Here is a 56,470-nt window from a genome sequence, read left to right on the forward strand (position 1 = left end):
GTCCATCGGTCGTACCGGTCGGGCGTTTTGGCATGAAAAGCATCGTCGCTCCCGTGTTTGTCGATGAGAAGGCGGAATATTGGATTTGGGCGGGCGTGTTTATTGGACGAGCAGGTGCTTTTGGACCATCTGCGCCGCCATTTTGCGCAAAAAGGGCCGCTTCTGGACGATTTTTCGGCGGTGGTGGCCAAGCTTGGCTAAACGAGGGGAAAAGCCGCCTATATCGGATGATCGATCCGCTTCACAAGCCGCTTTTTCTTTATGTATGAAACGGCACAGCAGCCAACTGTGTCTCGGTTGCAAAAATGGCCTTTTGGGCTATCTTTTTTACGGATCGTGAAAAGACGCATTCACTCCTGCCGCCCAATAATGGCGGCAAACACCAAACTATAGTATAGATTCCTTTCCACAATTCAGGTTAAAATAAAGACAATTACGCTGTTGATTGCGAATACAATATAGAAAAGGCAACAGGAGGGAAGACATATGGCGGTGACGAATCCGGCTGGATTTTGGAAGCGGCTGTTGGCTAACTTGTTGGATGCGATTGTCGTTGGCATTCCGATTTCGATCATCGGCTATTTCATCACTGGCAGTTGGGAAACGAACTGGTTTACGTCATTAGCGAACATCCTTTACGCGTTAATCGTTCCTGCTGTTTGGTACGGATATACGGTCGGCAAGCGGATGCTTGGCATCCGGATTGCGAAAGTCAACGGCGGAAAAGTTGGGGTCGGCACGATGTTTTTGCGCTCGTTCGTTGGCGGACTCGTATACTTTATCACGTTTGGCATTGGTCTCATTATTAGTGCGATTATGGTAGCTGCAAGAGAAGACAAACGGTCGATTCACGATTTTATTGCCGGGACGTATGTGACAACGGAAAAACCGGCGGTGTAAAGCGGAAAACAACAGGTGGTGCCCCAATCGAACGGGGCGCCTTTTCTTATTTTCGTCACCGATTATAGGCGATCAAAAGCATGATGTTTTTGAGCGGGTCCTTGTTAGATCAGAAAACTTTGCAACCACCCCTATTCATGATTAGGACTAGGAAGGAAAATGAACGTTCATTCACGAATCTATTTATGTGGTAAAGAAATAAGAAAGGTGTTTGCATCATGGCAAAAGGAGGAGAGCGTTTTGTCATTAGCAAGTTATATCATCCGCACCATGTTCATCGTCATCCCTGGCACAGCGGCGATCGGCATGGCCACATGCCTGGTCAACGGCATTCGCGGGGCGGCATTTTGGTGGACGCTTGTTGCTGTGGTGCTGTTTGGCGCGATGCTCGGCTTCGTTTCGGCAACGCTCAACTATCGACGGTTTGTTGCCCCGATTGCCGTTATTAACGAACATTTAGGCAAGATGACAGGCGGAGATTTGACGGTGCGCATACCGCTTGATCGCGTGCAGCAACTGCGGCCAATTGCGGCGTCGTTAAACGATATGGCAGACGCTTGGCAAAGTGTGATGGGGCAAATCCAACATCATGCCGAAGAAGTAGCGCAATATTCTCAGCAGCTTGCCGCTGTCGCCGAACAGACGACGAAAGCGACAGAGCAAATTGCGACAACGATGGAAACGCTTGCGGCAAGTGCGGAGGAGCAGGCTGATGCTGTCCGCACCACCGCCGCGTCCGTGCATGATATTTCCCAAACATTGAGCGACGTCGCTTGCCATACGAAAGATGTGGCGCACCGCGCCGAGAAAACGTCGGCGAAAGCAGAGGACGGCAAGCAGTCCATCGGACAAATGTCCGAGCAAATGCAGTTCATTTACGACCACGTTCAAGCGCTTGGCCAGGTCGTTCAAAGGCTCGGGGAGCGCTCGAATGAGATTGGACAAATTACGGAAGCGATCACCGGCATTGCGTCGCAGACGAATTTGTTGGCGCTCAATGCCGCGATCGAAGCGGCGCGCGCCGGCGAGCAAGGGAAAGGGTTTGCGGTTGTCGCGGATGAAGTGCGCAAGCTCGCAGAACAATCCGCGCGCTCCGCGCAACAAATTTCCGAGCTGATCGGCTACATTCAAGAAGAAACGAAGCGGGCGGTTTCGTCTGCCGAACAGGTGATCTCCGAAGTGGCGAAAGGATTGAACGTTGCGGCGGCATGCGGCCAATCATTTGCCCATATCCGCGAGGAGGTCGGCCAAGTGAGCAAACAAATTGGACAAGTATCGTCCGCCATCGAGCAAATGACGGAGCATGCTCGTCAAGTGAACGACGCACTCCAACAGATGACCAATATTGTCGAACAGTCAGCGTCCGGTGCGGCCAACGTATCGGCAGCGACGCAGGAACAAATGGCTTCCGTCGAGGAAATCGCCTCTTCGTCGACATCGCTCGGTCAGATGGCGGACGAGATGCGGGCAATGCTGAAGAAATTTTCTGTGTGAGTGAGGAAAAGGACGCTTTCTTCGAGAAAGAGGGGCTTTCAAACGACGTGTGGGAGTCAACGTTTGGAATAAAATGGTTTGCATCTTTGCCAATTGCCTGATAAAATAAAAAAAGTCAGTCATCATGGTTATACGCTCATCTGCTAGGGGAGTCCGGGAGCCGGGCTGAGAAAAGAACGCGATGAAGTTCTTTGACCCTTTGAACCTGATCTGGGTCATGCCAGCGTAGGGAAGCAGGCAGCGGGAACAGATGGACGTGTCTTGTTCATTTGGCCTTTTGCCTTCGATCAGGTTCCGGTGTCGGAACCTGTTTTTATTTTGAATCGGCCGCCATCGCCTATTCTCGTGTTTGCCCCGCTTCAGACGGTGTGGCTTCAGATCTGATTTTTCATCATTTTATGTTGAAAGGGGAAGCCACGCATGGAAAACATCCGCTCGTTCATGTCATTTCCAGCCAGCCGCAAGGTGTACATTGAAGGATCGCGCAAGGATGTGCGCGTGCCGATGAGAGAGATCGTGTTGTCGCCGACGAAAACGCCGCAAGGAACGGTGGAAAACGAGCCGGTGCGCGTCTATGACACAACCGGTCCATACACCGATCCTCATTTTGAGCCGGACGTCGAAAAAGGATTGCCGCCTCTTCGCCGCAACTGGATTGTTGAGCGCGGCGATGTCGAAGAAGTGAAGCCATCAGCGACCGCCGGCGTCCGCCCGCTGCCGTTCGTGCGCCGTCCATTGAGGGCAAAGCCCGGAAAAACCGTAACGCAAATGCATTATGCCAAACGGGGGATCATTACGCCAGAGATGGAGTTCGTCGCCATCCGTGAACGAATCGACCCCGAAATCGTTCGCCAGGAAGTAGCGGCCGGACGGGCGATCATTCCGGCGAACATTAATCACCCCGAGAGTGAGCCGATGATCATCGGCCGTCGTTTCCATGTGAAAATTAATGCCAATATCGGCAACTCGGCCGTTTCATCCTCGATTGAAGATGAAGTGGAAAAGCTGCTTTGGGCGGTGCGTTGGGGCGCCGATACGGTCATGGATTTGTCGACCGGCAAACACATTCATGAAACACGCGAGTACATCATCCGCAATTCGCCGGTCCCCGTGGGAACGGTGCCGATTTATCAGGCGCTCGAAAAGGTAGGAGGGGTGCCGGAGAAGCTGACATGGGACGTGTACCGCGAGACGCTCATCGAGCAGGCTGAACAAGGAGTCGACTACATGACGATCCACGCCGGTGTGCGGCTTCATTACATTCCGCTCACCGCCAACCGGACGACCGGAATTGTCTCGCGCGGCGGCTCGATCATCGCCCAATGGTGTTTGGCCCATCATGAAGAAAACTTTTTGTATACGCATTTTGAAGAAATCTGCGAGATTTTGAAACAATACGATGTCGCGATCTCCCTTGGCGACGGCTTGCGCCCCGGCTCCATCGCCGATGCGAACGATGAGGCGCAGTTTGCCGAACTGGAAACGCTTGGCGAGCTGACGAAAATCGCCTGGAAGCATGATGTGCAGGTGATGATCGAAGGGCCGGGCCACATTCCGATGCATAAAATTCGCGAAAATGTCGAGCGGGAACAGGACATTTGCCATGGAGCGCCGTTTTATACGTTAGGGCCGCTTGTCACCGACATCGCGCCGGGATACGATCACATCACGTCGGCGATTGGCGCCGCCATCATTGGCGCTTATGGAACGGCGATGCTTTGTTACGTAACGCCGAAAGAGCATTTAGGGCTGCCGAATAAAGAGGACGTACGCGCCGGGGTCGTGGCCTATAAAATCGCCGCCCATGCGGCTGATCTGGCGAAAGGGCATCCGGCCGCCCAGCAACGTGACGATGCGCTCTCGAAAGCGCGCTTTGAGTTTCGCTGGAACGACCAGTTCAACTTGTCGCTTGACCCGGAACGGGCTCGTGAGTACCATGATGAAACATTGCCGGCCGAGGCGGCGAAAACGGCCCATTTTTGCTCGATGTGCGGGCCGAAGTTTTGTTCGATGAACATTTCGCACGAGCTGCAGCGGCAAATCAAAGAGGAAGGGATGAAAGAAAAAGCGCAACAATTTATTCGGCAAGGCTCGTCGCTGTATCAATGACAAGAAACGGGCTGCGATGCTCGGCATGGTGGAGAGGATACGGAAGTTCGATCAACGGAAAAAGCATGAGCTGGAAAACGCTCGGTGCTGATCGAAGCAGCGGAGGGGGGCGAACGTTGATCGCCCCTCTTGTTTGTTGTGCAAATGGGTGTGGTTTTTTATTATTTTTAAAATATATAATTTTCAAAAAATATATTTAAAAATCGTTTCAGATGGATTATGATAATGGCATAAGGTGCAAATTTTGAATCATAGAATGATCATGAGGGGAAAACTGCGCAGTCTATCGCGGCGCCTTCGCCGGCGCTTCGCTTCCATAGACAGCGGCCAGTTGCGTCATCGAACCGTGGATGATGCCGGCCGCTTCTTTTTATGGCGAAAGGGTCGGGTTTCAGATGGTCGGATCGCGTTTTTCCAGAAGGCCGGTGAAAAAACGCTGTTTTCCTTGATCGATGGGTGAACGTGTGAAAATAGGGTCGATGCTACAAGCTTTTTCTACTTGAGAAGCGATTCCAGTAAGCTGTTATTCCAGTAAATCACCGGCCTTCTAGCAGCTTCGTGAAAAAGCCTGCTATTCGAGAAAAAAGATTTTGATGATGTCTTGATGTGCGCAAGCCATTAATATTATAGGCTGCTTCTGGAACGTGAGACGGGCATGAGGGGGATGGGCGTGCGCATAAACTGAAACGAAGGGCCATGAGGAGGGATGGGATTGAACACATTTTCCGATATTGTGCAGACGATGCCGCCATATTTGTTCTCCCGATTTCAAAAGAAAAAAGAAGAACTGCTAAAGCTCGGGGTCGATGTCATTGATTTAGGGATCGGCGCCCCCGATTTGCCGCCCCCTTCCTTTGTCATCGAAGCGTTGAAAGAAGCGCTCGATGCGCCAGAACACTATACGTATTCGCCGTATGGCGGCTGCAGGGAGTATCGGGAAGCGGTCGCGCGTTTTTATGAACGGGAATATGGCGTCAAGCTCGATCCGGAGACCGAGGTGTTGGCGTTAATCGGCTCGAAAGAAGGAATCGTCCATTTGCTGCAAGCCGTTCTCAATCCCGGCGAGCTCGCCTTAGTGCCTGATCCAGGCTATCCTGTCTACCGGACGGCCGTCCATTTTGCCCGCGGCCAGAGCCGATCGCTGCCGCTCGATGCGCAACATGGTTATATTCCTCGGTTTGATGCGCTTCCCTCGTCCGTTTATGACCAAGCGAAAATCATGTTTCTCAATTATCCGAGCAATCCGACGGCCGCCGCTGTCGATTTGGATGTATTGGCCGAAGCCGTTTCACTTGCCCGTCGGCACCGGATGTTCATTGCTCATGATGCGGCCTACTCGTTCGTGACGTTTGCCGGTTTTCAAGCGCCGAGCATTTTGCAGGTGGACGGGGCAAAGGAAGTGGCGGTGGAATTTGGATCGTTGTCCAAAAGCTATAACATGGCCGGCTGCCGCATCGGATACGTGGTCGGAAACCGGGACATGATTCGAGCGCTTTCGGTGATCAAGAGCAACACGGATACGTGCCAGTTTATTCCGATCCAGAAGGCGGCGGTGGCCGCTTTGATGAACGGACAGACGTTTATTCGAGAAAATAGCCGCATTTATGAACAACGCATGAATAGGATGGTCGAGAAACTCCGAGAACTGGGCATCGACGTGCAGCGGCCGAAAGCGACCTTTTTCTTGTGGATCCCGGTCTATGACGGATACTCATCCGAACGATTTGCCGCCAAACTGCTCGAAGAAGCGGGAGTCATCGTCACACCGGGAACAGCGTTTGGACCCGCAGGGGAAGGATATGTCCGCGTATCGCTGTCAGCGCCGATGGAGCGTCTAGAGCAAGCCGTTGAACGATGGAAGCAAGTGAATTGGGAGGAATCGGCGCCATGAAGCGAACGATGCGTCACATCACGGTGGCTCAAGCCATCGTCGAATGTTTCAAACAGGAACAAATCCGTTATGTGTTTGGTGTGCCGGGGGAAAGTTATTTGCCCCTCCTTGATGCCATCTATGATGAGCCATCCATTGAGTTCATCTCCGCCCGCCATGAAGGGGGTGCTTCCTTTATGGCGGAAGGGTATGCGAAAGCGTCGCAAAAGTGCGGCGTCGTGCTGGCTACAAGGGCGGTCGGCGGAGCGAATTTGGCGATTGGCGTCCATACCGCGAGGCAAGATTCCACTCCGATGGTCGTGTTTTTGGGGCAAGTGAACAGCCGCTTCCTAGGGCGTGAAGGATTTCAGGAAGTCGATATGGAAGCGTTTTTTCGTCCGATCGCCAAATGGGCGGTCGAAATTCGCGAAGCCGAGCGGGTGCCAGAGCTGGTGCAACGGGCGTTTCGCACCGCGAAAACAGGGCGGCCCGGCCCCGTCGTCGTTTCACTGCCAGAAGATGTCTTTTCCAAAACGATAGCGGAAGCAGTGATAGCCGAGACCGATGTGCCGAAGCCGGCACCAAGGCAAGAAGATATACAGCACATTGAAGAGATTCTGAAGCGCGCCAAACGGCCGCTCGTGATTGCTGGCGGCGGCGTCAAATGGTCGGGAGCGGAGCAGTTGCTGCGCTTATGGGCGGAAAAGTATGCACTTCCGGTCATGGCGGCGTTCCGGCGGCATGACGTGTTTCCCCACAACCATCCGTGCTATGTCGGACACCTAGGTCTAGGGTCGCCCAAAGCGGTCATCGAAACGGCCGAGCAGGCGGATGTGGTGATGGCATTGGGAACGCGGCTGTCGGAAGTGACGACGCAAGATTACCGTTTGCTATCTCCAACGCAGACGCTGATTCATATCGATATTGACAGCGATGGATTCGGAAAAGTGTATGCACCGGATCTCGCGGTTTGGGCTGACTGTCAGGAAGTGCTGTCCCGTTTGCTCGATCTCGCGGTGCGGCCGTCTTGGCAAGAATGGGCGGCTGAACGGAGGAAACGGTACGAACAAACAGCCAGGCTGCCGGTGGAACATCGCAATCTCTATGAAGCTGTGATGGCAAGTTTGGCGCGCCATTTGCCAAAAAATGCGGTCATTACGAACGATGCCGGGAATTTCGCCGGTTGGCTTCACGCCTTTTTCCCGTTTGGGGATGGGCACACGTACATCGGCCCGACGTCAGGAGCGATGGGATATGGCATGCCGGCCGCCATTGGCGCGAAACTGGCCTTTACCGACCGGACCGTCGTTTCTTTATCCGGGGATGGCGGCTTTATGATGACGGTGCAGGAGTTGGAAACGGCCGCTCGATACGATATTCCGATCATCAGCATTGTGTTTAACAATCATATGTACGGCACCATCCGCATGCATCAAGAATTGCAGTTTCCGGGGCGGGTCATCGGCACCGATTTAGGCCGCGTGTCGTTTGCCCGGTTGGCAGAATGCCTAAACGGCTGCGGATTCCAAGTACAGACGGAACAACAGTTCACGGAAGCGCTTCTGTTGGCGCTTGAAGCCAAGAAGCCGACGGTGATTGAAATATTGACCGATCCGAACCACATTTCGGTGGGGGCAACGATCCAAGACTTGCGGGCCAAGAGGAAGTCCTGACGATCATCGCTCGGCGTTCAATGTATAAATTATCTCAATAAATCATCTAGAAAAATGGGGGGAGTATACAGTGAAAATCCAAAACTATATCAATGGAGAATGGAAGGAGCCAAGCACCGGGCAATTTGCGCCGGTGATCAATCCGGCGACGGGGGAAACGATTGCCGAGGTGGCGATGTCCGGGCCAAACGATATCGATGAAGCGGTTCAGGCAGCCAAAGAAGCGCAAAAACAGTGGGCGCTCGTGCCGGCGCCGAAACGCGCGGAAGTTTTATATCGAGTCGGCATGCTGCTAAAGGAGCGGAAAGAACAATTGGCACGGCTGTTGACGATGGAAATGGGCAAGGTGATTGAGGAAGCGCGCGGCGAAGTGCAGGAAGGCATTGATATGGCGTTTTATATGGCGGGGGAAGGACGGCGGTTGTTCGGCGATACGACGCCGTCTGAGCTGAAAGACAAGTTTGCGATGAGCGTCCGCACGCCGGTGGGGGTTGTCGGCATCATCACTCCATGGAATTTTCCGATTGCCATCGCAACGTGGAAGTCGTTCCCCGCGATTGTGGCCGGCAATGCGGTCGTATGGAAGCCCGCGCCCGAGACACCGATCATGGCGCAGGAATTAGCTCGCATTTTTGAAGAAGCGGGCTTGCCGCCGGGAGTGTTTCATGTGGTCCACGGTGACGGGCCGACAGTCGGCAATGCGCTCGTCGAGCATCCTGATGTCAAGGTCATCTCATTTACCGGATCGAATGAAGTCGGGCGGATGATTGCGGAAAAATGCGGACGACTGTTGAAAAAGGTGTCGCTTGAAATGGGTGGGAAAAACGCGGTGATCGTCATGGATGATGCCGATTTGACATTGGCGGTTGACGGCATCATCTGGAGTGCGTTCGGCACATCAGGCCAGCGGTGCACGGCGTGCAGCCGGGTCATCGTCCATGAGCGGGTGAAACAGGAGTTTGAGCGGCGTCTGCTGGAAGCCGTGAAAACATTGAAAATCGGCAACGGGTTGGATGAAACGGTCAAAGTCGGACCCGTCATCCATGAAGAGGCGCTGCAAAAAATCGACCGCTACGTGCGCATTGGCGTAGAAGAAGGGGCGAAACTGCTTGTGGGTGGCTATATATTGCGCGAGGGCGACTATGCGCGCGGCTTTTACTACGCGCCGACGATTTTCACCGATGTCACGCCGAATATGCGCATCGCCCGCGAAGAAATTTTCGGCCCGGTTGTGTCGATCATGTCCGTCCGCAGTTTGGACGAAGCGATCGCCGTCAACAACAGTGTCGATTACGGGCTGTCAAGCGCCATTTTCACCCGCGATGTCAACCGCGTCTTCCGAGCAATGCGCGATTTGGACACCGGCATCGTGTATGTCAACGCCGGCACGACAGGGGCGGAAATTCATTTGCCGTTTGGTGGCACGAAAGGGACGGGCAACGGCCACCGCGACTCCGGCGTCGCGGCGCTTGACGTCTTCACCGAATGGCGGAGCATTTATGTCGATTTCAGCGGCAAGCTGCAACGGGCGCAAATCGATACCGATGATTGAACCGGGCTGTCGCTTGCAACATGGTCGGCAAAAGAGAAGCGAAGATCAACGTGGAACCTATATCGTGAATCGAAGCGGCGGCCGCGGCAACGATGTGAAAACAGCGGCTGTCATGTAAGCGTATGGCAAACAATCGGTGACAGAGGGGGAGAGAACGATGAAAGTGCTCGTGCTTGGAGCGGGGCTGATGGGAAAAGAAGCGGCGCGCGATTTAGTGCAAAGCCAAGATGTTGAGGCGGTGACGCTGGCGGATGTCGATTTGGCTAAAGTGGAGCAGACGGTGCGGCAGCTTCATTCCGAAAAGCTTGCCGCTGTGCGGGTGGATGCCGGCGATCCGCAACAACTGGCAGCGGCCATGCAAGGGCATGATGTCGTCGTCAATGCCTTGTTTTACCGCTTCAATGAAACGGTGGCGAAAACAGCTATTGCAGCTGGCGTCCATTCTGTCGATTTAGGCGGCCATATCGGCCATATCACCGACCGGGTGCTTGAGCTGCATGAACAAGCCCAAGCCGCTGGGGTGACCATCATCCCCGACCTTGGCGTCGCGCCGGGGATGATCAACATTTTATCCGGCTATGGGGCGAGTCAACTCGATGAGGTGGAATCCATCTTGCTGTATGTTGGCGGCATCCCCGTCCGCCCCGAACCGCCGCTGGAGTACAACCATGTGTTTTCGCTCGAGGGGCTGCTTGACCATTACACCGATCCGTCTCTCATTATCCGCGACGGCCAAAAGCAGGAAGTGCCGTCGCTTTCGGAAGTCGAGCCGATTTATTTCGACCGGTTTGGGCCGCTTGAAGCGTTTCATACCTCAGGAGGGACGTCGACGCTCTCGCGCTCGTTTCCGAACTTGAAGCGGCTCGAGTACAAAACGATCCGCTACCGCGGCCATGCAGAAAAATTTAAGCTGCTCGTCGATTTGAACTTGACGCGCAATGATGTGGAAGTGGAGGTCAATGGATGCAAAGTCAAACCGCGCGATGTGCTGCTTTCCGTCCTGAAGCCGCTGCTTGATTTGAAAGGGAAAGATGATGTGGTGTTGCTTCGGGTCATCGTCGGCGGCCGAAAAGGCGGGAAGGAAACGGTATTGGAATACGAGACCGTCACGTTTAATGACCGCGAAAACAAGGTAACGGCGATGGCGCGCACGACGGCCTACACCATTTCCGCTGTCGCCCAGCTCATCGGCCGCAGGGTGATCACAAAGCGCGGCGTCTATCCGCCGGAGCAAGCCGTGCCAGGAGAGGTGTATATTGAGGAAATGAAAAGGCGCGGGGTCGTGATTAGCGAGAAACAAACGATTCGCCCTTGCTAAAAGGAGAGGGAGCGAATGAACAGGCAGCCGATGGGAAGCCGCGCGAAACCCGAACAGGCTGCCGATAAAGAAGCGCCCGTTTTCAGGTGAAAACGGGCGCTGATCCATGCCAGCCAGCGGGTCTTCCAGCTTGCGTCAAGTTGTGCTGTTTTGGCCTTGTCGTTGGTCAGACTGTTTTCGTCGCCGACGGTTCGTGTTTGTGCCAGACGAGAAAGAGAAAAGCGACAAGCGCCAGCGCCATGGCGACCATAAACGGCGCCTTTGCCGAAACGGCGTGGCCGATGACGCCCGACAGTACGGGAGCGATGGCAGCGCCCATCCAGCGGACAAAATTGTACATGCCGGGGGTGACTCCGCGTTCGTACGGCGATGTTTCCATCACATAGCTTGTAAACAGCGTGTTGTTTAACTGTTCGATGTCGTCGGCTGTATATAGGCGTGTGCCGCCCTCGCTGCGCGCTGGCGGCTTGATCAGGCCGATCTCCTCGTAATAGCAGATCATCCGTTTGGTTAAGATGGTTGCTTTGGCGACGTCATCGATTTTGAATCGGTCCATTCGGGGCCCCTCGCTTTATCGTGATCACGATCATTTTTACAAACATAACATTAACGTGAACGTTATATTTTTATCAATAGGCATTTGAAACGGAATGGAAAAATGCATAAAAAAACGGATGCCCCGGCAAAGTGCGGGAGATCCGTCGGTGGTAAGAAGAAGTCAGGAATCGGTTTTCGCTTTTTTGGCGGCGAGCGCTTCTTTCGGCCAAGGCGGCTGAGCTGTTGAAAGCGCGGCGGGACGGACGATCCATAAGATTTCGTAATGGTTGTAAGCGGCGGCAGCGGGTGGGCCATCAGGTCGTCCCCCTTTCGAAAAAGAGCTCTGCTATCATTATATTTCGGCAACAAATGCCCATGACTGAAAAAGGAAAGAAGCCAGCCGTCATCGGCTAGCTTCCTTGTTTTGGATCGTTTTTTCCTTTTCCGAGCCGTCCAGCGCGCTTTGCCGCCTCCCGCAGCAAATACTCGATTTGGGCGTTGACGCTGCGAAACTCGTCCTGCGCCCATTGCTCTAGTATGGCGTACAGGTCATAATCAATGCGCAAAGGGAATGATTTTTTCTTTGCCATCGCACTCCACAACCATCAGTATAGACTGCCGGTATTGATCACCGGCTGGGCGGCGCGTTCGGAGACGATCGCCACCATCAAGTTGTTCACCATTGCGGCTTTTCGTTCATCATCTAACTCTAAAACGTTTTCTTTGTCAAGCTGTTCGATCGCCATTTGCGCCATCGAGACAGCGCCTTCGACGATTTTTTTCCGGGCGGCCAAAATGGCGGCTGCTTGTTGACGCTGCAACATGGCGCTCGCAATTTCCGGGGAGTACGCCAAGTGAGTGAGGCGCGCTTCCATCACCTCGACTCCGGCGACACGCAATCGCTCCTGCAGCTCAGCGGCGAGAACATCGGAAATAATATCGGCGTTGCCGCGCAACGTAATCTCGTTGTCGTCTTCAAACGTGTCGTACGGATATTTTGTCGCGACATGGCGAATGGCGGCTTCGCTTTGAATCTCGACGAATTGTTCGTAATCATCAACATCGAACACAGCCTTGGCTGAATCAATGACGCGGAAAACGACGACGGCGGCAATTTCAATCGGATTGCCTTGAACATCGTTCACTTTCAACTTGTTGCTCGTGAAGTTGCGCACGCGCAGCGATACTTTCTTTCGAACGGTGAGCGGCACGGTGAAAAACAGCCCGCTGTCGCGAATCGTGCCAAAGTAGCGGCCGAAAAAAATGATCACTTTTGCTTGATTCGGCTGAACGATCGTGATGCCAGTCGCCAAGAAGGCGGCAAGGGCGAAGCAGAAAACGGCCAATAAGAGCTGCGCTTGAATGAGGCTGACAAAACCAGCCAGAACGAAAAGGGCGACGCATCCGATGCCGATAAATCCATCTATGCGCCATGCTTCTTGTTCTCTCATCCCTATCCCCCTTATAATGTCGATTTGATATTTATATGATATCATATAATCAAAAAAATGTAAAGCTGAAGATGAGAAGGTGGAGTGGTTGATGGCTCGCCGCGAAGCACATGTTTCCCCTAATTTTTCATCCAGAGGCATCAACGGCGATCATTCATCCTGTTACTGTTTTAATGAACTAAAAAATGGAAATTTATCATTGACATCGCTTTCATTGTCATCATACAATAGAAAAAAAGACCAATAGGTGTGTAGAAGCCATGGAACCAAGACAAGCGCGCATCGGCCGGCAGGCGTTGCTGCTGGCGATGCTGGATGAGGGGGAGGAAGGCCCGGTCTTGAGCCAGCTTGAGGCGCTTTTGTGGCGCTATTGCCAAGGGCGGGTCGGGGCGATGGAGCCGCAAAAAATCGTCGCGGCGATTGAGACGGCGGCAAAGCGGCATGGAGTGGTGGACGGCGGCTTGTACCGCGAGATGCACGCCTTATACCATGCGATTTTAGAGGCGGTGCATGGCGTGACGAGAGGGCAGGTAGAGCTGGGAGATTTGTTGAGAACCGCTGGCCTTCGTTTCGCCGTCGTGCGCGGCATGCCGTATGAACAGCCGAACGAAGGGGAATGGATCGCCGTTGCGTTGTACGGGACGATCGGCGCCCCGGTGCGCGGGCTTGAGCACGAGGCGGCCGGGCTTGGAATCAATCATATATAAGACGGTAAGTGCCTAGAGCAATAAGTCATGAGGAGGCGAACGTTGCCATATGGCAGGGCGCCTCCTTTTTTGTTTGCCCAGGCGTTCGATTGAGAAAACAAACGAAGGGAGATGAAATGATGATCGTATTGACCGGGCATACATTGACGATCGATGAGGTAAGACGTGTTGTCTATGAACGGGAGCGGGTGGCGGCTGATGAGGAAAGCATGAGGGCTGTCGAGAAAAGCCGTGCGGCAGTGGAACAAGCGATCTCCAATGGACGGACGATCTATGGCGTGAATACGGGTTTTGGCAAACTCGCCGATGTGCGCATTGAAGGAAGCGACCTTGAACAGCTGCAAATCAATCTTCTCCGCTCGCACGCCTGCGCGGTCGGAGCGCCGTTTGCCGAAGATGTCGTGAGGGCGATGCTTCTTTTGCGAGCCAATGCGTTGTTAAAAGGGTATTCCGGCGTGCGGCCGGCGGTCATTGAGCAATTGCTTGCCTTTTTGAACGCCGGCATCCATCCGATCGTGCCGCAGCAAGGTTCCCTCGGCGCCAGCGGCGATTTGGCGCCGCTTGCCCATTTGGCGCTGGCGCTGGCCGGCGAGGGTGACGTGATGTACGAAGGGCGGCGGATGTCTGCTCATCAAGCGCTCTCACAAGCAGGGATTTCGCCGCTTTCGTTGCAAGCGAAAGAAGGGCTGGCGCTTATTAACGGCACGCAGGCGATGACGGCCGTCGGAGCCCTTGCTTACTTAGAGGCGGAACAACTGGCGTATGACAGTGAATGGATCGCGGCGCTGACGATTGAGGCGCTTTATGGCATTGTGGACGCGTTTGACGCCCGCATCCATGCAGCCCGCGGGTTTCAGGAGCAGGCGGAGGTGGCGGAACGGCTGCGCCGCTATTTAGCGGGCAGCCAACTCACAACAAGGCAAGGGGAGCGGCGCGTGCAAGACGCGTATTCGATCCGCTGCCTCCCGCAAGTGCACGGAGCGTCGCTTAGGGCGCTTCGTTATGTGAAGGAAACGCTTGAAATCGAAATGAACGCTGCTACGGACAATCCGCTTATTTTTGCGGACGGGACGGAGCTCTCTGGCGGCAACTTTCATGGCCAACCCGTTGCGATCGCCATGGATTTGTTGAAAATCGCGGTGGCGGAGCTGGCCAACATCAGCGAACGCCGCATCGAACGGCTTGTCAATCCGCAGCTTAGCGAAGGCTTGCCGCCGTTTTTAAGCCCACAGCCCGGCTTGCAGTCGGGAGCGATGATTATGCAATATGTCGCCGCTTCGCTCGTGTCGGAAAACAAGACGCTCGCCCATCCGGCCAGCGTCGATTCGATTCCGTCATCGGCCAACCAGGAAGACCATGTCAGCATGGGAACGACCGCCGCCCGCCATGCGTACATGATCGTGCAAAACGCAAGAAAAGTGCTGGCGATTGAGCTCATTTGCGCGTTGCAGGCTGTCGAAGCGCGCGGCATCGAGCGAATGGCCCCGTCAACGAGGCAGTTTTACCATAAGGCGCGCCGCATTGTTTCCTCCATTACAGCTGACCGCGTCTTTTCTGATGACATTGAAGCGGTGGCGGCGTGGTTGAGCGAAAGGGCAAACCATCACTTTCTCCGCGATGAAGCGAAAGCTTAGAAGTCTAGTGAGAAAGAGCCAGGAAGTTGTGGGGTTGCAAGGTTTTTCAACTTGAGAAATACTGTTGGAGGACAGCATTTCCCCTTGAATCACCAGCTTTTTCAAGAAGGGCAAAGCATAGTGGGCGTAGAGGCGTGAGAGCGTTCAAGGATAGGTGTTTGAAAAAATGGTAGTTATATAGACCTTTTCCGCTAGAGATAGGGAAGCAGTCATCAGTGAAGATGGTTTGCTTCCCTAACTTTTTCTACGGAGTTCGGACGATGCAGTGAGCCTTCCCCATAATTGGTTAGGACGAGAGCATTGACAGTCTATTCCATTGTTGTCCCCCAGTCGAATTTGCAGTATGATGAAGAAGAGAGACAAAGGGGAAAGGGTGGGTATATCATTGACAATTTCTGCCGCGGCGCTGTTGGCGTTATGGAAGATTATTGCGATTGATATCATTTTGTCTGGGGATAATGCGGTCGTCATTGCGATGGCGACGCGGCGGCTGCCGAAAGACCAGCGAAACAAAGCGATTTTTTGGGGAACAGCGGGGGCGGTGTTGTTGCGCATCTTGTTTGCAGCCATCATTGTCTTTTTACTGAACATCCCGTTCGTTCACTTCGTTGGCGGATTGCTGCTTGTATGGATCGCCTATAAAGTGCTTGTCGAACGGGAAGAGGAAGCGAACGTACAATCATCAGACCGGTTGTTGAAGGCGATTGCGACGATTATCATTGCCGATGCAGTGATGAGCCTTGATAACGTTGTTGCTGTGGCCGGGGCGGCCGAAGGGCATCTTGGCATGCTGGCGCTCGGGGTAGCCATCAGCATCCCGATTATGATTTTCGGCTCCAAAGCGATCGTCCGGGTGATGGAACAACATCGATGGATCGCGTACGTTGGCTCCGGCATTTTGGCGTGGACGGCCGGAAAGATGATGGCGGGGGATGAAGGGGTGCTGCATTGGGTTCACCTTTCTTATGGCCCGTTCGTCTACGCGGTTGCCGCTGGCGTGACGATTTTGGTCGTGTCTGCCGGCTATATCACGAATAAAAAGGCCGAGCGTGAAGAAGGGACGTTGATTTGAGCGGTTGGGGGTGGTGTGATGCCATGAACATCCAACGCATTCTCGTGACGGGAAGGCTTCATGCCGAGCTTGCCGCCCTTCTCCCGGACAAGCGGCCGGATAAAGCGTTTCGCTTTGTGGCGGAAGAAGAATTGACGGCCAATGATTTCGCCTGGGCGGATGCGTACGTCGGCTTTCGTCCGGCCGGGCCGTTTTCGCTCGCCAATTTGCGCTGGGTGCATTCGCTCGGCGCGGGCGTTGACGCGTTTTTGTGGAAGCAGGAATGGAAGAAGAACGTGTTGCTGACGCGGACGATCGGGTCATTTGGCGAGCAGATCGCCGAATATTGCCTCAGCTACTTATTGCGCGACGCCCAATGTCATGACGTGTATGCATGGTATCAAGAACAGCGGCAGTGGAAGCCGCTCGCTCCGAAACGGCTTGGTGAACAGCGGATTGTCATTTATGGGACGGGTGAGATCGGCCGGCGCATCGCGGAAACGCTTCGTCTGTTCGGCGTTTCGCCGATCGGCGTATCGCGAAGCGGCCGAGACACGCCGCCGTTTTCGGCTGTTTGCCGCCATGAAGAGGCGGGGGAAGCGCTTGCTTGCGCTGATTGGGTGATCGCTGCGCTTCCGCTGACAGAGGAAACGCATCATCTCTTTGACGAGACGTTTTTTGCCTGTTTGCACAACGCGGGCTTTATCAATGTTGGGCGTGGGGCGACGGTTGATGAGACGGCGCTTATCGGCGCCTTGGAAAACCGAAATGTCCGCCTGGCGGTGCTCGATGTGTTCGAAGAAGAGCCGCTGCCGCCGCACTCGCCGCTTTGGGTTCATCCGAATGTCATCATCACCCCGCATATCGCGGCGCTGACATCAGCGGATGCCGCCGCCCATAGCGTTTTAGACACGCTCCGCCGCATCGAAACGGGCGAACCGCTTGACAATGCGGTCGATGTGAGCCGGCAATATTGACGAAAAACGGTGCCCTATGATCGAGAATGGGCACCGTTTCGTTTTGATCAGCGGTCAGTGACGACGATATACGCCGCTTTCATCGGGCCGTGGACGCCGACGACCAAGTTCATTTCAATGTCGGCCGAGTTGCTCGGGCCGGTGATGAAGTTGATGCATGACGGAATGAGGACGCCTTTTTCAATTTGCTCGTGAATGATGGCCGCCGCTTGCGTCATGCGAGGCACAACGGTGCTTTTCGGAACGATGGCGATATACGTCTTCGGCAAAAAGTGAATGGCCCGCCCTTGTTCATTGCGGGAAAATAACACGACTGTCCCTGATTCCGCCAGCGTGATGTCGCTGAAGGCGATGCCGACGTTGGCCTGTTCGGCGGCGTCAATGTTTTGGCGTCCAAGCGCCGGATTCCAAATATGGACGGTCGTTTGTTCTGCGGGCCATTCGTCGCGGAGCAAGGCGGACAGCCCGTACTCGGCAAAGCGCGGGTCATCCGGCACGATGACCGGGCCGCCGCCATAAGCCGTGACTTGTTGCTTGAGCACCCCAGCAAGTCCGGCGTTTGTCGTCTCAATGTAATCAGTGTGAATCAGTTTACATTGTTCGCGAAGCACTGCCAACAAGTCGTCTTGGCTATAGCCGGCAAACACCGTCCATTGCGGCGCATAATCCCATTGCGGCCGGGAGACGCCGGACAGGCGCGGGCTTCTCCCAAGGCGCTCGGCGATGGTTTGCAAAAACGCATCGCGGTTTTGAATGGTGCCGCGCGTCATGATGGATTCCCTCCTTTTTGGCGTGTTTGGAACCAGTCACGGAACCGTTCTTTGCTCGGCGCCGGAAATTCGCGTCTTTCCGTCCATGCTTTGAGCGGGCCGGGGCCTTTTGTGATGCGCCCGTCTTCGGCAAACGGGGCGAAGGCGCTTGGTGCCAACTTCGTGCCGAACCGGTACAATGACGGTGAGGCGGTCCCGAGACGAAACGCCTTCATCGCCAATTTTTCTGCGGCCGGCGCTTTTCCTTCGCGCTCCACGATGATTTGGCGATGTTTGATAAGCAGCTCATGAAGCGGAATTTTCACCGGGCACGCTTCCGTACAGGCGGCGCAAAGGGAGGACGCGTACGGAAGCTCCTTGTAGTCGTCGTAACCGCCCAACAGCGGCGACAAGACCGCTCCGATTGGGCCGGAGTAAATGGAACCGTACGAATGGCCGCCGATATGGCGGTAGACCGGGCAGACGTTGACGCAGGCCGCGCAGCGGATGCATTGCAGCACCGGTTGAAACTCCGTGCCTAAAATTGATGAACGCCCGTTGTCGACGATGACGAGATGGAACTCTTCCGGACCGTCAGCGTCGCCTTCATCGCGCGGACCGGTGAGAACGGTGATGTAGCTCGTCAGTTTTTGCCCGACAGCGCTTCGTGTGAGCATGCTCACCAGCACTTCCATCTCCTCAAACGTCGGCACGATCCGCTCCATCCCCATGACGGTAATTTGCGTTTTCGGCAATGCGGTCACCAAATCGGCGTTGCCTTCGTTCGTCACAAGCGTGATCGATCCCGATTCAGCGATGGCGAAATTGCAGCCGGTGATGCCGATGTCAGCCGTCAAATAGTCGCGCCGCAGCATTTCACGGGCGTGGCGCGCAAGCTCAACGGGGTCGGACGATTTCGTATAGCCCAGCTTCCGTTGAAAGACATCGCGGATTTGCTCTTTGTTTTTATGGAGCGCCGGACCGACGATATGCGACGGCGGGTCATGGTCGTCAATCTGCAAAATGTACTCACCGAGGTCGGTTTCGACCACTTGACAGCCGATGGCCTCAAGCACCGGATTTAAGTTGATTTCTTCTGTCACCATTGATTTCGATTTGACGATTTTTTTCGCTTGCTTTTCCAAAGCGACGCGGCGGATGTAGTCGTTCGCCTCTTCGGCTGTTTGGGCGAAAAAGACGTGGCCGCCCCGTTTGGCAACGTTTTCACTGAGTTGCATTAAATAAAAGTCCAAGTTTTCGAGCGTATGCTTGCGGATTTGTTCAGCAAGCGACCGCCACTCTTCCCAATGGCCGAGCTCTTCGATGACGCCAAGCCGCCGCACATAGCCGCGGTCTTGCATGCCGGCGACCGCCCCGCGCATAAAATCGTTGTGCAAGTTTTCTTCGACCCGCTTCCAAAACGGACCGTTTTCAATTTTCATCGGCATGTCCGGGATCCTCCTCTCTTACTTTCGTTGATTGAGCACTTCGGCGATATGCATGACGCGAATCGGCTTGCCGAGCCGCTCGATGCGCCCGCCGATGTTCATTAAACAGCCGCAGTCGGCGCCGATTAAATAGTCGGCGTCCACTTCTTCGATATGCGCGATTTTTTCATCGACCATTTGTTCGGAAATCGGCCCCATTTTGACGGAAAATGTGCCGCCAAACCCGCAGCACTGGTGGGCGTTCGGCAGCGGAACGAGCTCAAGCCCTTTGACGTTTTTCAATAGGCAAAGCGGCGCTTCTTTGACGCCAAGAAGGCGGGTCATATGGCAAGACGTATGGTACGTCGCCCGTCCGTGGAGCGAGGCGCCGACATCTTCGACTTTTAGGACATCAACGAGAAATTGCGTCAATTCGTACGTTTTCGCCGCAAGCTGTTTCGCTTCCTCTTCCCATTCCGGGTCGCCGTGGAAAAGGTGTGGATATTCTTTTACCATCGCCGCGCACGAGCCGGATGGGGTGACGACGTAATCAGCGTGGGCGAACGCGCGCATCATCTGTTTCATGGCTTCTTTCGCCTCTTTGACGTAACCGCTGTTATACGCCGGCTGGCCGCAGCATGTTTGCGCTTCTGGAAAATCTACTTCGCAGCCGAGCCGCTCGAGCAGTTCGACGGTCGCCTTGCCGGCGTTCGTATAAAAAAGATCGATGAGGCAAGTGACGAACAAGGACACTTTCATTCGTTTCCCTCCTGTTTTTTGAGGATTCAGTGAACTGGTCATCTGATGACTATATGTCTATTATAAACCATTTTTTCAGATTCGTAGCTCTTTTTTGCAAAAAACGCACTCAGTTTGGCTGCTGAGTGTGAACGTAGCGGCGCAACACGTTTTCGACGTTTGTCAAATGGTCGAGCATGCGCGCCCGGGCGGCGTCTGGATTTTGTTTGCGAATGGCTTCAAAAATGGCCTGGTGTTCCGCAAGCAGTTTTTCGGTCGTCGTTTGTTTCGAAAACAGCCAAATGCGGCGCGTTTCCCGCATCGTTTCAACGATCATCCCGGAAACGCTGTTCATGATGCTTGTGAGCATCGGATTTTGCGATGCTTCGGCGATGGCCATATGAAACGCCAAGTCGGCTTTTTCGCCAAGCTCATCGCTGCCGATGCCTTCTTTCATTTGTCGGAGCGCTTCCGCCATGGCTTCAAGATCGCGCTCTGTCCGTTTGGCAGCAGCGAGCGAGGCGGCGCCTGCTTCGAGCAGTTTGCGCACCTCAAGCAAGTGCCAAATATCTTCTTTGTTCATTAAGACGGCGATCGAAAGCGGAAATGTCATCATCGTCGGATCGAACTCACGCACGTACGTCCCTTCGCCTTGCTTCAATTCAATCAGCCCCATCGCTTTTAACGCGGTGAGCGCTTCGCGGATGGCGGCCCGCCCGACTTGGAACTGCTCGGCGAGCTGCTGGACGGAATCGAGCTTATCACCGGGCTTCAACTCGCCGTTTTTGATCATATCAAAAATCGCTTCGGCCACTTCTTCGTAAATTTTTTTCGTTTTGATCCGTTTAAATGCCAATGGACCCACCTCAATACGATAAAGTAGATTTCCGATTGTAGGGGAAATCTCCTGCAATGTCTATTATGATACAGCATCATGGGAAGAGACAAGCGCTTTTTGCAGCTGGGGAGAGGAAGCAGTGAGTGGAAAGTTCAAAAAAATAAAAAAACACCTATTGTCTTTTGGAGAAAACGCTTTTATAATTTGAGACAGACGGCGTTTCTTATCCGGTCATCTGATGACTGGAAGAGTGAAACAGAAAGATCAGTGGGCGATCATTTGCAAACGCCGATAAGTCGGACATAAAGGGGAGGAGAAAACCGCATGCAGTGGAAGCAAGATTTTACGCCAATCGCCGACCAGCTTTGGTTATCGGCCATTGTCGCACTCATTCCGATTTTGTATTTCTTTTGGGCTTTGGCCGTCAAGCGGATGAAAGGGCATGTCGCCGGGCTGACGACGTTGCTGCTTGCTTTGGTGTTGGCCGTAATCGCTTACAGGATGCCGGCCGGCAAAGCGGTCATGTCGGTGACGCAAGGGGCGGTGTACGGGCTGCTCCCGATCGGCTGGATCATCATTACGTCCGTCTTTTTATATAAGCTGACGGTGAAGACCGGCCATTTTGACATCATTCGCAACTCCGTCGTTTCCCTCACCGAAGACCGGCGGCTGCAGGCGCTGCTCATTGCCTTTTCGTTCGGGGCGTTTTTGGAAGGGGCGGCCGGGTTTGGCGCGCCGGTGGCGATTTCAGCGGCGCTTCTGGCCGGATTGGGGTTTAACCCGCTGTACGCCGCAGGCATCTGTTTGATCGCCAACACAGCGCCGGTGGCGTTCGGGGCGGTCGGGATTCCGATCATCTCGATGGAAGGGCCGACCGGTGTGCCGGCGATGGAAATTTCGAAAATGGTCGGGCGGCAGCTGCCGTTTTTATCGGTGTTCATTCCGTTCTATCTCGTTTTGATTATGGCAGGATGGAAAAAGACAGTCGAAGTGTTGCCGGCCATTATCGTCTCCGGCGTTTCGTTCGCGCTCACGCAATATTTGACATCGAACTTTTTAGGACCGGAGCTGCCGGACATTTTGTCCTCGATTGTTTCAATCGTCGTGCTGGCCGTCTTTTTGAAATATTGGAAGCCAAAAAGCACGTTCCGTTTCGCATCGGAACCGGAAGTGGCGGCTGCTGGGCAGGCCGCTCGCGCTGCGCACCGCGGCGGGGAAGTATTCCGCGCCTGGTCGCCGTTTCTTGTGCTGACGGCGTTGATCTCGCTTTGGGGCATCCCGCAGGTGAAAGCGGCGCTCACCGGCCATTATGAAGGGACAAACGGTTTGCTCAAGCTTGTCAATGCCATCGGAGCCCATTTGACGTTTATGCCGCCGGTGCCGGGGCTCAATAACCAAATTTTGAACCCAAGTGGCCAGCCGATCGCTGCGGTGTATAAGCTTGAGCTGCTCGGCGCGGCTGGAACGGCGATTTTGGTGGCGGCGGTCGTCACCAAGTTCATCATCGGCATCTCGTGGAAAGATTGGGCGCGTACGTTTGTGGAAACGCTTAACGAATTGAAATTTCCGATCATCACGATCGCTTCGGTTGTCGGCTTTGCCTACATTGCCAACTCGTCGGGCATGAGCACGACGCTTGGGATGGTGTTGGCGAAAACGGGGTCATTCTTCCCGTTCTTCTCGCCGATTTTAGGCTGGCTTGGCGTGTTCATCACCGGTTCGGATACGTCGTCGAACTTGTTGTTCGGCAACCTGCAAAAAGTGACGGCAACATCGATCGGCATGGATCCGGTGCTGGCGTTGGCGGCCAACTCATCGGGCGGCGTCGTCGGGAAAATGATTTCGCCGCAGTCGATCGCGGTCGCCTGCGCGGCCGTCGGCTTGACCGGCAAAGAGTCCGACTTGTTCCGCTTTACGGTCAAACATAGCATATTCTTAATTATCTTGGTTGGTATTCTCGTGTACCTGCAATCGACGGTATTGTCGTGGATGATTCCGTAACGGCAGCGAAGGGGGACGAGGCTTGGCCTGGATGGAAACAGACGCCAAGCCCAGTCCCTTTTCCGCTGTCGGCGAATGCAAATGGATGTGGAAAGGGTGAGACCATTGATTCCAAATGAAGCGAAAAAACGGTTGATTCAAGTCGTGGGAGCTGAAAACTACGATGACACGAAAACGGGGCGGCTCGTCTATTCGTATGATGCGACTCCGCAGTTTCAGTCGCTCCCCGATGCAGTCATTGCGCCGCGAAATACGAAAGAGGTCGCGGAAATTGCGAAAATTTGCAACGAGTATCGCATCCCGATCGTGCCGCGCGGGTCAGGAACGAACCTTTGCGCCGGCACGTGTCCGGTCGAAGGCGGGATCGTTCTTCTGTTTAACCATATGAACCGCATTTTGGAAATTGATGAGGAAAACTTAACCGCGACCGTTCAGCCGGGAGTGGTGACGCTTGATTTGGCGAAAGCCGTTGAAGAAAAAGGATTGTTTTATCCGCCGGACCCGGGGTCGATGAAAATTTCAACGATTGGCGGCAACATCAGCGAAAACTCAGGCGGCTTGCGCGGCCTGAAATACGGGGTGACGCGCGACTATGTGCTCGGGTTGGAAGTCGTCTTGGCGAACGGCGATGTCATCCGCACCGGTGGCAAGCTGGCAAAAGATGTAGCTGGCTATGACTTAACCCGTCTGTTTGTCGGATCGGAAGGAACGCTTGGCATTGTCACCGAAGCGACGTTAAAACTTATTCCGATGCCAGAGACGAAGCAGACGATGCTCGCTCTTTATCAAGATTTGGAGGCGGCCGCCCGTTCGGTGTCGAAAATCATCGCCAACAAGATCATTCCAGCGACGCTCGAGTTTTTGGACCAGCCGACATTGGAAGTGGTCGAAGATTTCGCCCGCATCGGCTTGCCGACCGATGTGAAAGCCGTTTTGCTCATTGAGCAGGATGGGCCGAAGGAAGTGGTAGAGCGCGATATGAAAAAGATGGCCGATATTTGCCGGGCCGAGCAGGCGGTGTCCGTTCAACTCGCCCGTTCGGAGGAAGAAGCAGAGGCGCTGCGGACGGCGCGGAGGACGGCGCTGTCGGCGTTGGCGCGCTTAAAGCCAACGACGATTTTAGAGGACGCAACCGTGCCGCGTTCGGAAATCGCCAAAATGGTCAAAGCAATCAATGAAATTGCCGAGAAGTACCAGTTGAAGATCTGTACGTTCGGCCATGCCGGCGATGGCAACTTGCACCCGACCTGTCCGACCGACGCCCGCAATCGTGAAGAAATGGAGCGGGTGGAACGAGCGTTTGAAGAAATTTTCGCCAAAGCGATTGAATTGGGTGGCACGATTACCGGCGAACACGGCGTCGGGGTGATGAAAGCGCCGTATTTGGAATGGAAGCTCGGTCCGGCCGGCATCGCTGCCATGAAAGCGGTCAAGCAGGCGCTCGACCCGAACAATATTATGAATCCGGGCAAAGTGTTCGCCAAAAGCACGAGAAAACGGGTGGTGGTGACACGATGACAACGAAGATAGAACGAGCGCTCATTCAGAAAGCGTTTCAAGAACGGATGGATGAGGATGAACTGATGAACTGTATGCGCTGTGGCTTTTGCCTGCCATCATGTCCGACGTACATCGAATCGGGGCAGCAAGAAGCCCAGTCGCCGCGCGGACGGATTGCCTTAATGAAGGCGGTCGTCGATGGACTGATTGAGCCGGACGAAGAGGTGGAGCGGGCGCTCAACTTATGTTTAGGCTGCCGGGCATGCGAGTCGGTCTGTCCGTCCGGGGTCCGCTACGGCCATCTGCTGGAAGAGGCGCGCGACATTATCGCCCAGCATAAAAAAATGCCGCTTCCGGTTCGCCTCATCCGTAAGCTTGTGTTTGCCGGACTGTTTCCGCATCAAGAACGGATGCGGAAGGCGACGGCGCTTCTCGGTTGGTATCAGCGCTCCGGCTTGCGGACGCTTGCCCGCAAAACGGGGCTGCTTCGCCTGCTTCCGGCCTCGTTCCGGCAAATGGAGCGCGTGCTGCCGGACGTGCCGACGGCAAAAGAGATGAAAAACCGGCCGCATCGTTTGAATCCGGACGGTACGGTGAAAAAACGGGTCGCCTTTTTCGCTGGCTGTTTGATGGATACGATGTTTATGGAAACAAACGATGCGACGCTGCGTCTATTGCAGCTCGCCGGCTGCGAAGTCATCATCCCGCCGTCCCAAGGGTGCTGCGGGGCGCTGCACGGCCATGGCGGGGAAAAAGAGATGGCGAAAGAGTTGGCCAAGCGAAACATTTCCGCTTTTGAGCAGCTTGATGTCGACTACATTGTGACGAACGCCGGCGGCTGCGGTGCGTTTTTGCTTGAATATGACCACCTGTTAAAGGATGATCCCGAATGGCGCGACCGGGCGGAGGCGTTTGCGGCGAAAATCAAAGACATTTCTGAAGTGTTGGTTGAACTCGGGTTTCACCAACTACCGCTTCGCGTGGCGCCGCAAACGATCACCTACCAAGATTCGTGCCATTTGCGCAACGTCATGAAAACGGCGGCCGCCCCGCGCCGTTTGTTGCGGGCGATTGACGGCGTCGAGTTCCGCGAGATGAACGATGCTGACCGCTGCTGCGGATCGGCCGGCATTTACAACCTTGTGGAACCGGAGATGTCAATGCAAATTTTAGACCACAAAATGGAAATGGCGAAACAAACGAAAGCGACGACGATCGTCACCGCCAACCCGGGGTGTTTGCTACAAATGAAGCTTGGCATTGAACGGGCCGGGCTGTCAGGAAGCGTCCGCGCCGTCCATATTGTGGATTTGCTGCTTGAGGCCGCTGAGGGAGCACAAGCAACGCAAGGGGAGGAGCGCATTCGGCAGACGTCCTAACACCACAGTGGGCGGCCTCTCCGTGCCAGGAATGCCCATAGCTGGTCTAACAAGAACCCCCGCGATGGCGCGGGGGTTTTGAGTTGATTCAATGATCGGGAGTTGGAAATGAGCTACAGCGCTGCATCGAGGCGCTTTGGCATCGCCTGGAGCGCCTTCCCCGTGCCGATGGCGACCGCTTCAGCTGGATTGGGCGCGACATGCACCGGCACGTGCAGTTCCGTGCTCAGCCATTGCTCGATGCCATGCAGCAAGGCGCCTCCCAACATGGGGCGGAGTCTTGCCGATCATTTGTTTTGCCTTTTGGCCGATTGCCATAAGCTTGTCCGCCTGGCGGTTATAGGCGACCGTTGCTGGTTCGTCAAACAGAAGCCCTTTCGTCTGGCTGAACAGCCTGACATTCATCGTCCCTAAATCAACGCCCAGCTGTGAGGAAGCGAACAACGGAAACACCTGCCTTTGTCAAAAATCGATGAACGGACAACCAGTCATCATCTATACTATTCGACAAGAGCCGCGGCTTTATGTCCATATTGTTGAAACGGGAGGGGGCAGCCGTTGCGGCTGGGGATCATAAAAAATTTTTTTGTTTTCATGTATAAAAGACGAAAAGGGAGGAAATGAATAATAGCGTAACGTTTCCAAGTATTCCCCCGATCCCCTATGAATATATATTAGGCCCTCCGGTTTCGGAGGGCCGCTTTTTTGGCATAATAAAAACCCCCTGCCTATTAAGCGCGCTTAATATGACAGAGAGCTTTTGCAATGAACCGCTACAGACGCTTGGCTCCGACATATCTTGTTTTCCAATAGCTGCTGTTTAAGCTGTCGATTTTGACACCGCGGGAAACGGCATGAATAACTTGATTGTTCCCAATATAGATGGCAACGTGGGAGACGCCTTTTGTCTGTTTCGAAGTGTCAAAAAACACCAAATCCCCTGGCTGCAATTTTGATTTATGTACGTATTTTCCTTTTTTATACATTTCTTTGGACGTGCGCGGCAGCGTGACGCCGACTTTTTTATGGGCATAGTAAACAAATCCCGAGCAGTCAAATCCTTTTGGCGTTGTGCCGCCATACCGATACGGAGTGCCGACCAGTTTTTTGGCCTCGGCGATCAGCCTCGTCTTGTTGGCGGCTGCGTCAGAACTGGAAGTGCTTACAAATAAGGAGGAAAAAAGAACGATGAATGCTGCAGAAACAAGCGTAAGCCATTTTTTCATTTTCCCGAACCCCCGACAAAATCTTTTTCCATTCGACGTTGTTTGATTACAGTATAACAGAGGAAAACGGTCTTGTTTTTTACAGTTGAATTAAATAATGTTACAGTGTGATTACAAATATAGCACCTAGTCCTAACGGTTTATAGTAATCCAATCCTATGGCTTTATGCGAAGACAGCCGCATTTAAGTCGTCGGCGGCACGGGTTTTTCTAATACTCCGGTCCTATAGGCTGTTGGTGTATGTCGGATGTTGTCGAATGAATAGGAATGGCGGTGGGAAGCATGGCCAAGCCCCCCGTTTTATAATGAAAATAGAGAAAGATCGAAAAATCTACCATGGTGATGAATGATGTCGAATAAACCGGAATATATCTTATATGTGGCAGGGATTCTCACAACCGCTGCTGCTGTTTATGCGTACGGCCATTGGATGGCGAAGCGGCATCGGACGCCGCCGCCGTGGCGGTTCGCTCCGAAGCTTGTCGCCGCCTTTGCGTTGTTCGTCGTGCTTTTTCTCGGCGCAGGCATCGCGTATATCAGCTATGCGGAACAGCATGAACATCGTAAATATGAAGAAGCTGCGAACCAAATCGCCGGCATGATCGCCGGCGATTTGGCCGCCATGGGCCATGAACGGCTCGATGAAAAGGCCGCTTCCTCTCCGGTGTATCAATCCGCGCTTCAGGCGCTTGAGCGCTGGCAAAGCCCCGGCCGTCTTTTGAGTGTATACACGATGAAGAAAAACGGGCGCGGCGAGGTGTATTTCGTCGTGGCTCCAGCTGTTGATTACAACCGGAACGGCCGCATTGACGGCCCGAAGGAGCAGCCGGTGCCGCCGGGGACGGTGTACCGCCATCACCTTCCGGAAATAGAGCAGGCATTTCAGGGGCAATTTGTGATGGAGAAGGCTCCGACTCGCGATGAGTGGGGAAGAAGCATCAGCGCCTTCATGCCGATTCGCGCCGCCGATGGATCCATCGATGCCGTTGTGGGCATTGATTACGATGCGGCCGTGTACGATCTCCGGCTGCAAAAGGAGCGGCAAAAGGCGATGTGGGCGATGGCGATGCTGTTTTGGATCGGGGCGGCGATATACTTGCTGGCGCTCCATCAGCGCATGGAGCAGAAGGCGTTTGCCGCGTACAGAAAAATGCTCGCGGCCAGCGAACATCGGCTGCGGCGGTTGGCGGAAATGACGACGGAAGGCTTGATCGTCTACGCGGGCGGCAAAATTATCGAAGTCAACGAGGCGGCGTGCCGCTTGCTTGGTTATACAGAAAGTGAATTGGTTCATTTGCCTGTAGATGATCTTGTAGTTCAAGGGTCGATGACAGAAGCCCGCTCGGATGGGGAGCGCAAGCGGTTTGAAATCGAACTGCGCCGAAAGGATGGAACGGTGTTTCCGGCGGAAGTGTTGCAGCGCCGTTACGATTACGAAGGGCAAAACGTGATGGTTGCTGCTGTCCGCGACTTGACCGAGCAGAAGCAAAACGAAAGGCGGCTGCAATACTTTGCCAGCCATGATGAACTGACCGGTCTCCCGAACAAAGAAGCGATGTATAAACAGATCGAACAATGCCTCGCCGGCGCCAAACGGAATGGCCAAGAAGCGGCTGTCATGTTTTTGGAAGTGAGCGGCATTAAGACGATCAACGATTTTTACGGCTATGCTGTTGGAGACGAGGTCTTGCTCCATCTGGCCCGCCTTTGGCGAGAGCAGAAAGGGATTATGGTTGGACGTTGGAGCGGAAATGAATTTATCGCTGTGCTGCCGGATAGCGCGAATGAAAAAGCGGAGGAAGCAGCGAAACGGTTGATTGAAGTTGCTGACGAACCGATCGTTGTCAACGGTCTTGAGCTATATGTGACGGTGAACATCGGCATCAGCGTCTATCCGAAAGATGGGGAGGAGGCGAAAACGTTAATTCGTAAGGCAGATATTGCCCGCTATGAGGCGCGAAAAAAAGCGGCAAGCGATTTTCTCTTTTTCACTGAACCGATGGCCGACCGGCTGCATGAAAAGATGGCCATGGAACGCGATTTGCGGCGCGCGCTCGAAAACGGGGAGTTCGAGCTCTATTACCAGCCGCAGATTCGGCTTTACGACCGGCAAGTCATTGGCATGGAAGCGCTCATCCGTTGGCGCCACCCGGAAAAAGGGATGGTTCCTCCATCATTGTTTATCCCGGTTGCCGAACAGACCGGCATGATCATCCCGATCAATGAATGGGTCATCCGCACCGCCTGCCGGCAAACAAAACAGCTGCTTGACCGGTTTCCGCACTTGTCTGTCTCCGTAAATTTATCGCCATACGAGTTTGAAAGCCGCCGATTTGTGGATAAGCTCGCCGGCCTGCTCGCTGACACCGGGCTGCCGCCGCACCATTTAGATCTGGAAATCACGGAGCGGATGACCATGGATACAGAACGTGCGCTTGATATTCTCTCGAACCTGAAGGCGCTCGGTGTGACGATCAGCATGGACGATTTCGGCACCGGTTACAGCTCGCTCAGCTACCTGACCGATTTGCCGATCGATCGGCTGAAGATCGACCGTTCGTTCGTCCAGCATATTCAAGGAAAAAAAGATGTCATCTTGCCGGCGATCATCCGCCTCGGGCATAATATAGGTGTCAAAGTGTTGGCCGAAGGGGTCGAAACGGAGACCGAAGCGGCCTATTTGCAAGGAAAACGGTGCGATGAGGCGCAAGGCTACTACTTTTCCCCACCGCTTCCGTATGATGAGTTTGTTCGCTTTTTGAAAGAGCAGCATGCGAGGCGGCGGGCGCAGGAGTTGACGTGAAATGGACGGATTTTGGCGCATCGCCGAGGAGAAAATTCGCGAGGCGATGAAAAACGGCGAGTTTGACAACTTGCCCGGCTTCGGCAAACCGCTTGAGATTGAAGACCTTTCCCGCATTCCAGAGGAGCTGCGGCTCGGGTATTTGTTGCTGAAAAACGCCGGCTATGTGAGGGAAGAAGCGGAGCTGCGCAAAGAGCTTTTGACGCTCGAGGACTTGCTTCGTTGCTGCGAGGATGATGAGGAAAAACGGGAGCTGGAGAAAAAGAGGACGGAAAAACAGCTTCGTTTGGCCGAATTGATGAAAAAGCGGGGGCAGACGAATTCGAAGGCGCTGCGCGACTACGGGCGGCGTATTGAAGAGAAATTTCGCTAAACGTTTTTTTTTCAACATGAAGGGGAGGACCTCGTTTTTGTAGGTCTTCCCATTTTTTATGCAAGGATATCCAAAAAACGGGGAAAATAGGGGAGGAGTCAATGGTTGGAAAGGAGGCGGCGCGAAGAAGAGCAAAAGCGGATAATGAATCCCAGCTGTCTAGTCGTGGGTGAATGGTGAGTGAAAGGAAAAGGAAAAGGAGTGAACATCGTGAGAAACGTATGGATTGCCTTTTTTGCTTCACTCATGCTGGCGATGCCGTCATGGGTGGCTGCCGGCAGCCATAAAGGAGAGGCAGCCGATGTGCATCTGCCGGTCGGCCATATGTGGGAGCACGACAGATTGGATGAGCAAAAGTGGATGGAGATGGTTCAAACGTATACGCCTGAACAGGCAGATGAATGGAAAAAAGTGCTCGACGAGCGGAACGCGTTGCGTCAGCAGTTGAACGATGAGAACGTGAAACAGGCCATTAAAGAAAAGTGCAAAAAGATGAAAAAAGAGCGTGAAGCGGCGCTTGACCGGCTCATCGATCAGCTGGCCAATAAAAAAATCACCAAAGAACAGTTTAAACAAGAGCTGAAACAGTTGCATAAAATGAAACGGTGGATGACGAAAGAAGAAAAACAACAGCTTCATCAGCTTCATGAACAAACGAGGCAAGCGATGGAGAACAATGATCAGGAGGCCATGAAAAAACTGCTCCCGCAATGGCTTGAGCATATGAAAAAGAAAAATGAACGGTTGGCGAAATGGCTTCAAGAAGTGAAACAAGGATGATATAATGAAGAAAAAGGCCGTGTTCGATGCACGGCTTCTTTTTTTACTTTTTGTTGTCAGCCAAGGCAGGCGGTCGGGGAAGATTGCGCCTGTTTGTGCGCAGAAACCGACTCAGTCTGCCTGATGGATGCCGGAATGGGGGGTTGCGCCGTGGGGTATCCGATTGTTCTTCATGTGCGCGGCCGCCGCGCGGTCGTCGTTGGCGGCGGGAAGGTGGCGGCGCGGAAAGTTTACGGTTTGCTCGAAGCAGAAGCGGACGTTGTGGTAATCGCCCCGGAGGCGGTGCCGGACATTGAAGCGCTCGCGGCCAAAGGAGAGATCGTTTGGCGTAAGAAAACGTTCGCTGAAGACGACTTGGCAGGAGCGTTTCTTGTCATTGCGGCGACAAACGACCGGAATGTGAACGAAGCGGTGGCGCAAGCAGCAGCGCCCGGCCAACTCGTAAATGTCGTGGATGACCCGAAACGGTGTGATTTTCACGTTCCCGCTGTCATCCGCCGCGGTCCGCTCACCATTGCCGTGTCGACCGGGGGGGCAAGTCCGGCGCTTGCCCGCCGCATCCGCCGCGAGCTTGAGGAGAAGTATGGTGAAGAGTATGAGCCGTATCTTCAGTTTTTGCGGCAGGCGCGCGATATCATTTTGCGTGAGGTGGCGGACGATGCCGCACGAAAGCGGCTGTTTCGGGCGCTCGCTGCTGAGTCTTTCCGGCAGCGGGGCCGATGGGATGAAGAGTTGGCCCAGCTATTGGTGAACGAAAAAGAACGAAACGGGGAAAGAGGGAAAGAGCCATGAACATTCCGATGTATATTGTCGATGCGTTCACTGACCGGCCGTTTGCCGGCAACCCGGCGGCTGTCTGCTTGTTGCCGCTTGGCGGGGTTTCGGTGAACGCGGAAACAAGGTGTCCTCATCGGGATGGACACCTTGTTCAAGGAGGGTTAGGCAGGTCAATCATCCCAACGGTACGTCCAAAACCGCTCCGTTTTGAGCCAGGCAAGCGCATCCCCGCGCTTGGAGGCTGCCTGCATCAGCCCTTCGGTTTGCGAACGGTGGGCGCGGATGGCGGCCAGCTTCGTCTCGATCACCGGGCTGACATCGCGGATGACGTCTGGCTGGCCAAGATCTTGTTCACAGTTTTTCGCAAACGCCACACAATGGACGGTCGGCCGTTCTTCTTTTGGCCAGCGCGTCAAGGCGCTGATGACTGCAGCGCCGCATGCATCGTGGTCAGGGTGAACGCTGTAGCCAGGGTAAAACGTGATGACGAGCGACGGGTTTGTTTCTGCCACGATGGCGGCAATCCGGTCAGCGAGTTCGTTTTCATCCTCAAATTCGACCGTTTTGTCGCGATACCCGAGCAGGCGCAAATCGCGAATGCCGAGAACGCGGCACGCTTCTTCCAGCTCCTGCTTGCGGATGAGCGGAAGCGTTTCGCGGTTGGCAAACGGGGGCACGCCCATGTTTCGCCCCATTTCCCCAAGGGTCAGGCAGGCGTACGTCACCGGTGTGCCGCTTTGCACATGCTGGGCGATGGTGCCCGAAACGCCAAACGCCTCATCATCCGGGTGGGGAAACACAACAAGTACGTGTCGTTCCTTCATCGCAAGCCCCTCCTTATGCGAACGGCGTGTCGCTCAGCTCAAGAGCGACAGCCAGTTTCCCTTCGTAATCGTGTCCGGCCAACAACAATTGTCCTTCGTTCGTCCATTCCCAATGGGTCAGCCCTTCGGCGTACACCCAGCCGATTTGAAGCTTCAGCCCGACGCGATACGGCCCCGGGCCGGTGATTTTGCCGCGGGTGAAGCGGATGCGGGCGTTGCGGATGTAAGCGCCGGCGGAAAAAAATCGTTCGTTATGATGAGAGGCGTACGCCCCGTTCGTCGTTTCTAAATGGATGTATACGTCGCGATTGGCGAAGCGGTCCAGCGCCTCTTGAACAGCGGCGGCGTCAATCGGCTGCACGCGGGGTCCCTCCTTTAGCTGTTTTCTATTATTGTACATGACCAAGGCATAGGAACGGAAATATTTCGTCTTTCATTGTATAATGAAGAACGGACACATCTTGGACTCATCCGCACCTGAGAGGCGTTGAACAACGATTCAGCGAAAGGAAAGGTGAGGAGAAATGGGGTTTCAAGGCAATGGTGTCACGATGCTCAATTTTGACGGCACTTACCGGCCGCAAAAGCGATTGTTCCGTTTTCCGCACGAATGGATCGATCTGTCGGATGTGCCGGAGACGAATTTGTATTGCAGCGGGGCGGCCCTCGCCGAAATCGAACGGCGGCTGCGCCGTCGGCGGATGCGCGGAGCGGTTTTAATCGGGAACGGCAACTTCCATTATGTGAGCTATTTGCTTGTAAAGGAGATGAAAGAGCCGTTTACGCTCGTTTTGTTTGACCACCATACGGATGCCGAAGGAGGGAGCGACCGCCTCATTTCGTGCGGCTCGTGGGTGGCTTACGCACTCGAACATCCACAGCTGCAAAAAGTCATCATTGTTGGTCCGTCATGTTCTCCAAGCCATCTCCGTTTATCTCCAAAGATTACAGTTCTTCCTTTCGATGATCACGATGAATGGCCGAAGGCGCTTTTGGACGCCATCCCGACCGGGAGCGTCTATATCAGCATTGATAAAGATGCGTTGCGCCGCGAAGACGCCGTGACGAACTGGGATCAAGGGATGATGCCGCTTTCCCGGCTGCTCGCTTGTTTGCGCCTTCTGCTATTCTATAAAAAAGTGCTCGGCGTGGACATATGCGGGGAGTACCCGCAAGCCGCTGTCGATGTATTCCATCCATTTTGCCGTGAAGCGCAGCAAAAAAATGAGCGCGCAAATACGGCCATTTTGGAGACGTGTTTTCAATATGCGGCGCCGCATTTGCGGCCGGCTTAAGCAGGACGGATGGTGATCCCGCTTTTTCATTGGTGGAAAGAGCGCTTGGCGGCAGACGGACAACGTCTGCGCTGGGAATAGATCCAAGCGGTGCAACAGTCAAATGCCGCTTCCGTACACAATGCGGAACTTAGTTTCGTCAGGGCGGACGGGGCGCGGCTCAACGTGCATGCGGGAAACTTTGGCAAACATCGTGCCGGCTTCAATCGTATCCAAAAACAGTTGGAGCGCGCTTTCATGCCCTTGGGCTTCCATCTCCACCGTCCCGTCATCGTTGTTTTTCACCCAGCCGGTCAGCTGGCGTTTGAGCGCTTCGTGTTGGACGAAATAGCGAAACCCGACGCCTTGCACGCGCCCTTCGACCATGACATGAACCCGTTTCATCATGATGAAGCCCTCCTTCGCTGCGGTCGCTTCGCTTCCATCATACCATGAAAAAAGGAGCTTGTCTGCTCAAGCTCCTTTTTTCGCTGCCGACAGCGCCTGCACCTGTTGTTGAATGAGCGTTACAAGCCGCGGATGATACCCTAAGTATGAGCATAAATGCCACTGTTGATCGGAAACAGGCATCGCTTGCAGCTTCCGTTCGACTGTTTTCATTAAAACGCCGGTAAACAGCAAATACGGCACGATAAAGACGCGCCGGTATATGGATGCCTGCGCCCGCTTGAACCCTTCGTCAAGCGTCGGGCGGATGGCGGCGAGAAAACAAACGTCAACGTGCGGCACGCTCGTTTTTTCTTGCAAGCGCCGGGCGATGGCGGCGATGTCGCGCTTCGTATCCGGGTCGCTGCTGCCGCGGCCAATCAGCAGAACCATTGATTCATGATCAAGCGGCGCCGGCTGCTCGCCGATGCGGTCGATGATGATGTCAATCATTGCATCGTGGACGCCAAACGGCGCTCCGCAGACGATCTCCAAAGACGGATGGCGCTGTTTCGCTGCTTTAAGCGCAGCCGGAATGTCCTGTTTGGCATGTCCGGCGGATAGAAGCAGCAACGGGATGACGATCACACGGGTTGCCCCTTGGGCGGCGCAACGGTCAACGCCGGTCGCAATATCCGGCTCAGCCAGCTCAACGAAGCACAGTTCTTGAATCGGGATGTCGATGGCCGCCTTGCATTGTTCAACGAAGCGGGCTGCTTCTCGGCGCGCAGCCGGAACCCGGCTGCCGTGGCTGACGTACAAAATGGCTTCCATCGCCATTGCCTCACGAGGTGGCGCCGGCGGCTGCCGATGATGACAGCAACCGCTCAAACCATTGAATGTTGGCGCGCAGCCGGACGACATCCCCGATGATGACCATGCTTGGATTTTCGATGCGTTCTTTGGCGGCAATAGCGGCGATTGTCGCCAGCGTGCCGGTGACCGTGCGCTGGATGGGGGTCGTTCCCCACTGAATGATCGCCGTCGGCGTATCCGGCGCCTTGCCGTATTTCATCAGCTGGCCGCAAATGTATGGCAAATTGTGGACGCCCATGTAAATGGCGATCGTATCAATGCCTTTGGCGAGGCTTTCCCACTTAATGTCTTCGCGGGTTCCGTCGCGGCGATGCCCCGTGACAAAGGCGACGCTGGAGCTGAACTCGCGATGGGTGACAGGGATACCGGCGTAAGCGGCCGCCGCGATGGCCGATGTGACGCCAGGGACGATCTCAAACTCGATCCCGTGCTGAACGAGCGCTTCCGCCTCTTCACCGCCGCGCCCGAACACAAACGGATCGCCGCCTTTTAAACGGACAACTGTTTTTCCTTTTTTTGCATGCAGAACGAGTGAACGGTTGATCGTTTCCTGCTGCATAGCATGGTAGCCGGGCAGCTTGCCGCAAAAAATGAGTTCAGCGTCTGGCTTGGCATATGCCAGCAAGTCTTCATTAATGAGGCGGTCGTACAAAATGACGTCGGCTTGTTGAATGCATTTCAACCCTTTGACGGTAATGAGTTCCGGATCGCCGGGGCCGGCCCCGACCAAATATACTTTCCCCATCGTTGTTTCAGCCCTTTCTGTCGTGATCCCGTCAGCTGCCGGCAGCAGTGCAAACGTTCCGTTGACGGGCGTGTTGATTAACCATTAAAAACCAGTTGATATCGCTCTATTCCTAGCTTTTCTGCCGTAGTCGGCAAGCAGTTCGCTTGCCGTGCCGACTGGGCATGCGTACAGCATGCCCTCCTCGAACAATGAACGCTTTGCAGGCAAATGACATTTGCCCGCCGGCGTTCTTGTTCGTGGGAAGAGGCAGAAAAGCTTGTGTTCAGCCATATGATTCTGTGTTTTTAAGTAAAGTAATGGATAATCAACACTCGTGTTCCGTTGAATTTCATTGTAAACGGCCTGGCCGTGGCATGAAAACGACTTTGTAAAATCGTCTCCCACTCTTTTTTCGAGTGGGAGACACGGTATCGTTAATGGGTTTCCGATGCGGGGATGAATCCGCGCTCCCGCAAATACGCGAGCACTTGCTCGACACATTCGTCCACCGAATAACGATGCGTTTCGATGGTCAGCTCCGGCGCTTCCGGCGCTTCATACGGCGAATCGATGCCGGTGAATTCGCGGATTTCCCCGCGGCGCGCTTTTTGATACAGCCCCTTTGGATCGCGCTTCTCGCACTCCTCAATCGGGCAGTTGACATATATCTCAATGAATTCGTCTTCCTCGACTAAGCGGCGAACGAGCGCCCGGTCTTCGGCAAACGGTGAAATGAATGCCGTTAACACGAACTGGCCGCTGTCGACAAACAGTTTGGCGACTTCGCCGATGCGGCGGATGTTTTCTGTCCGATCGGCGGCGGAAAAGCCGAGGTCTTTATTGAGCCCGTGGCGGATATTGTCGCCATCGAGAACGTAATTTTGAATGCCAAGCTCAAACAGCCGTCTGGAGACGGCGTTCGCCACCGTCGATTTGCCGGATCCGGACAGGCCGGTGAACCAAAGGACGGCGCTATGATGGCCGTTGCGTTGGCGGCGATCTTCTTTTGTCACCGATGTATGATGCCAAACGATATTCGTGCTCATCTCGCTCCTCCTTTAGCGTGTCGACGGGGTGACCGTTTCGCGTTGTTGCAGCCCTTTGATCAAAACGGCGGCCACTTCCGGACGGCTGAATGTGCTCGGCGGCACTTGGCCGTTGCGCAACATTTCACGGACTTTCGTGCCAGAAAGGACAACGTGATATTGCGCGTCGTGCGGGCATGTTTTCGTCGATGCCATGCCTTCGCATTTCGTGCAATAAAAGCTGTGTTCGAAAAAGAGCGGTGTAATGCCAAGCTCTTCGGCCGTAAAGTTCGAGAAGATTTTTTGCGCATCATACGTGCCGTAATAGTTGCCGACGCCCGCATGGTCGCGGCCGACGATGAAGTGCGTGCAGCCGAAGTTTTTCCGCACCATGGCATGGAAAATCGCTTCGCGCGGACCGGCATAGCGCATCGCAGCTTGGAAGACGCCCAAGAAAACGCGGTCTTTCGGATAATAGTTTTCCAGCAGCACTTGATAGCTTTCCATCCGGATGTCGGCCGGAATATCGTCCGCTTTCGTTTCGCCGACGAGCGGGTTTAAAAACAAGCCGTCCACGATTTCAAGCGCGCATTTTTGAATGTATTCATGGGCGCGGTGAACCGGGTTGCGCGTTTGGAAGCCGACGACGGTATTCCAGCCGAGTTCGGCAAATCGTTTCCGCGTTTCGGCCGGATCGAAATAAAACGGAGCAAACTGGCCTTTGTCGGTCCGTTTGACGAGCGTAACCGCTCCGCCGACGTACACATCTGGTTTTTCAAACAGCTTGCGCACGCCCGGGTGAGCGAGTTCATCGGTTTTATAGACGAGCTTGGCTTCTTTCGTTTTATCCGGGCGGTAAATATCGGCGATTTCAATGACGCCGTAGACGTCGCCGCCATAAACGAGTTTCGCTTTGTCGCCGACAGCGAGTTCACTCGCTTTTTCTTCCGTCACCGCCAGCGTGATCGGAATGCTCCAGACAGTGCCATCAGCGAGGCGCATCGTTTCTACGACCGCATCGTAATCGGCTTTCGTTAAAAACCCGGTGAGCGGGCTGTAGGCGCCTGTGCCGATCAGCTCAAGGTCGCTTAGTTCGGCTTTGGACAGCTCGATCGTTTTCGTTGCTTCATCGATTGGGTAATCCGGATTCCAACGGTTGATCAATGTGCCGCCATGCGGAATGCTCAAACTCATGTTCATAACCTCCTAGATTGATAGATGTTCATTAAATGCCGCCGCCATGTTCATGAAGCGAACGCTCTTCTTCGGCGACTGTTTTTTTTAAGCTGATGACGCCAAGCGTCGCCAGGCAGACGCTGAAGATGGCAATCACCGTGTAAACATCGCTGTCAAGCAACAGTTTCACAAGGCTGTACGAAATGACAAGGGAAAATATTGGCGAAACAAACCACACTTTCAACAGTTGCACGACAATCCGCTTTTGCCAAATCGACATCCCGCTTTTCGCCGTGCCGATGCCGATGATCGCCGATGTCGTAATCTGCGTAAGCGGAACAGGCAAACCAAACAGCGACGAAATGATGACGAGCACGGCTCCCGTGCCGGAAATGGCGCTTCCTTCAAACGGGGAGAAGTTTGTAATTTTCTTTCCGTTTGTTTCTAACACGCGATGCCCAAGCAACAGGGCGCCGGCAGCGACAAACAAGCCGCCGAAGATAGTTGCCGGCCCGACCGCCATCAGCCCGGCGCCGACGAGCGGCCCGACGGCATTGGCCACATTGTTCATGCCGGCGGAAAACGCCTCGAGAAAGCCGGTGACAACGAGCAAGGCCATGAATGTTTTTTGCCAGCGCCCTTGTTCAAGCTGCGGATATTTTCGCTTGAGCGCCAAAAACCATTTGCCGACAGCCAGCGTAAACGAAAAGGCGACGATCGGGATCACGATCCATACCGACACGATAAACAGCAGCTTATGAAAGTACACCGCCTGATAGGCGATGCCAACGCCGACGACTGATCCGACGGTGATCTCGCTCGTCGAGAGCGGAATGCCCATGATGTTCGCCGCAAAAAGTGAAATGGCCGCCGCCGTTAAAATGATGACGACGATTTTGACGGTGAGGATCGAAGACGGAATAATGCCCGACCCGATCGTTTTCACTACTTCTCCGCCGCCGAGGCTGCCGAGAAACACGCCGATGCCGCAAAGAAGGAGGGCCATCGACTTTTTCGGAATGGCGCCCGACCCGTACGCGACGCCCATCGAGGCGGCCGCGCCGCTCGCCCCGATGTTCATGGCGAAGAAAAAGGACACAATAAAGGCAATGGCAAGGAGCATATCGTTGTTCTCCCCTTATGTGAGATGGAGCCCGCACTCCGTTTTCCCCTGGCCGGCCCAGCGCCCGGAGCGCAAATCGTTCGGATCCGATGCCGGCGCTGTGCAAGGGGCGCAGCCGATGCTCGGGTAGCCCCGGTCATGGAGCACGTTGTACGGAAGACCGTGTTTATATACGTAATTCCAAACGTCTTTCCACGTCCAATGAATGAGCGGGCACACTTTAATGGAGCGGAATTTGTCGTCTTTATTGATGTACTCGACATGGCGCCGCGTCGGCGACTGTTCGCGGCGCAAGCCGGAAATCCAGGCGGTGACGCCGGTCAAGACTTCCCGCAGCGGAATGACTTTGCGCAACTCACAGCATTTGTTCGGATCGCGTTTCCATAGTTCATCGCCGAACTGTGCAGCCTGCTCCTCCAGCGTCAAGTGCGGCTGTTTCATCACGATGCGGAGCGACGGGTATTTTTCCTGTACGTTCGCGATCGTGTCGTACGTCTCTTGGAAATGCAGCCCTGTATCCAAAAAGACGATTTCCGCATCCGGCTTGACTTGGGAAATCAAATCAATGAGCACAATCCCTTCAATGCCGAAACTGCACGCATAGACAATGTCATCGCCGTATTCGCGGTACGCCCAAGCGAGGACAGCCAGCGCCCCTTTTGTTTCATCGTCGGACGGAAAAGACGGTTTTTCGGCCGTTTCCCATTGGTCATATGTGAGCATCGTTTCCCCCTCCTTAAAATCAAAGAAAATCAACGTAATTAGTCGGATATTCATCCGGCAACGGGCAGCCTAGCGATAAAAACGCCCCTTCCATTTCGGAAAGAGCGGAAGAACGAGGGACGCCTTATCTTCCACCTGAATCCGTGACAGAAGTGTATCAAAAATGCTGGGAAACCCAATCGTGTCGAGACTTCGACTCCATTTCGAATGTTCACCTATTAGGTGAAGAACCCCGAGTGCAATATTTTGTTGATTGATCCAGTTTTCTTGGCAGCTTTGAACGCGTCTTTATCACGGATTCAGGTTCCAAAATGGATCCCATTTTGCTGGAATTAGCACCTTGCCAAACGCGGCAGGTTGCCGGGGTTCATCGGGCCAGTCCCTCCCCCGCTCTTGATAAGCGTATGTAGTTGTATTTAATTGATTAAAATTTTAACACAATTGGCGCTAATGTCAATCCTAGTTTTTCGATAGGAATTATTTTTTTTATATACATAGGCAGCTTCGCGGCGCTTCCATTCGGTGACGGAAGGAGAGGATTACCGCTTGCGCAGGCTCCCGAGCTCCTCGACAATGGCTTGTATTTCGCTTGGACTGAACGTTTCACGCTTCATGACCATGTCGTAAATGTCTTTCAGTTCGTCATACCACGCCTCGGAAAAATGGGACGGCTTAATCGCATCAAAATTGAGCACTTTTAATTTTTTCTTCAGCTGTTCAACCATATATTCGACGTTTTCTGCCGACGGTTTCGATAAATCCATCGTTCCGCTCCTTTCGTGGCAGGTTATCATGTATTGTACCACACCGGCGGGGAAAAAGGGGAGAGGCAATATAGTCCGCGCCAGCGTTAGGTGGTAAAATATAGGTGCATGTGCACGAACTGCTAGAAAGCGGCTATCAAGCGCTTGGATGAAAAGGGAAAACTAATGCCAAGAAAACGGGATGGAAAGGAGTGGCTGCTTCGATGGTCAAAGTGTTGTTTGTTTGCCTCGGCAACATTTGCCGTTCGCCGATGGCGGAAGCGGTATTCCGTCATTTGGTGAACGAACGGGGGCTTGACGGACAGATTGTCGTTGATTCAGCGGGAACGGGCAGCTGGCATGTCGGGGAGCCGCCGCATGAGGGGACAAGGCGGATTTTGAGTGAAAACGACATTGACTATTCCGGCATCCGCGCCCGGCAAGTCGGGCGCCGCGACTTGGAGGAATTTGATTACATCATCGCCATGGACGCCGCCAATTTGAGCGATTTGCGCCGGCTCGCCGGGCCGAATTCGCCGGCGGTGATCGCCCGGCTGCTTGATTTTGTCCCGGATCGGGAAAAAGACGATGTGCCGGATCCGTATTATACCGGGAATTTTGCCGAAGTGTACCGCCTGATTCGCTCCGGCTGCGAGCATTTGCTTGACGCGATCGTCCGCGATCATCGGCTGGCCCCTAGGGAAAGAAAATAATGAAAAAACGGAAAAGGAGGGCGACCCGTGTTGGTGGATATGACGTTCATCCGCGAGTTGGCCCGGCGCTTTACGGAGGATGAAGTTCCGCGGCTGTCGGCGGAATTGGCGTATTACTTTCTGTTGTCGTTGTTCCCGTTTTTATTGTTTTTAATGACGCTGCTGGCTTACTTGCCGATCCCGCACGAAGATGTGCTTATGCTTGTGCGGCAGTATGCGCCGAAAGAAGCGCTTCATCTGATCGAGACGAATGTCCACCGTCTGATGGATGAGCAAAACGGAAAGCTGCTGTCGTTAAGCATTATCGGCGCCATTTGGTCGGCATCGAACGGCATGAGCGCCATTATGCGGGCGTTCAACCGCGCATATGACGTACAAGAGGACCGTCCGTTTTGGGTTGTGCGGGGCCTGTCGATTGTGCTGACGCTCGGGATGATCGCGGTCATTATCGTTATGCTTGTATTGCCGGTATTCGGGCGGATGATCGGGTTGTTTTTGTTTTCCACCCTCGGGTTGTCGCAGCCGTTTTTGACGATATGGAACACATTTCGCTGGGTGACGAGCGTGATCATCTTGTTTGTTGTTTTTACCGCCCTTTATTATTTTGCCCCGAACAAACAGCTGCGTTGCGTCAATGTCGTGCGCGGCGCTTTGTTCGCCACCGCCGGCTGGATTGCGACATCATGGGCGTTTGCCTATTATGTCAACCATTTTGCTGACTATACAGCCATGTACGGAAGTCTCGGCGGGATGATTGTGCTGATGATTTGGTTTTATTTATCGGGCATGATTCTCGTGTTAGGCGGAGAAATGAACGCCATTTTCGATTGTGAACGCGAAGGAAGAAAGCGGCTCCGTTGATGTGCATAAATGGTCTGCAAACCGGATAACGTAACGATGCGGGGGATTTTGATACAGGGGGGATTACGATGGCGAAGCACACGAAAAAAGACGGGGGTACGAAGCAAAAAGGGAAAAACAGGCCGAAACATAAAACGAGCGGCAGCGCCAACGGCCAAAACGGCTATCATTAGAAAAGGTGTCCCAATGCGGGACACCTTTTTCGCTGGGGCGGTCAGCGAACGGCGCTTTACTCCACAATTTCTTCATGATGGTGGTAATACCGCTCGTAAATGTACTCGATCTCGGCGTCAGTCATGCAGGCGAGTTCTTCCCGCGACAACCCCCGCACTTTTTCGATAAACTCGATCATGTTTTTCCGTTCTGCTCTGCTCATCATCGCCACTCCCTTTCCTGTTTTAAAACAGTAACTTGTTATCTTGGTTTTATTATATAACAGAGGGAACAAAATGGTCAATGATTTTTTCAAAAAAAACAAAAAAATAAAAAAGCGGTCAAGCCGCTTTTTCCTGTTCCCGCCGTCCGGCAAGACAGACGGCGGGGATGAGAAGAACAGCGCTGACCGCCAGAAAAAAGGCGTTCGTTGCCGTATCGACGGCGCTTCCGGCAAGGGGCGGGCCCACCATGCTGCCAAGGCTGTACAGCATTCCGCACAACAAGTTGCCGGCCGGGAGGAGCGCTTTCGGCAACAAGTCGGTCATATAGGCAATGCCGAGGGAGAAAAGGGAGCCAGTAAACATGCCGGCGGCAAACAGACAGGCAGCGAGCCCGACAGTGGACGCACCGACCGTGAGCACGGCCAAAAAACAGCTGGCGCCGGCCAGCAAGGCAAAACGAATTACCGCCCGCCGCCCGAACCGGTCGCTGAGCGCCCCGAGCGGGAGCTGAAAGACGATGCCGCCTAACGAGAAAAACGGCAAAATGAAGGCGATTTGTTCGGCGCCCATCTGCTTGCGCAAGGCATACAGCGGGAAAACGGAATGAATGGACGCTTCCAAAAAGCCGTAGGCAAGCGGAAGCAACAGCGCTGGCCATGCATGTTTCCATGCACCGACCCATCGGCCGGCGGCTGAGGAAGAGCGTTCAAACGGCTTCGGTTTTTCCTTTGGCAGCCAAAAGACGGCCACCCACCCGGCGAAACTGAGGAGAGCGGCCAAATAAAACGGCCACGCTTCGTTGATCGAGGCGAGTGAAGCGAGCAATGGACCGACCGTAAAACCAAGGCCGAACGCCAAACCATACAGCGACAGACGCCGACCACGCTTAGCCGGCGGCGAAAGGTCGGTGATCCATGTCTGCGTCGCGAAATGAAGCATATGGTCGCCGACGCCGATCAAAAAGCGGAGAGCCAGCCAAACAAAAAATGAAGAAAAAAGTGGAAAAAGAGTAAGCGAACATATTACAATAGAACCGCCGAGGAGAATGATGGGCCGATAGCCATACTTTCCCAATGGCCGCTCCAGAAACGGCGAAATGGCCAGCACGCCGATATATAGCGCAGCAGCATGCACCCCGTTGACGGACGAAGGGACGCCATGTTCATCAAGCAGCATGGCTAACAGCGGAAGCAACATTCCTTGGGACAAGCCAGAGATGGCCACGACCGCAGTTAAAATGGCGAAACGCATCGTCACATCCTCACTTCTTGAAATTGGCCAGCCCGCGAACAAACGGAATCCGGCTTTTCACGGCGGAACGGCTGGCCCGTATTCATCGTACATACAAGCGACGATCAACGCAACGAAAAAATTTTGACGAGAAATGTGGAAGAAACACAAATGAACAGGTTGTTTGCCTGGATGGCATGGATCGGCGTGCCGGTGTCAGTAATCGGCGGCTTTCTTCACTGGCCGACCGTCTTGATGTTTGGGCTGTATTGTTTGACGATCATTGCGCTCGCCAGCTATATGGGGCGGGCGACAGAGAGTTTGGCCATCGTCGCCGGACCGCGCATCGGCGGGCTGTTAAACGCCACCTTTGGCAATGCGGTCGAGTTGATCATCTCGATTTTTGCCTTGCAAGCCGGACTCGTGGATGTCGTGCTCGCCTCCTTGACCGGCTCGGTGCTGGGAAATTTGCTGTTGGTTGCCGGGTTATCGTTTTTTGTTGGCGGTTTGAAATATAAACGGCAAGAATTCAATATTTATGACGCCCGCCATAACGCCGGGCTGCTGACGTTTGCCATTTTCGTCGCGTTTGTCATTCCGGAAGTGTTTACAATGCAAATGGACGGCGGCGAACGGCTTGCGTTGAGCGTCGGCATTTCGATTATTATGATTTTGCTTTACATCGCTGTCGTATTGTCCAACGACGGCGATACGAACTGGTTTGAAGGGGCAACATTGCTCGCTGCCTATACGATCATGGGCATCGGTTTTTATTTGCTGTAAGTGACTGCATCCGGGCGTTCGCCGCCTGGGTGTTTTTTTGCGGGTTTGGGAAGTGGGGCGCCAAACGGGGAAAATTTTCGCCGCCGCGGATAAACGGTGCATTTTGAAGGAAACTAACAGTGAATAACGTGGGAAGAAAGGAGTGAAGACGATGAAAAAGTGGACTGTTTCGCTGTTTGGGAGCGTGCTTCTTCTTTATGCGGCAGCGTTTTCGGCGCTGGCGGCTGCCGGCAAACCGGCGCCCAGTGCGGTGATGGATATATCGAAAGAAAATACGTATCCGAACCCGACGCAAGATTTGCCGCATTTGGAACCGAGCTCGTTTACAAAACAGCTGTTAAGATCGGCGAATGTGAAAATTGAGAATCCCGAATTGATCCATCTCTTTAATGAATCTTCGGCAACGAACGCGCCGTGGGCCATCGGCTACCGGGCGACGATTTATTTAGGCCAATGGCCGCTCAACTACCAATCGCTCGAAACATCAACAAATTGGGAGTATCAAAAAGTCAATACGAATTTTCTCGACAACCGCGGCGGCGACACAGCACAAAAACTGTATTACAAACAGGAAATGCAAAAATACGTCCGTGGCGGCTTGACGGTGAAAGTGCCGAATGAAGACGCCGTCAAACGGATGATGTTGAACAAGGCCATGGAAAAAACAAATTTACCGCTCGCTTTCAGCACCGTTGTCGGTCTTGGCACGAAAAAGGATCAGCCGTACAACGTGCCGGCGAAAAAAATGGGCTATTTGTATGCGTATGCTCCGGCTGTGAATGAAAAAGGGAAAGTGACGTACGGGGAAGTGTATATCGTCTTGAAAGGAAACAAAAAGAAAATCGTCGTCAAAAACGTGACGACAAGAGGGGTCGGGGCATGGATTCCGGTGCAAGACCGGCTGTATATGTCCTATGTCGTCAGCGAGCAGCCGCGATAAAAGAGTCGGGCCCCATAGCCATCAAGTGAAGCCTTGGAGCGAGTAGCTCCAAGGCTTCACTTTTCATCTTTGGAGGCTGTGACCGTGAGAATATATAAAGATAGGCATGCCAAATACACCTTCCCTATAGAAGGTTTTTTTCATGGTATATGAGGCGGGAATTTCTTATGACACCGGCATGATGACCAAACTCTCGATAATGTCTAAAGCGCTCTTTTTTGTATAACGCCTTGATTTTTTTCCGTGTTGAGCGATGATGTCACACAGTTTTAAAAGGAGTTGGACAACTAACGCCTCAGAACACCATAAGGCTTGAAAGAAATCCATACCGAACTCCTTGATCATACTCATCGCCTTATATTCGCTCAATTCCTTTTTCTGTTTTCGATAGAGCCATTCCCGCATTTTAAACATGACAGTGGAGCTGATCAATAAGGCAATCAACGTTCCATACAGGTGGCACTGAAAGCGAGCCCCTTTCATCGGTTTGAATCGATGAATGTGAAACAGGGATTTCCATGTCTTAAATACCACTTCAATTTGCCAGCGAAGAGAATACAGCGTATGAATGTCGTGCAAAGAGGTATAAATCGCTGGAATATTGGTGATATATACATATATTGAGTGGGGGCGTCGCGTCACGTACGCGGCCCCTTTTCGTTTCGCCTTCTGTTTCCATTGTCCTTCCTTCTGTCGCTCCTGTTCTTCGGTCAGCCGATACACAATGAGCCGCGGTTGATGAACTTTCTTTCCACTGACATACGCATGTTCCAGTTCCATGGTTTCTCCGGGTTGTAACACCGCAAGGAAATCCTCTGGTTCCCATTTTCGAAATCGGTCTCCTTCTTTTTGGTAAATCCCTACATTGTGTTTGAGCCGGGAAATATAAAAGGCTCCGGCGTCATGAATGGCTTGCAATCCCTCAAGCGAAAAATAGCCTAAGTCTTTCAAACAAAGGTCTCCCTCTTGGATGGTCGATAGAAGGGACGCTCCGTAGGCGGCGTCGTGATGACGGGCATCTTCGACATCCGCATGGAGAAACTTCCCTTCTAGCCATTCATATTCTAGCTGAATTTTCACCCCAGGCCCCGTACATCCCTCGTAAATCCCCCGGATTTCAGGAGGCAGTTGAAACGACGTGGAATCGAGAATGCGAATCCGGCGAAACAGCGAATGTCTTTGACATAAGTGACGGGCTTCCTGAGTCTGATGAATGAGCAGTTTTTCAAACACCGCTTTGAGGAAACTCACCGCTTTTTCATTAAACCGTTGATTGAGCCCTTCCGCACTCAGAAAGGTGTTTTGCTTGAGAGCTAGAGCACTGCAAAGCTGCACCAATGATTTTTGACCGCCTCCTTCCTGGAGAAATGTGCAAAGTGCCACAAAATCATGGGCGCGTAATTTCCCCTTTCGTTGAATAAATTGATGATCTCGGGCCATATGTTCAAGTTCTTCGCACGATAACACGCTTCTTAATCCGTCTAAAAAACAATGCCATTCTTCTCGGAGAGATAAGGACGTCTTCAAAAAAACCACCCTTTCTAAGACATTATGAGGTCTTCAAAAGGATGGTCAAATCAGGCATATATTTATTCCTGTTTTCTTAACTTGATGGCTATGGAGTCGGGCCCAAAAAGCAGGCGCGTTTTGGGCCTCCTCTTTTTTATGCGCATGGCCGATGATGCGCTTGCCTCTGCGGCGTTGCTGTTTATCGGGCGATGCGCGCCGCCCGTTTTGTAAAATCGACGCCGCGGTAATACGTCTGCTTGACGAGCACATTGGGCCCTAAGCAGCGCGCGGCCGGGCAGTGGCAAAGAAGTTCATTGGCGAGTTTCGAGCGCCGCCATCGGTTATACACATCCGGCAATGAATCGCGGACGATGTTGCCAAGCGGCGGTTCATCGCCGAAATCGGTGACGATGACATCGCCGGTGAAAATGTTGACATTAAGCCGCGAACGGCCGTCAGGGTCGTTGCGGACGGTGACGTTTTTGCTTTCATACAGCCGCTTTAATAGGCGAAGATCGTCTTCATTGTCGCTGCACGGGTAAAATGGCAGCGTGCCAAACAACATCCAGACGTTTTCATCGCGAATGTCAAGCAAATGGTGGATCGCCGCGCGCAGCTCATCGAGACTTAGCGTCTCTAAGGCGCTGGCAAAATCGCTTGGGTACATCGGGTGAATTTCATGGCGCCGGCAGCCCATTTCCTCAACGACTTGGCGATGGATCGTTTCCAAATGGCGGACGGTCCGCTTGTTGAGCATCGTTTCCGCCGATACCATCACGCCGGCATTGGCCAGCGCTTTTGCATTGTCAAGCATGCGCTGGAAGTATTTCTCGCGTTGGGCGCGCGTCGGTTTCCGCTCCATCATAGCGAATCCACCGTCGATGAAATCGTCGATTGTCCCCCAGTTGTGGGAGATATGGAGCACATCCAAATACGGAATCACTTTTTCGTAGCGGGACAAGTCAAGCGTCAAATTCGAATTCAGCTGCGTTCGCACCCCGCGCTCATGTGCATAGCGGAGAAGCGGAACGACGTATTGTTCAACCGATTTTAATGACAGCATCGGCTCGCCGCCGGTGATGCTTAATGAGCGTAAATGCGGAATTTCTTCAAGCCGGCGGAGCAACAACTCAAGCGGCAGCGCCTCGGGATCTTTCGCTGTCAACGTATAGCCGACGGCGCAATGTTCACAGCGCATATTGCAAAGCGTCGTTGTCGTAAACTCGACGTTCGTCAGTTCCAACTTTCCATACTCTTCTAGATCAACGTACGCCTCCCACGGATCGTACGCCGGCGTAATGGCCGGCATGGCGGATGAACGCATCGCTTTCTCCTCTCTCTATAAAAAAGTTCCATCGTTCATTATTAGCCGCCTTAGCAGCCCTTGTCAATCGTTTTAGCTGTTTTGCCTCTACCCCATTCGTATGATGAGAAAGGAGCCATCATGAGATGGAAAAGAAAGATTTTTTACACAACAGCGAGAAACGGAGTATAATAGAAAAAGATAAGGACAACTGCCTATGCACGATGAACAGGGGAAGGGGCGTTTAGACAAATGGAAAAGTTCCAGCAAAGCATGTACGACTTGATCGTCGAGACGTCGACGAAGCTGCCGAAGGACGTCCGTCGAGCGATCGCTCGGGCGAAAGCGCGCGAAAACGCCGGCACGCGGGCGGCGATGGCATTGGATACAATCGTTGGCAACATTCAAATGGCGGACGAAAACGTATCGCCGATTTGCCAAGATACGGGCTTGCCGACGTTTAAAATCAAAGTGCCGGTCGGCGTCAACCAAATCGAAATGAAAAAAGCGATCCGGGCTGCCATTGTCGAAGCGACGAAAAATGGCAAACTGCGCCCGAACTCGGTCGATTCGCTCACCGGCAAAAACAGCGGCGATAACTTAGGGGAAGGCGTGCCGGTCATTAAATTTGAACAGTGGGAAAACGATTACATTGACGTTCGCCTTATTTTAAAAGGCGGCGGCTGTGAAAACAAAAACATCCAATACAGCCTGCCGTGTGAACTCGAAGGGCTCGGCCGCGCCGGCCGCGATTTGGACGGCATCCGCAAATGCATTTTGCATGCGGTGTATCAGGCGCAAGGGCAAGGGTGCAGCGCCGGCTTCATCGGCGTCGGCATCGGCGGCGACCGCTCATCCGGCTATGAGCTCGCCAAAGAACAGCTGTTCCGTCCGGTTGATGACGTCAACCCGATTGAAGAATTGCGCCAGCTGGAAGAATACATTATGGAAAACGCCAACAAGCTCGGCATCGGCACGATGGGCTTTGGCGGCGAATCGACGCTGCTTGGCTGTAAAATCGGCGTCATGCATCGCATCCCGGCGAGCTTCTTCGTCTCCGTCGCCTACAACTGCTGGGCGTTTCGCCGCATGGGCGTGAAAATCGATCCGGCCACCGGTGAGATCATCGAATGGCTGTACCAAGACGGCGAAGACGTCGATTTTGCAAAAGAGTTGGAAAAAGCGGAAGCGGCCGCGGCGCTTGAACAAGGAGAGGCGCGCGTCATCGATCTCGTTCCGCCGCTGTCCGAGGAACAAGTGCGGAAGCTCCGCGTCGGCGACGTCGTCCGCATCAGCGGCGTCATTTACACCGGCCGCGACGCCATTCATAAATATTTGATGGATCACGATGCCCCCGTCGATTTGAACGGGCAAATCATTTACCATTGCGGCCCGGTCATGCTAAAAGACGAAGACGGCCGCTGGCACGCCAAAGCCGCCGGCCCGACGACCAGCATCCGCGAAGAGCCGTATCAAGGCGACATTATGAAAAAATTCGGCGTCCGTGCTGTCATCGGCAAAGGCGGCATGGGCGCAAAGACGCTGCAAGCGTTAAAAGAACACGGCGGCGTGTACTTAAACGCCATCGGCGGCGCGGCGCAATATTACGCGGACTGTATTAAGGCCGTTGAAGGTGTGGACTTGCTCGAATTCGGCATTCCAGAAGCGATGTGGCATTTGCGCGTCGAAAACTTCACTGCTGTTGTCACGATGGACTCGCACGGCAACAGCTTGCATGAAGATGTGGAAAAATCGTCGCTTGAAAAGCTGGCCCAGTTCAAAGAGCCGGTGTTCAAATAAACGTGAAGAAACGATTGGCAGCGTGACTCCCCAAAAGCATCCGCTTTTGGGGTCTTTTTTTTGCAAAAAATGGCGTGCGTAAAGCAGCTGAGGGCGAAAACAATAAAAAAGAGGAAAAGACGGCGGCCAAGGAGGAACCAGGCATGAGATGGCTTATTTCTCTCGTTTTAGCGATTGCGCTTTTTCCCGCTTCTGCGTTTGCCGCAAGCAATCAAGCGATCCATTGGGGATTCAAGCGGAGCGAAAACCACGAGCCCCCGTCGGCGGGAAAAGAGCTCGATGAGCTGCTTGCCAAATATGACGCGTTTTATTTAGGCGATACGAGTGAAAAAACGATTTACTTGACGTTTGACAACGGCTATGAAAACGGCTATACGGCGCAAATTTTGGACATCTTGAAAGAAAAACATGTGCCGGCCGCCTTTTTTGTCACCGGCCATTATTTGCAAACCGCGCCTGATTTAGTGAAACGAATGGCTGCCGAAGGACATATCATCGGCAACCATTCGTGGCACCATCCCGATTTAACGACCGCCAGCGATGAGCGGGTGCGCGAAGAGTTGGAAAAAGTCAAGGAAAAGACAGAAGAGTTGACCGGACAAAAAGGGATGATGTACCTTCGCCCGCCGCGCGGCATTTTCAGCGAACGGACGTTATCTCTCGCCCGCGAGCTCGGCTATTACCACGTCTTTTGGTCGCTGGCGTTCGTCGACTGGCAAACCGACCGCCAGCGCGGCTGGCAATATGCCTATGACCAAATCATGAAACAAATTCACCCAGGCGCGATTTTGTTGCTGCACTCCGTATCGAAAGACAACGCCGACGCGCTGCCGAAGGTGATCGACGACTTGCGCAAACAAGGGTATACGTTTGCCAGCTTAGATGAATTGATGGCGAAAAAGATGGGACTCCATCCGTGGCTGTTTCGCCCATAAGCCGCTTTCATCACTTGAGCACAAAAGCGGTACGAAACGTTGTGTGTTGGACCATTCGAAAACCCGCCTCGTTCTGTCAACCGAACCATATGCCGCTGCCTCGTCCTGCCAACAAGTTGGTTCGACGGGGCGTTTTTCGTTATAATAGGGGCACGGACAAATGAGAAAGGTGAGAACGATGTGGAAACGAACGATCACTGTGCCGGCGCCGTACGATTTCGCCCATGCCCTTGAGCGGCTTTCGCTCGACCCGCTGTTGGCCGTGGATCGGGAACGGCAGCGCATCACCGTGCCGATCGCCCTCGACGGCTGTTTCGTGCCCGTAACGGTGGAAGGCGTCGGCACAAAAGATGACCCGAGATTTGTCGTTTCAGCTCCTTTTCCCGAGCGGCAAGACGAGGTGATGGAGCGGATTTCGCATCTGTTTCAATGGCGGACGCCGCTCGGGCCCATTCACGAGCATTTCCGCCGCACTGACCTGGCGCCGCTGTTTGCCGAGTATGAAGGAATGCCGCTTGTGCTCGATTTTGATCTATATTTTTGCCTCATCAAATGTTTGATCCATCAGCAACTTCATCTCAAAGTCGGCTATCGGCTGACGGAGCGGTTTGTGAAAACGTTCGGAACAGAAGTGGATGGCGTTTGGTTTTACCCGCGCCCGGAAGAAGTGGCCGCCCGTTCGTACGAGGATGTGCGCGCCTTGCAGCTGAGCGGGCGGAAAGCGGAATATATCGTCGATGTGTCGCGTCTCATCGCTGACGGAAAGCTGCGGCTTGATGAACTTAAGCAGATGGAAGACGGCGAGGTGATGGAGCGGCTGACGGCTGTGCGCGGCATCGGCCCGTGGACGGTGCAAAACTTCCTTCTCTTTGGCCTTGGCCGTCCAAACGTCTTCCCGCCGGCGGATATCGGCTTGCAGCGGGCGGTTGAAAAACAATTCGGGCTTCCGAAGCGGCCGACCGCAAAAGAGATGGCGGCGCTCGGCGAGCGGTGGAAACCGTACGCCAGCTATGCGGCGCTTTATTTGTGGCGAAGCATTGAATGAGAGGGACCGATATGGCAAAGCAACAAACGAACATCAAAATCAAAAAAGGCGACCAATTTCCTGTGACCATTCAACGGATCGGCATTAACGGCGAAGGGGTCGGCTATTTCCAAAAACAAGTCGTCTTCGTCCCCGGCGCGTTGCCGGGGGAAGAAGTCGTCGTCGAAGCGACGGACATCCATCCAACCTACGCCGAGGCGAAAATCAAGCGCATCCGCAAGCGCTCGCCAAACCGTATCAAGCCGCCATGCCCGCTCTATGATCAGTGCGGCGGCTGCCAGCTCCAGCACTTATCGTACGAAGCGCAGCTTGAAGCCAAACGCGACATCGTCATCCAAGCATTGCGCCGCCACGCCCGCCGCCTCGATGTCGACAAACTCGACATCCGCCCGACGATCGGCATGGCCGACCCGTGGCAATACCGAAACAAAAGCCAATTTCAAGTCGGGATGAAAAGAGGGAAGGTGCTCGCCGGGCTGTACGGCCTTGACTCCCACCGACTCGTCGACCTATCGGAATGCCGCATCCAGCATCCGCAAACGACGCGCGTGACGAACATCGTGAAGACGATTTTGCAAGACTTGCGCATCCCGATTTACAACGAGCGGACGAGAACGGGCGTCGTGCGGACGATCGTCGTCCGTGTCGGCTTCCATACGGGCGACATCCAGCTTGTGCTGGTGACAGCGACAAAAGACATTCCGCGCAAACAGCTGCTCATTGACGAAATTCGCCGCCGCCTTCCGGAAGTGAAATCAATCGTGCAAAACATCAACGGCGAAAAAACGTCGCTCATTTTTGGCAACGAAACCGAAGTGCTCGCCGGCGACGAATACATTCAAGAAACGCTCGGCGACTTGTCATTTGAACTGTCGGCGCGTGCCTTTTTCCAGCTCAACCCGATTCAAACGGTCAAGCTGTACGACGAAGTGAAAAAAGCGGCCGCCCTCACCGGAACGGAGCGGATCGTTGACGCCTACTGCGGCGTCGGCACGATCGGGCTGTGGCTCGCCCGCGATGCGAAAGAAGTGCGCGGCATGGATACGATCCCCGAAGCGATTGAAGACGCGCAAAACAACGCCAAAAAGCATGGTTTCACCAACACGCACTATGTCGTCGGCAAAGCGGAATATTGGCTGCCAAAATGGGTGAACGAAGGCTGGAAGCCGGACGTCATCATCGTCGACCCACCCCGCGTCGGCTGCGACCGGGCGTTGCTTGAAACGATTCTCCACGTCCGTCCGAAAACGGTCGTCTACGTCTCGTGCAACCCATCGAGCCTCGCCCGCGACCTCGACGCCTTGGCGGCCCAATACCGCGTCGACTACATCCAGCCGGTTGACATGTTTCCGCATACGGCGCATGTGGAAGCGGTAGCAAAAACCACGTTGAAAGGGTAGACACAAACTGGATCTTTTCTACGTACAATAAACGTTTGCCAATACCAAAGTAAAATTCCCTATAGCAAACCTTTTCGCAGGAGCGGTGAGTGAAGCTTGGCGGTGAAGCCAAGCAGCACAGCCGCTCTTTTGGCGGAGCTGCAGAAGCATTATTAAATGATGGAAAGGGAGCGGATCAACGGTGAGTGTATTTTCTCGCTTGAAAACGATCATTGAAGCCGATGTTCATGAATGGCTTGACGAAAAAGAAAAGAAAAATCCGATTGCGCTTCTCAATCACTATTTGCGCCAATGTGAACAAGAAGTCGAGCGGGTGCGGCAGCTGCTTGAGCGCCAGTATGCGCTGAAAGAGCAATTTGCCCGCGAACATCGCGAAGCCGAACAGATGGCGGAAAAACGAAGCAAGCAGGCGGAGGTGGCGGCGCAAGCGCGGTGCATGGAGAATGTGCGAGGTCGAACGCGATTCATTTTTGGATCAGGAATAGCTGCTCTGTGAACGTGAAAACCGCTCCGTTTGCTCGGCGTAAAGCGAAGACCAAGAAGAATGATAAAACGGGAGCGGTTTTCGTTTGCGGTGGATCGGGACATTTGGGTTGATCGGCGAAAGAGGAGTTACGCTTGCTTGGCCAATTGGCGAAGTTTTCGGTCGTGATGGAGCACTTTCGTTGTCAACACTTCGACCGAGGTTTGTGTGTCTGTCAGTTCTTCTTCTAAGCGGTCGATTCGCTCATTCAGTTGTTGGTTTATCTGATGCATTTCTTCGCGAAGGGCGTCGATTTTGGCCTCAAGCCGAGTTTCAACAGCGTGGATTTCCGACCGCAGCTGCTGCCCCATTTCTTGCATCTCATTGCGCAGCTGTTGTCCCATTTCCTGCATCTCGCCGCGGAGTCGTTGCTCCATTGTTTGCATTTCATGGTGAAGTCGCTGTTCCATCGTTTGCATTTCATGATGCAGTCGTTGCTCCATTTCCTGCATTTTCGAGCCGATTTTGTCAGAATGCTGTTCGAGCGCGTGGAGCACGGCTTGAATGATCATGTTCTCTTCCATTTGTTTCACCTCCTTAGGGCCATTATAGGAGAAACGGAACGGGAAGGAAAGAGAAAAGATGGCGGTTTTCGCCGAAGGAAGGCAAGCGGTTTTGGTTGAAGACAGCACGTTTTCGATTTATGATGCCGGCTGTCTTGCTGTACAATAAAACGTAAAAGAACAGGCGTTGGCCGCAAAGGAGATGACGATGTTGGACGCAGGATGGAAGTTCGACAACAGTTATGCAAGGCTGCCAGAGCGCTTTTTCAGCCGTGTTCTCCCCACGCCGGTGCGCGCGCCGAAGCTCGCGGTGTTGAATCGTCCGCTGGCCGCGGAGCTTGGGTTGAATGAGGAAGCGTTGCGAAGCGAAGAGGGAGTGGCGGTGTTCGCCGGAAACCAAATTCCGAACGGGGCGGAGCCGCTGGCGCAGGCGTATGCGGGGCATCAGTTCGGGTACTTTACGATGCTTGGCGATGGACGGGCGGTGCTGCTTGGCGAGCACATCACGCCAAGCGGGGAGCGGGTGGACATTCAGCTGAAAGGTTCGGGCCGGACGCCGTATTCGCGCGGCGGCGATGGGCGGGCGGCGCTTGGGCCGATGCTGCGGGAGTACATCGTGAGCGAGGCGATGCACGCGCTTGGCATCCCGACGACGCGAAGTCTGGCGGTCGTCACAACGGGAGAGACGATTGTGAGGGAGACGGAATTGCCTGGGGCGGTGTTGGCCCGCGTCGCCTCAAGTCATTTGCGTGTCGGGACGTTCCAATACGCGGCGCAATGGGGAACGGCCGAGGAGCTGCGCGCGCTGGCTGACTACGCGCTCTGGCGCCATTTTCCCGGTTTTGAGGAAGCTGAGAACCGCTATTTGTTTTTGCTCGAACAAGTCATCGCACGGCAAGCGGCATTGATCGCGAAATGGCAGCTTGTCGGGTTCGTCCACGGGGTGATGAACACCGACAATATGACGATCAGCGGGGAAACGATCGACTACGGGCCGTGTGCATTCATGGATACGTATGACCCCGCGACGGTGTTCAGCTCGATTGATACGCAAGGACGGTATGCATACGGAAACCAGCCGTATATCGGGGGCTGGAATTTGGCAAGGTTTGCGGAAAGCTTGTTGCCGCTGTTCGATGCCGATGAAGACAAAGCGATTGCGCTTGCTCAAGAGGCGCTTGATGAGTATCCGAAGCAGTACCATCGCCATTGGCTTTCCGGAATGCGGGCGAAGCTCGGCCTTGCCGAGGAGCAGGAAGGGGATCAGGAGCTGATTGCGGATTTATTGCGGCTGATGGAGCTGCATCGCGCTGATTATACGAACACGTTCCGGGCGTTGACGTTAGGCGAGTATACGGGAATGACGCTCTTTGAAGCTTCGGAGTTCCGCGAGTGGCATGAGCGCTGGCAAACAAGGCTCAGCCAAGAATCGGCGTCAAGGGAAGAAGCGTATGAGCGGATGCGCCGCCATAATCCGGCGGTCATTCCGCGCAACCATCGGGTTGAAGAGGCGTTGGCCGCCGCGGTCAACGGCGGCGATTACAGCGTGATGAATCGTCTCCTTCAAGCTCTTTCCGACCCGTACGCCTACTCGCCGGAGCAAGAGAAATACGCGGAACTGCCGCCGCCGTCTGACCGCCCGTACCGGACGTTTTGCGGGACATAATGAAGGGGGGCTTTGCGGCTCTTTTTTACTGAGGGCAGTTTGGTTCAGCGGTAAAGGTGAAACGAATCTTCCTTAGTTTGATGCAACGATATTTCGAACTCCGTCAAGGTTGACGAACCGCCTAGTGCGGACCCGCATG

At 53.9% G+C, this 56,470-nt stretch carries 50 protein-coding genes, 6 pseudogenes and 2 riboswitches (1 of these 58 running past the window's edge); of the genes and pseudogenes, 30 read left to right on the forward strand and 26 right to left on the reverse strand.

Annotated elements, in window-relative coordinates; translation table 11 throughout:
- From ACR1UW_RS03850 to ACR1UW_RS03885, 8 genes and pseudogenes are all read left to right on the forward strand, one after another.
- Positions 1 to 104 (forward strand): annotated as a pseudogene (locus tag ACR1UW_RS03850) (PocR ligand-binding domain-containing protein); its annotated part reaches 205 nt to the left of the window's first position; the annotation flags it as partial.
- A gap of 382 nt (positions 105 to 486) precedes the next feature.
- Complete coding sequence (locus tag ACR1UW_RS03855; protein ID WP_498934620.1) at positions 487 to 900, forward strand: RDD family protein; 414 nt, start codon at positions 487 to 489, stop codon at positions 898 to 900.
- Positions 901 to 1,140: 240 nt separating this feature from the next.
- Positions 1,141 to 2,394, forward strand: coding sequence for a methyl-accepting chemotaxis protein (locus ACR1UW_RS03860; protein WP_498934621.1), 1,254 nt, complete (start codon positions 1,141 to 1,143; stop codon positions 2,392 to 2,394).
- Positions 2,395 to 2,529: 135 nt separating this feature from the next.
- A riboswitch (TPP riboswitch) is annotated at positions 2,530 to 2,643 on the forward strand.
- Positions 2,644 to 2,814: 171 nt separating this feature from the next.
- Positions 2,815 to 4,503, forward strand: coding sequence for a phosphomethylpyrimidine synthase ThiC (gene thiC, locus ACR1UW_RS03865; protein ID WP_160268667.1), 1,689 nt, complete (start codon positions 2,815 to 2,817; stop codon positions 4,501 to 4,503).
- Positions 4,504 to 5,215: 712 nt separating this feature from the next.
- Positions 5,216 to 6,394, forward strand: coding sequence for an aminotransferase class I/II-fold pyridoxal phosphate-dependent enzyme (locus tag ACR1UW_RS03870; RefSeq protein ID WP_498934622.1), 1,179 nt, complete (start codon positions 5,216 to 5,218; stop codon positions 6,392 to 6,394).
- Positions 6,391 to 8,046 carry a thiamine pyrophosphate-binding protein gene (locus tag ACR1UW_RS03875; RefSeq protein ID WP_498934623.1) on the forward strand — a complete coding sequence of 552 codons (1,656 nt, stop codon included), beginning with the start codon at positions 6,391 to 6,393 and terminating at the stop codon, positions 8,044 to 8,046. Before ACR1UW_RS03870 ends, ACR1UW_RS03875 begins: the two co-directional genes overlap by 4 nt.
- Before the next feature lie 70 nt (positions 8,047 to 8,116).
- Complete coding sequence (locus tag ACR1UW_RS03880) at positions 8,117 to 9,598, forward strand: aldehyde dehydrogenase family protein (RefSeq protein ID WP_498934625.1); 1,482 nt, start codon at positions 8,117 to 8,119, stop codon at positions 9,596 to 9,598.
- Between the two features lie 157 nt (positions 9,599 to 9,755).
- Positions 9,756 to 10,916, forward strand: coding sequence for a saccharopine dehydrogenase family protein (locus ACR1UW_RS03885; RefSeq protein ID WP_498934627.1), 1,161 nt, complete (start codon positions 9,756 to 9,758; stop codon positions 10,914 to 10,916).
- Between the two features lie 166 nt (positions 10,917 to 11,082).
- Here the strand turns inward: ACR1UW_RS03885 and ACR1UW_RS03890 are convergent.
- The 4 genes and pseudogenes from ACR1UW_RS03890 to ACR1UW_RS03905 all read right to left on the reverse strand — a co-directional run.
- A pseudogene (locus tag ACR1UW_RS03890) lies at positions 11,083 to 11,334 on the reverse strand (MFS transporter); the annotation flags it as partial.
- A gap of 45 nt (positions 11,335 to 11,379) precedes the next feature.
- Positions 11,380 to 11,472 (reverse strand): annotated as a pseudogene (locus tag ACR1UW_RS03895) (MerR family transcriptional regulator); the annotation flags it as partial.
- 391 nt (positions 11,473 to 11,863) lie between these two features.
- Complete coding sequence (locus tag ACR1UW_RS03900; protein WP_063193705.1) at positions 11,864 to 12,043, reverse strand: type II toxin-antitoxin system antitoxin; 180 nt, start codon at positions 12,041 to 12,043, stop codon at positions 11,864 to 11,866.
- Between the two features lie 15 nt (positions 12,044 to 12,058).
- Entirely contained in the window at positions 12,059 to 12,904 is an 846-nt protein-coding gene (locus ACR1UW_RS03905; protein WP_498934629.1) for an SPFH domain-containing protein, read from the reverse strand.
- 260 nt (positions 12,905 to 13,164) lie between these two features.
- Here ACR1UW_RS03905 and hutP point away from each other — a divergent pair, with 260 nt between their 5' ends.
- The 4 genes from hutP to ACR1UW_RS03925 all read left to right on the forward strand — a co-directional run bounded on the left by hutP (position 13,165) and on the right by ACR1UW_RS03925 (position 17,273).
- Positions 13,165 to 13,611 carry a histidine utilization transcription antiterminator HutP gene (gene hutP, locus ACR1UW_RS03910; RefSeq protein WP_498934631.1) on the forward strand — a complete coding sequence of 149 codons (447 nt, stop codon included), beginning with the start codon at positions 13,165 to 13,167 and terminating at the stop codon, positions 13,609 to 13,611.
- Positions 13,612 to 13,730: 119 nt separating this feature from the next.
- Positions 13,731 to 15,245 carry a histidine ammonia-lyase gene (hutH, locus tag ACR1UW_RS03915; RefSeq protein ID WP_498934633.1) on the forward strand — a complete coding sequence of 505 codons (1,515 nt, stop codon included), beginning with the start codon at positions 13,731 to 13,733 and terminating at the stop codon, positions 15,243 to 15,245.
- Between the two features lie 343 nt (positions 15,246 to 15,588).
- The gene (locus ACR1UW_RS03920; RefSeq protein ID WP_185968142.1) at positions 15,589 to 16,317 is read left to right on the forward strand and encodes a TerC family protein; all 729 of its coding nucleotides are present in this window, start codon (positions 15,589 to 15,591) and stop codon (positions 16,315 to 16,317) included.
- A gap of 23 nt (positions 16,318 to 16,340) precedes the next feature.
- Positions 16,341 to 17,273, forward strand: a complete 933-nt coding sequence (locus ACR1UW_RS03925) for a D-2-hydroxyacid dehydrogenase (RefSeq protein ID WP_498934635.1) — start codon at positions 16,341 to 16,343, stop codon at positions 17,271 to 17,273.
- Positions 17,274 to 17,320: 47 nt separating this feature from the next.
- Here the strand turns inward: ACR1UW_RS03925 and ACR1UW_RS03930 are convergent, their stop codons facing one another.
- From ACR1UW_RS03930 to ACR1UW_RS03945, 4 genes are all read right to left on the reverse strand, one after another.
- Positions 17,321 to 18,043: a LutC/YkgG family protein gene (locus ACR1UW_RS03930; RefSeq protein ID WP_023633723.1), complete on the reverse strand. Its 723-nt coding sequence runs from the start codon at positions 18,041 to 18,043 to the stop codon at positions 17,321 to 17,323.
- Positions 18,040 to 19,470 (reverse strand): LutB/LldF family L-lactate oxidation iron-sulfur protein, encoded by a 1,431-nt coding sequence (locus ACR1UW_RS03935; RefSeq protein ID WP_498934638.1) that lies wholly within the window; start codon positions 19,468 to 19,470, stop codon positions 18,040 to 18,042. Before ACR1UW_RS03935 ends, ACR1UW_RS03930 begins: the two co-directional genes overlap by 4 nt.
- Before the next feature lie 18 nt (positions 19,471 to 19,488).
- Positions 19,489 to 20,208 carry a (Fe-S)-binding protein gene (locus ACR1UW_RS03940; protein WP_023633721.1) on the reverse strand — a complete coding sequence of 240 codons (720 nt, stop codon included), beginning with the start codon at positions 20,206 to 20,208 and terminating at the stop codon, positions 19,489 to 19,491.
- A gap of 109 nt (positions 20,209 to 20,317) precedes the next feature.
- On the reverse strand, positions 20,318 to 21,043 hold the full coding sequence (locus tag ACR1UW_RS03945; RefSeq protein WP_498934640.1) for a FadR/GntR family transcriptional regulator: 726 nt from the start codon (positions 21,041 to 21,043) through the stop codon (positions 20,318 to 20,320).
- Between the two features lie 306 nt (positions 21,044 to 21,349).
- Here ACR1UW_RS03945 and ACR1UW_RS03950 point away from each other — a divergent pair, with 306 nt between their 5' ends.
- The 3 genes from ACR1UW_RS03950 (at position 21,350) to ACR1UW_RS03960 (ending at position 25,905) form a co-directional block, all read left to right on the forward strand.
- Positions 21,350 to 23,026, forward strand: a complete 1,677-nt coding sequence (locus ACR1UW_RS03950; protein WP_498934642.1) for an L-lactate permease — start codon at positions 21,350 to 21,352, stop codon at positions 23,024 to 23,026.
- 81 nt (positions 23,027 to 23,107) lie between these two features.
- Positions 23,108 to 24,544, forward strand: coding sequence for a glycolate oxidase subunit GlcD (glcD, locus tag ACR1UW_RS03955; protein ID WP_498934644.1), 1,437 nt, complete (start codon positions 23,108 to 23,110; stop codon positions 24,542 to 24,544).
- A complete protein-coding gene (locus tag ACR1UW_RS03960) occupies positions 24,541 to 25,905 on the forward strand; it encodes a (Fe-S)-binding protein (RefSeq protein WP_498934646.1) in 1,365 nt (454 codons plus the stop codon). Before glcD ends, ACR1UW_RS03960 begins: the two co-directional genes overlap by 4 nt.
- A gap of 113 nt (positions 25,906 to 26,018) precedes the next feature.
- On the opposite strand, the gene ACR1UW_RS03965 is transcribed toward ACR1UW_RS03960, so the two are convergent.
- The 3 genes and pseudogenes from ACR1UW_RS03965 to ACR1UW_RS03975 all read right to left on the reverse strand — a co-directional run bounded on the left by ACR1UW_RS03965 (position 26,019) and on the right by ACR1UW_RS03975 (position 27,131).
- Complete coding sequence (locus ACR1UW_RS03965; protein WP_233130451.1) at positions 26,019 to 26,159, reverse strand: rod shape-determining protein; 141 nt, start codon at positions 26,157 to 26,159, stop codon at positions 26,019 to 26,021.
- A 10-nt stretch (positions 26,160 to 26,169) separates the two neighbouring features.
- Positions 26,170 to 26,349, reverse strand: a pseudogene (locus ACR1UW_RS03970) (rod shape-determining protein); the annotation flags it as partial.
- 329 nt (positions 26,350 to 26,678) lie between these two features.
- Positions 26,679 to 27,131 (reverse strand): C40 family peptidase, encoded by a 453-nt coding sequence (locus ACR1UW_RS03975; protein WP_429894291.1) that lies wholly within the window; start codon positions 27,129 to 27,131, stop codon positions 26,679 to 26,681.
- Between the two features lie 347 nt (positions 27,132 to 27,478).
- Between ACR1UW_RS03975 and ACR1UW_RS03980 the strand changes: the two genes are divergently transcribed.
- From ACR1UW_RS03980 to ACR1UW_RS03995, 4 genes are all read left to right on the forward strand, one after another.
- Entirely contained in the window at positions 27,479 to 29,935 is a 2,457-nt protein-coding gene (locus ACR1UW_RS03980) for a putative bifunctional diguanylate cyclase/phosphodiesterase (RefSeq protein WP_498934649.1), read from the forward strand.
- Between the two features lies 1 nt (position 29,936).
- Positions 29,937 to 30,308, forward strand: coding sequence for a DnaJ family domain-containing protein (locus ACR1UW_RS03985; RefSeq protein WP_013522951.1), 372 nt, complete (start codon positions 29,937 to 29,939; stop codon positions 30,306 to 30,308).
- Between the two features lie 210 nt (positions 30,309 to 30,518).
- The gene (locus ACR1UW_RS03990; RefSeq protein WP_096226297.1) at positions 30,519 to 31,088 is read left to right on the forward strand and encodes a PX domain-containing protein; all 570 of its coding nucleotides are present in this window, start codon (positions 30,519 to 30,521) and stop codon (positions 31,086 to 31,088) included.
- A gap of 150 nt (positions 31,089 to 31,238) precedes the next feature.
- Entirely contained in the window at positions 31,239 to 31,880 is a 642-nt protein-coding gene (locus ACR1UW_RS03995) for a precorrin-2 dehydrogenase/sirohydrochlorin ferrochelatase family protein (protein ID WP_498934652.1), read from the forward strand.
- Between the two features lie 155 nt (positions 31,881 to 32,035).
- Here the strand turns inward: ACR1UW_RS03995 and bshB2 are convergent, their stop codons facing one another.
- Complete coding sequence (bshB2, locus tag ACR1UW_RS04000) at positions 32,036 to 32,689, reverse strand: bacillithiol biosynthesis deacetylase BshB2 (protein WP_033009572.1); 654 nt, start codon at positions 32,687 to 32,689, stop codon at positions 32,036 to 32,038.
- Between the two features lie 13 nt (positions 32,690 to 32,702).
- Positions 32,703 to 33,050 carry a YojF family protein gene (locus tag ACR1UW_RS04005; RefSeq protein ID WP_025949074.1) on the reverse strand — a complete coding sequence of 116 codons (348 nt, stop codon included), beginning with the start codon at positions 33,048 to 33,050 and terminating at the stop codon, positions 32,703 to 32,705.
- A 163-nt stretch (positions 33,051 to 33,213) separates the two neighbouring features.
- Here ACR1UW_RS04005 and ACR1UW_RS04010 point away from each other — a divergent pair, with 163 nt between their 5' ends.
- The gene (locus ACR1UW_RS04010) at positions 33,214 to 33,984 is read left to right on the forward strand and encodes an arginase family protein (RefSeq protein WP_277391789.1); all 771 of its coding nucleotides are present in this window, start codon (positions 33,214 to 33,216) and stop codon (positions 33,982 to 33,984) included.
- A gap of 99 nt (positions 33,985 to 34,083) precedes the next feature.
- On the opposite strand, the gene ACR1UW_RS04015 is transcribed toward ACR1UW_RS04010, so the two are convergent.
- From ACR1UW_RS04015 to ACR1UW_RS04050, 8 genes are all read right to left on the reverse strand, one after another.
- The gene (locus tag ACR1UW_RS04015; RefSeq protein ID WP_033009595.1) at positions 34,084 to 34,368 is read right to left on the reverse strand and encodes an acylphosphatase; all 285 of its coding nucleotides are present in this window, start codon (positions 34,366 to 34,368) and stop codon (positions 34,084 to 34,086) included.
- A 69-nt stretch (positions 34,369 to 34,437) separates the two neighbouring features.
- Positions 34,438 to 35,184 (reverse strand): sirohydrochlorin chelatase, encoded by a 747-nt coding sequence (locus ACR1UW_RS04020; RefSeq protein WP_033009575.1) that lies wholly within the window; start codon positions 35,182 to 35,184, stop codon positions 34,438 to 34,440.
- A gap of 10 nt (positions 35,185 to 35,194) precedes the next feature.
- Positions 35,195 to 35,971, reverse strand: a complete 777-nt coding sequence (gene cobA / locus ACR1UW_RS04025) for a uroporphyrinogen-III C-methyltransferase (RefSeq protein WP_050368201.1) — start codon at positions 35,969 to 35,971, stop codon at positions 35,195 to 35,197.
- A 416-nt stretch (positions 35,972 to 36,387) separates the two neighbouring features.
- Positions 36,388 to 36,999 carry an adenylyl-sulfate kinase gene (gene cysC, locus ACR1UW_RS04030; protein ID WP_033009577.1) on the reverse strand — a complete coding sequence of 204 codons (612 nt, stop codon included), beginning with the start codon at positions 36,997 to 36,999 and terminating at the stop codon, positions 36,388 to 36,390.
- A gap of 12 nt (positions 37,000 to 37,011) precedes the next feature.
- The gene (gene sat, locus ACR1UW_RS04035) at positions 37,012 to 38,172 is read right to left on the reverse strand and encodes a sulfate adenylyltransferase (protein WP_289643625.1); all 1,161 of its coding nucleotides are present in this window, start codon (positions 38,170 to 38,172) and stop codon (positions 37,012 to 37,014) included.
- A gap of 31 nt (positions 38,173 to 38,203) precedes the next feature.
- Positions 38,204 to 39,277, reverse strand: a complete 1,074-nt coding sequence (gene cysP / locus ACR1UW_RS04040; protein ID WP_094239568.1) for a sulfate permease — start codon at positions 39,275 to 39,277, stop codon at positions 38,204 to 38,206.
- A 15-nt stretch (positions 39,278 to 39,292) separates the two neighbouring features.
- Complete coding sequence (locus tag ACR1UW_RS04045; protein ID WP_033009598.1) at positions 39,293 to 40,000, reverse strand: phosphoadenylyl-sulfate reductase; 708 nt, start codon at positions 39,998 to 40,000, stop codon at positions 39,293 to 39,295.
- A 296-nt stretch (positions 40,001 to 40,296) separates the two neighbouring features.
- Positions 40,297 to 40,403: riboswitch (SAM riboswitch) on the reverse strand.
- Between the two features lie 136 nt (positions 40,404 to 40,539).
- Complete coding sequence (locus tag ACR1UW_RS04050) at positions 40,540 to 40,764, reverse strand: DUF1128 domain-containing protein (protein ID WP_289667237.1); 225 nt, start codon at positions 40,762 to 40,764, stop codon at positions 40,540 to 40,542.
- A gap of 203 nt (positions 40,765 to 40,967) precedes the next feature.
- Between ACR1UW_RS04050 and ACR1UW_RS04055 the strand changes: the two genes are divergently transcribed.
- Positions 40,968 to 41,456, forward strand: coding sequence for a low molecular weight protein-tyrosine-phosphatase (locus tag ACR1UW_RS04055; protein WP_033009583.1), 489 nt, complete (start codon positions 40,968 to 40,970; stop codon positions 41,454 to 41,456).
- Positions 41,457 to 41,495: 39 nt separating this feature from the next.
- Complete coding sequence (locus ACR1UW_RS04060; protein WP_276521832.1) at positions 41,496 to 42,317, forward strand: YihY/virulence factor BrkB family protein; 822 nt, start codon at positions 41,496 to 41,498, stop codon at positions 42,315 to 42,317.
- A gap of 229 nt (positions 42,318 to 42,546) precedes the next feature.
- Here the strand turns inward: ACR1UW_RS04060 and ACR1UW_RS04065 are convergent, their stop codons facing one another.
- On the reverse strand, positions 42,547 to 42,693 hold the full coding sequence (locus tag ACR1UW_RS04065) for a BH0509 family protein (RefSeq protein WP_033008327.1): 147 nt from the start codon (positions 42,691 to 42,693) through the stop codon (positions 42,547 to 42,549).
- 118 nt (positions 42,694 to 42,811) lie between these two features.
- Positions 42,812 to 43,945, reverse strand: coding sequence for an MFS transporter (locus ACR1UW_RS04070; protein ID WP_498935248.1), 1,134 nt, complete (start codon positions 43,943 to 43,945; stop codon positions 42,812 to 42,814).
- 150 nt (positions 43,946 to 44,095) lie between these two features.
- Between ACR1UW_RS04070 and cax the strand changes: the two are divergent.
- Both cax and ACR1UW_RS04080 read left to right on the forward strand, forming a co-directional pair.
- Positions 44,096 to 44,617, forward strand: a pseudogene (gene cax, locus ACR1UW_RS04075) (calcium/proton exchanger); the annotation flags it as partial.
- A gap of 241 nt (positions 44,618 to 44,858) precedes the next feature.
- Complete coding sequence (locus ACR1UW_RS04080; protein WP_289643627.1) at positions 44,859 to 45,647, forward strand: YfkD famly protein; 789 nt, start codon at positions 44,859 to 44,861, stop codon at positions 45,645 to 45,647.
- 165 nt (positions 45,648 to 45,812) lie between these two features.
- Here the strand turns inward: ACR1UW_RS04080 and ACR1UW_RS04085 are convergent, their stop codons facing one another.
- Together ACR1UW_RS04085 and yfkAB are read right to left on the reverse strand one after the other, a co-directional pair.
- Entirely contained in the window at positions 45,813 to 47,174 is a 1,362-nt protein-coding gene (locus tag ACR1UW_RS04085) for an IS4 family transposase (RefSeq protein WP_429902050.1), read from the reverse strand.
- Between the two features lie 181 nt (positions 47,175 to 47,355).
- Positions 47,356 to 48,480, reverse strand: coding sequence for a radical SAM/CxCxxxxC motif protein YfkAB (yfkAB, locus tag ACR1UW_RS04090; RefSeq protein ID WP_047817778.1), 1,125 nt, complete (start codon positions 48,478 to 48,480; stop codon positions 47,356 to 47,358).
- A gap of 231 nt (positions 48,481 to 48,711) precedes the next feature.
- On the opposite strand from yfkAB, the gene ACR1UW_RS04095 reads away from it, so the two are divergent.
- The 5 genes and pseudogenes from ACR1UW_RS04095 to ACR1UW_RS04115 all read left to right on the forward strand — a co-directional run.
- The gene (locus tag ACR1UW_RS04095) at positions 48,712 to 50,259 is read left to right on the forward strand and encodes a fumarate hydratase (RefSeq protein WP_498934657.1); all 1,548 of its coding nucleotides are present in this window, start codon (positions 48,712 to 48,714) and stop codon (positions 50,257 to 50,259) included.
- A 143-nt stretch (positions 50,260 to 50,402) separates the two neighbouring features.
- Entirely contained in the window at positions 50,403 to 51,194 is a 792-nt protein-coding gene (gene pdaA, locus ACR1UW_RS04100) for a delta-lactam-biosynthetic de-N-acetylase (protein WP_050368757.1), read from the forward strand.
- A gap of 178 nt (positions 51,195 to 51,372) precedes the next feature.
- Entirely contained in the window at positions 51,373 to 52,239 is an 867-nt protein-coding gene (locus ACR1UW_RS04105; RefSeq protein WP_237421029.1) for a DNA-3-methyladenine glycosylase family protein, read from the forward strand.
- Positions 52,236 to 53,639, forward strand: a complete 1,404-nt coding sequence (gene rlmD / locus ACR1UW_RS04110; RefSeq protein WP_498934659.1) for a 23S rRNA (uracil(1939)-C(5))-methyltransferase RlmD — start codon at positions 52,236 to 52,238, stop codon at positions 53,637 to 53,639. Before ACR1UW_RS04105 ends, rlmD begins: the two co-directional genes overlap by 4 nt.
- Positions 53,640 to 53,820: 181 nt before the next feature.
- Positions 53,821 to 54,081 (forward strand): annotated as a pseudogene (locus ACR1UW_RS04115) (PspA/IM30 family protein); the annotation flags it as partial.
- A 170-nt stretch (positions 54,082 to 54,251) separates the two neighbouring features.
- Here the strand turns inward: ACR1UW_RS04115 and ACR1UW_RS04120 are convergent.
- Complete coding sequence (locus ACR1UW_RS04120; protein WP_498934661.1) at positions 54,252 to 54,686, reverse strand: DUF1640 domain-containing protein; 435 nt, start codon at positions 54,684 to 54,686, stop codon at positions 54,252 to 54,254.
- A 187-nt stretch (positions 54,687 to 54,873) separates the two neighbouring features.
- Between ACR1UW_RS04120 and ACR1UW_RS04125 the strand changes: the two genes are divergently transcribed.
- Positions 54,874 to 56,331 (forward strand): protein adenylyltransferase SelO, encoded by a 1,458-nt coding sequence (locus ACR1UW_RS04125; RefSeq protein ID WP_498934663.1) that lies wholly within the window; start codon positions 54,874 to 54,876, stop codon positions 56,329 to 56,331.
- Positions 56,332 to 56,470 lie beyond the last annotated feature (139 nt).

The sequence above is a fragment of the Geobacillus lituanicus genome (assembly GCF_050994965.1).
GTDB lineage: Bacteria > Bacillota > Bacilli > Bacillales > Anoxybacillaceae > Geobacillus > Geobacillus stearothermophilus.

What these genes read in the sequence shown, in the direction of transcription:
- ACR1UW_RS03885 (WP_498934627.1), top strand. Translation starts at nt 9,756, where the DNA reads ATGAAAGTGCTCGTGCTTGGAGCGGGGCTGATGGGAAAAGAAGCGGCG.
- ACR1UW_RS03905 (WP_498934629.1), bottom strand. Translation starts at nt 12,904, where the DNA reads ATGAGAGAACAAGAAGCATGGCGCATAGATGGATTTATCGGCATCGGA.
- ACR1UW_RS04065 (WP_033008327.1), bottom strand. Translation starts at nt 42,693, where the DNA reads ATGAGCAGAGCAGAACGGAAAAACATGATCGAGTTTATCGAAAAAGTG.
- yfkAB (WP_047817778.1), bottom strand. Translation starts at nt 48,480, where the DNA reads ATGCGTTCATCCGCCATGCCGGCCATTACGCCGGCGTACGATCCGTGG.
- thiC (WP_160268667.1), top strand. Translation starts at nt 2,815, where the DNA reads ATGGAAAACATCCGCTCGTTCATGTCATTTCCAGCCAGCCGCAAGGTG.
- ACR1UW_RS04050 (WP_289667237.1), bottom strand. Translation starts at nt 40,764, where the DNA reads ATGGATTTATCGAAACCGTCGGCAGAAAACGTCGAATATATGGTTGAA.
- ACR1UW_RS04015 (WP_033009595.1), bottom strand. Translation starts at nt 34,368, where the DNA reads ATGAAACGGGTTCATGTCATGGTCGAAGGGCGCGTGCAAGGCGTCGGG.
- cobA (WP_050368201.1), bottom strand. Translation starts at nt 35,971, where the DNA reads ATGGGGAAAGTATATTTGGTCGGGGCCGGCCCCGGCGATCCGGAACTC.
- rlmD (WP_498934659.1), top strand. Translation starts at nt 52,236, where the DNA reads ATGAGAGGGACCGATATGGCAAAGCAACAAACGAACATCAAAATCAAA.
- ACR1UW_RS03935 (WP_498934638.1), bottom strand. Translation starts at nt 19,470, where the DNA reads ATGCCGATGAAAATTGAAAACGGTCCGTTTTGGAAGCGGGTCGAAGAA.
- hutP (WP_498934631.1), top strand. Translation starts at nt 13,165, where the DNA reads ATGGAACCAAGACAAGCGCGCATCGGCCGGCAGGCGTTGCTGCTGGCG.
- glcD (WP_498934644.1), top strand. Translation starts at nt 23,108, where the DNA reads ATGGATGTGGAAAGGGTGAGACCATTGATTCCAAATGAAGCGAAAAAA.
- ACR1UW_RS04080 (WP_289643627.1), top strand. Translation starts at nt 44,859, where the DNA reads ATGAAAAAGTGGACTGTTTCGCTGTTTGGGAGCGTGCTTCTTCTTTAT.
- ACR1UW_RS03855 (WP_498934620.1), top strand. Translation starts at nt 487, where the DNA reads ATGGCGGTGACGAATCCGGCTGGATTTTGGAAGCGGCTGTTGGCTAAC.
- ACR1UW_RS04095 (WP_498934657.1), top strand. Translation starts at nt 48,712, where the DNA reads ATGGAAAAGTTCCAGCAAAGCATGTACGACTTGATCGTCGAGACGTCG.
- ACR1UW_RS03960 (WP_498934646.1), top strand. Translation starts at nt 24,541, where the DNA reads ATGACAACGAAGATAGAACGAGCGCTCATTCAGAAAGCGTTTCAAGAA.
- ACR1UW_RS03940 (WP_023633721.1), bottom strand. Translation starts at nt 20,208, where the DNA reads ATGAAAGTGTCCTTGTTCGTCACTTGCCTCATCGATCTTTTTTATACG.
- sat (WP_289643625.1), bottom strand. Translation starts at nt 38,172, where the DNA reads ATGAGTTTGAGCATTCCGCATGGCGGCACATTGATCAACCGTTGGAAT.
- hutH (WP_498934633.1), top strand. Translation starts at nt 13,731, where the DNA reads ATGATCGTATTGACCGGGCATACATTGACGATCGATGAGGTAAGACGT.
- ACR1UW_RS04120 (WP_498934661.1), bottom strand. Translation starts at nt 54,686, where the DNA reads ATGGAAGAGAACATGATCATTCAAGCCGTGCTCCACGCGCTCGAACAG.
- ACR1UW_RS03920 (WP_185968142.1), top strand. Translation starts at nt 15,589, where the DNA reads ATGATGAAGAAGAGAGACAAAGGGGAAAGGGTGGGTATATCATTGACA.
- ACR1UW_RS04105 (WP_237421029.1), top strand. Translation starts at nt 51,373, where the DNA reads ATGTGGAAACGAACGATCACTGTGCCGGCGCCGTACGATTTCGCCCAT.
- ACR1UW_RS03975 (WP_429894291.1), bottom strand. Translation starts at nt 27,131, where the DNA reads ATGAAAAAATGGCTTACGCTTGTTTCTGCAGCATTCATCGTTCTTTTT.
- ACR1UW_RS03875 (WP_498934623.1), top strand. Translation starts at nt 6,391, where the DNA reads ATGAAGCGAACGATGCGTCACATCACGGTGGCTCAAGCCATCGTCGAA.
- ACR1UW_RS03930 (WP_023633723.1), bottom strand. Translation starts at nt 18,043, where the DNA reads ATGACGCGCGGCACCATTCAAAACCGCGATGCGTTTTTGCAAACCATC.
- ACR1UW_RS03980 (WP_498934649.1), top strand. Translation starts at nt 27,479, where the DNA reads ATGATGTCGAATAAACCGGAATATATCTTATATGTGGCAGGGATTCTC.
- cysP (WP_094239568.1), bottom strand. Translation starts at nt 39,277, where the DNA reads ATGCTCCTTGCCATTGCCTTTATTGTGTCCTTTTTCTTCGCCATGAAC.
- ACR1UW_RS04125 (WP_498934663.1), top strand. Translation starts at nt 54,874, where the DNA reads ATGTTGGACGCAGGATGGAAGTTCGACAACAGTTATGCAAGGCTGCCA.
- ACR1UW_RS04045 (WP_033009598.1), bottom strand. Translation starts at nt 40,000, where the DNA reads ATGCTCACATATGACCAATGGGAAACGGCCGAAAAACCGTCTTTTCCG.
- ACR1UW_RS04070 (WP_498935248.1), bottom strand. Translation starts at nt 43,945, where the DNA reads ATGCGTTTCGCCATTTTAACTGCGGTCGTGGCCATCTCTGGCTTGTCC.
- pdaA (WP_050368757.1), top strand. Translation starts at nt 50,403, where the DNA reads ATGAGATGGCTTATTTCTCTCGTTTTAGCGATTGCGCTTTTTCCCGCT.
- ACR1UW_RS04060 (WP_276521832.1), top strand. Translation starts at nt 41,496, where the DNA reads ATGACGTTCATCCGCGAGTTGGCCCGGCGCTTTACGGAGGATGAAGTT.
- ACR1UW_RS04055 (WP_033009583.1), top strand. Translation starts at nt 40,968, where the DNA reads ATGGTCAAAGTGTTGTTTGTTTGCCTCGGCAACATTTGCCGTTCGCCG.
- ACR1UW_RS03900 (WP_063193705.1), bottom strand. Translation starts at nt 12,043, where the DNA reads ATGGCAAAGAAAAAATCATTCCCTTTGCGCATTGATTATGACCTGTAC.
- bshB2 (WP_033009572.1), bottom strand. Translation starts at nt 32,689, where the DNA reads ATGAAGGAACGACACGTACTTGTTGTGTTTCCCCACCCGGATGATGAG.
- ACR1UW_RS03985 (WP_013522951.1), top strand. Translation starts at nt 29,937, where the DNA reads ATGGACGGATTTTGGCGCATCGCCGAGGAGAAAATTCGCGAGGCGATG.
- ACR1UW_RS04020 (WP_033009575.1), bottom strand. Translation starts at nt 35,184, where the DNA reads ATGGAAGCCATTTTGTACGTCAGCCACGGCAGCCGGGTTCCGGCTGCG.
- cysC (WP_033009577.1), bottom strand. Translation starts at nt 36,999, where the DNA reads ATGAGCACGAATATCGTTTGGCATCATACATCGGTGACAAAAGAAGAT.
- ACR1UW_RS04010 (WP_277391789.1), top strand. Translation starts at nt 33,214, where the DNA reads ATGGGGTTTCAAGGCAATGGTGTCACGATGCTCAATTTTGACGGCACT.
- ACR1UW_RS03950 (WP_498934642.1), top strand. Translation starts at nt 21,350, where the DNA reads ATGCAGTGGAAGCAAGATTTTACGCCAATCGCCGACCAGCTTTGGTTA.
- ACR1UW_RS03925 (WP_498934635.1), top strand. Translation starts at nt 16,341, where the DNA reads ATGAACATCCAACGCATTCTCGTGACGGGAAGGCTTCATGCCGAGCTT.